This is a genomic window from Hyphomonas sp. TMED31 (assembly GCF_002172815.1).
Classification (GTDB): domain Bacteria; phylum Pseudomonadota; class Alphaproteobacteria; order Caulobacterales; family Hyphomonadaceae; genus Hyphomonas; species Hyphomonas atlantica.
The window spans coordinates 1-57671 of the sequence record NZ_NHCK01000014.1 but is presented as its reverse complement, the minus strand read 5'-3'; the positions used below and the strand labels follow the sequence as shown (position 1 = coordinate 57671).

General features: G+C 59.8%; 56 protein-coding genes, 1 other RNA gene and 1 pseudogene (1 of these 58 running past the window's edge). 28 read left to right on the top strand and 30 right to left on the bottom strand.

Going from position 1 to position 57671, the window contains the following annotated elements; translation table 11 throughout:
• A protein-coding gene (locus CBB91_RS02105) for a PAS domain-containing sensor histidine kinase (protein WP_273011560.1) crosses the window boundary here: on the top strand, positions 1–1565 show its 3' portion. Its footprint begins 886 nt before the window's first position; 1565 of the gene's 2451 nt are visible here — the last part of the coding sequence; the start codon falls outside the window, past its left edge; the stop codon is at positions 1563–1565.
• A 117-nt stretch (positions 1566–1682) separates the two neighbouring features.
• The gene (gene yghU, locus CBB91_RS02100; protein WP_273011557.1) at positions 1683–2555 is read left to right on the top strand and encodes a glutathione-dependent disulfide-bond oxidoreductase; all 873 of its coding nucleotides are present in this window, start codon (positions 1683–1685) and stop codon (positions 2553–2555) included.
• 827 nt (positions 2556–3382) lie between these two features.
• On the opposite strand, the gene CBB91_RS02095 is transcribed toward yghU, so the two are convergent.
• Positions 3383–4354, bottom strand: coding sequence for an oxidoreductase (locus CBB91_RS02095; protein ID WP_273011553.1), 972 nt, complete (start codon positions 4352–4354; stop codon positions 3383–3385).
• Between the two features lie 156 nt (positions 4355–4510).
• On the opposite strand from CBB91_RS02095, the gene CBB91_RS02090 reads away from it, so the two are divergent.
• Positions 4511–5110 (top strand): tetratricopeptide repeat protein, encoded by a 600-nt coding sequence (locus CBB91_RS02090; protein ID WP_273011552.1) that lies wholly within the window; start codon positions 4511–4513, stop codon positions 5108–5110.
• Here CBB91_RS02090 and CBB91_RS02085 read toward each other — a convergent pair.
• Positions 5104–5613, bottom strand: a complete 510-nt coding sequence (locus CBB91_RS02085; RefSeq protein ID WP_035547109.1) for a polymer-forming cytoskeletal protein — start codon at positions 5611–5613, stop codon at positions 5104–5106. The genes CBB91_RS02090 and CBB91_RS02085 overlap by 7 nt on opposite strands.
• A gap of 175 nt (positions 5614–5788) precedes the next feature.
• Here CBB91_RS02085 and CBB91_RS02080 point away from each other — a divergent pair, with 175 nt between their 5' ends.
• Entirely contained in the window at positions 5789–6475 is a 687-nt protein-coding gene (locus CBB91_RS02080) for a GH25 family lysozyme (RefSeq protein WP_273011551.1), read from the top strand.
• Positions 6476–6478: 3 nt separating this feature from the next.
• On the opposite strand, the gene ilvC is transcribed toward CBB91_RS02080, so the two are convergent.
• From ilvC to miaA, 4 genes and pseudogenes are all read right to left on the bottom strand, one after another.
• Positions 6479–7498, bottom strand: coding sequence for a ketol-acid reductoisomerase (gene ilvC / locus CBB91_RS02075; RefSeq protein WP_273011549.1), 1020 nt, complete (start codon positions 7496–7498; stop codon positions 6479–6481).
• Between the two features lie 696 nt (positions 7499–8194).
• Entirely contained in the window at positions 8195–8770 is a 576-nt protein-coding gene (gene ilvN, locus CBB91_RS02070; protein ID WP_273011546.1) for an acetolactate synthase small subunit, read from the bottom strand.
• 129 nt (positions 8771–8899) lie between these two features.
• Positions 8900–10679: pseudogene (locus CBB91_RS02065) on the bottom strand (acetolactate synthase 3 large subunit).
• A 171-nt stretch (positions 10680–10850) separates the two neighbouring features.
• The gene (gene miaA, locus CBB91_RS02060) at positions 10851–11801 is read right to left on the bottom strand and encodes a tRNA (adenosine(37)-N6)-dimethylallyltransferase MiaA (protein WP_273011541.1); all 951 of its coding nucleotides are present in this window, start codon (positions 11799–11801) and stop codon (positions 10851–10853) included.
• Between the two features lie 53 nt (positions 11802–11854).
• Here miaA and serB point away from each other — a divergent pair, with 53 nt between their 5' ends.
• Positions 11855–12775: a phosphoserine phosphatase SerB gene (serB, locus tag CBB91_RS02055; RefSeq protein ID WP_273011538.1), complete on the top strand. Its 921-nt coding sequence runs from the start codon at positions 11855–11857 to the stop codon at positions 12773–12775.
• Here the strand turns inward: serB and CBB91_RS02050 are convergent, their stop codons facing one another.
• From CBB91_RS02050 to hflK, 4 genes are all read right to left on the bottom strand, one after another.
• The gene (locus CBB91_RS02050; protein WP_035547094.1) at positions 12776–14233 is read right to left on the bottom strand and encodes a Do family serine endopeptidase; all 1458 of its coding nucleotides are present in this window, start codon (positions 14231–14233) and stop codon (positions 12776–12778) included.
• Positions 14234–14314: 81 nt separating this feature from the next.
• Entirely contained in the window at positions 14315–14512 is a 198-nt protein-coding gene (locus tag CBB91_RS02045) for a DUF2065 domain-containing protein (protein WP_035547089.1), read from the bottom strand.
• A gap of 12 nt (positions 14513–14524) precedes the next feature.
• Complete coding sequence (locus tag CBB91_RS02040; protein ID WP_035547085.1) at positions 14525–15421, bottom strand: protease modulator HflC; 897 nt, start codon at positions 15419–15421, stop codon at positions 14525–14527.
• Positions 15421–16548: an FtsH protease activity modulator HflK gene (gene hflK, locus CBB91_RS02035; RefSeq protein WP_273011533.1), complete on the bottom strand. Its 1128-nt coding sequence runs from the start codon at positions 16546–16548 to the stop codon at positions 15421–15423. The genes CBB91_RS02040 and hflK overlap by 1 nt, the downstream gene beginning before the upstream one ends.
• 98 nt (positions 16549–16646) lie before the next feature.
• Between hflK and CBB91_RS02030 the strand changes: the two genes are divergently transcribed.
• Complete coding sequence (locus CBB91_RS02030; protein WP_273011530.1) at positions 16647–17822, top strand: Mrp/NBP35 family ATP-binding protein; 1176 nt, start codon at positions 16647–16649, stop codon at positions 17820–17822.
• Here the strand turns inward: CBB91_RS02030 and CBB91_RS02025 are convergent.
• Together CBB91_RS02025 and CBB91_RS02020 are read right to left on the bottom strand one after the other, a co-directional pair.
• Positions 17819–18916 carry a serine hydrolase domain-containing protein gene (locus tag CBB91_RS02025; RefSeq protein ID WP_273011527.1) on the bottom strand — a complete coding sequence of 366 codons (1098 nt, stop codon included), beginning with the start codon at positions 18914–18916 and terminating at the stop codon, positions 17819–17821. The two genes, CBB91_RS02030 and CBB91_RS02025, sit on opposite strands and share 4 nt — an antisense overlap.
• 148 nt (positions 18917–19064) lie before the next feature.
• The gene (locus CBB91_RS02020; RefSeq protein WP_035547070.1) at positions 19065–19799 is read right to left on the bottom strand and encodes an SDR family oxidoreductase; all 735 of its coding nucleotides are present in this window, start codon (positions 19797–19799) and stop codon (positions 19065–19067) included.
• A gap of 109 nt (positions 19800–19908) precedes the next feature.
• Here CBB91_RS02020 and CBB91_RS02015 point away from each other — a divergent pair, with 109 nt between their 5' ends.
• On the top strand, positions 19909–20244 hold the full coding sequence (locus CBB91_RS02015) for a helix-turn-helix domain-containing protein (protein ID WP_035547067.1): 336 nt from the start codon (positions 19909–19911) through the stop codon (positions 20242–20244).
• 54 nt (positions 20245–20298) lie between these two features.
• Here the strand turns inward: CBB91_RS02015 and CBB91_RS02010 are convergent, their stop codons facing one another.
• From CBB91_RS02010 to CBB91_RS02000, 3 genes are all read right to left on the bottom strand, one after another.
• Entirely contained in the window at positions 20299–21375 is a 1077-nt protein-coding gene (locus tag CBB91_RS02010) for an MBL fold metallo-hydrolase (RefSeq protein ID WP_273011525.1), read from the bottom strand.
• Between the two features lie 24 nt (positions 21376–21399).
• The gene (locus CBB91_RS02005) at positions 21400–22308 is read right to left on the bottom strand and encodes an SMP-30/gluconolactonase/LRE family protein (RefSeq protein WP_273011524.1); all 909 of its coding nucleotides are present in this window, start codon (positions 22306–22308) and stop codon (positions 21400–21402) included.
• Positions 22309–22377: 69 nt separating this feature from the next.
• Positions 22378–22914 (bottom strand): dihydrofolate reductase, encoded by a 537-nt coding sequence (locus CBB91_RS02000; RefSeq protein ID WP_273011522.1) that lies wholly within the window; start codon positions 22912–22914, stop codon positions 22378–22380.
• Positions 22915–23166: 252 nt separating this feature from the next.
• Here CBB91_RS02000 and CBB91_RS01995 point away from each other — a divergent pair, with 252 nt between their 5' ends.
• Complete coding sequence (locus CBB91_RS01995; RefSeq protein WP_272982773.1) at positions 23167–23742, top strand: hypothetical protein; 576 nt, start codon at positions 23167–23169, stop codon at positions 23740–23742.
• Positions 23743–23823: 81 nt separating this feature from the next.
• A complete protein-coding gene (locus CBB91_RS01990; RefSeq protein ID WP_273011520.1) occupies positions 23824–24180 on the top strand; it encodes a carboxymuconolactone decarboxylase family protein in 357 nt (118 codons plus the stop codon).
• On the opposite strand, the gene CBB91_RS01985 is transcribed toward CBB91_RS01990, so the two are convergent.
• Positions 24177–24971, bottom strand: coding sequence for a thymidylate synthase (locus CBB91_RS01985; protein WP_273011690.1), 795 nt, complete (start codon positions 24969–24971; stop codon positions 24177–24179). The two genes, CBB91_RS01990 and CBB91_RS01985, sit on opposite strands and share 4 nt — an antisense overlap.
• Before the next feature lie 226 nt (positions 24972–25197).
• Here CBB91_RS01985 and CBB91_RS01980 point away from each other — a divergent pair, with 226 nt between their 5' ends.
• Positions 25198–26739: a pilus assembly protein gene (locus CBB91_RS01980; RefSeq protein ID WP_273011518.1), complete on the top strand. Its 1542-nt coding sequence runs from the start codon at positions 25198–25200 to the stop codon at positions 26737–26739.
• Here the strand turns inward: CBB91_RS01980 and recF are convergent.
• From recF to CBB91_RS01955, 5 genes are all read right to left on the bottom strand, one after another.
• The gene (gene recF / locus CBB91_RS01975) at positions 26736–27848 is read right to left on the bottom strand and encodes a DNA replication/repair protein RecF (RefSeq protein WP_273011516.1); all 1113 of its coding nucleotides are present in this window, start codon (positions 27846–27848) and stop codon (positions 26736–26738) included. The two genes, CBB91_RS01980 and recF, sit on opposite strands and share 4 nt — an antisense overlap.
• Positions 27849–27917: 69 nt before the next feature.
• Entirely contained in the window at positions 27918–29039 is a 1122-nt protein-coding gene (dnaN, locus tag CBB91_RS01970) for a DNA polymerase III subunit beta (RefSeq protein WP_273011514.1), read from the bottom strand.
• A 191-nt stretch (positions 29040–29230) separates the two neighbouring features.
• The gene (locus CBB91_RS01965; protein WP_273011512.1) at positions 29231–30694 is read right to left on the bottom strand and encodes a DnaA/Hda family protein; all 1464 of its coding nucleotides are present in this window, start codon (positions 30692–30694) and stop codon (positions 29231–29233) included.
• A 543-nt stretch (positions 30695–31237) separates the two neighbouring features.
• Positions 31238–31501: a 30S ribosomal protein S20 gene (gene rpsT / locus CBB91_RS01960; protein WP_035547047.1), complete on the bottom strand. Its 264-nt coding sequence runs from the start codon at positions 31499–31501 to the stop codon at positions 31238–31240.
• Positions 31502–31630: 129 nt separating this feature from the next.
• The gene (locus CBB91_RS01955; protein ID WP_035547044.1) at positions 31631–32413 is read right to left on the bottom strand and encodes an enoyl-CoA hydratase; all 783 of its coding nucleotides are present in this window, start codon (positions 32411–32413) and stop codon (positions 31631–31633) included.
• A 257-nt stretch (positions 32414–32670) separates the two neighbouring features.
• Here CBB91_RS01955 and CBB91_RS01950 point away from each other — a divergent pair, with 257 nt between their 5' ends.
• From CBB91_RS01950 to CBB91_RS01920, 7 genes are all read left to right on the top strand, one after another.
• The gene (locus CBB91_RS01950) at positions 32671–34035 is read left to right on the top strand and encodes an AarF/ABC1/UbiB kinase family protein (protein ID WP_345906704.1); all 1365 of its coding nucleotides are present in this window, start codon (positions 32671–32673) and stop codon (positions 34033–34035) included.
• A gap of 50 nt (positions 34036–34085) precedes the next feature.
• The gene (locus CBB91_RS01945; protein ID WP_273011508.1) at positions 34086–34559 is read left to right on the top strand and encodes a PaaI family thioesterase; all 474 of its coding nucleotides are present in this window, start codon (positions 34086–34088) and stop codon (positions 34557–34559) included.
• Positions 34560–34825: 266 nt separating this feature from the next.
• Complete coding sequence (gene hisS / locus CBB91_RS01940) at positions 34826–36307, top strand: histidine--tRNA ligase (protein WP_273011505.1); 1482 nt, start codon at positions 34826–34828, stop codon at positions 36305–36307.
• On the top strand, positions 36304–37434 hold the full coding sequence (locus tag CBB91_RS01935; RefSeq protein WP_273011503.1) for an ATP phosphoribosyltransferase regulatory subunit: 1131 nt from the start codon (positions 36304–36306) through the stop codon (positions 37432–37434). Before hisS ends, CBB91_RS01935 begins: the two co-directional genes overlap by 4 nt.
• Positions 37431–38165, top strand: a complete 735-nt coding sequence (gene hisG, locus CBB91_RS01930; protein ID WP_272982787.1) for an ATP phosphoribosyltransferase — start codon at positions 37431–37433, stop codon at positions 38163–38165. The genes CBB91_RS01935 and hisG overlap by 4 nt, the downstream gene beginning before the upstream one ends.
• Before the next feature lie 400 nt (positions 38166–38565).
• On the top strand, positions 38566–39756 hold the full coding sequence (locus CBB91_RS01925; protein WP_273011501.1) for an aspartate aminotransferase family protein: 1191 nt from the start codon (positions 38566–38568) through the stop codon (positions 39754–39756).
• Positions 39757–39775: 19 nt separating this feature from the next.
• Complete coding sequence (locus CBB91_RS01920; protein WP_273011499.1) at positions 39776–40594, top strand: carbon-nitrogen hydrolase family protein; 819 nt, start codon at positions 39776–39778, stop codon at positions 40592–40594.
• 30 nt (positions 40595–40624) lie between these two features.
• Here CBB91_RS01920 and CBB91_RS01915 read toward each other — a convergent pair whose 3' ends face one another.
• The 3 genes from CBB91_RS01915 to CBB91_RS01905 all read right to left on the bottom strand — a co-directional run bounded on the left by CBB91_RS01915 (position 40625) and on the right by CBB91_RS01905 (position 43455).
• A complete protein-coding gene (locus CBB91_RS01915) occupies positions 40625–40924 on the bottom strand; it encodes an excalibur calcium-binding domain-containing protein (RefSeq protein ID WP_273011688.1) in 300 nt (99 codons plus the stop codon).
• A 111-nt stretch (positions 40925–41035) separates the two neighbouring features.
• Positions 41036–42172: a carboxynorspermidine decarboxylase gene (gene nspC, locus CBB91_RS01910; protein ID WP_273011496.1), complete on the bottom strand. Its 1137-nt coding sequence runs from the start codon at positions 42170–42172 to the stop codon at positions 41036–41038.
• Between the two features lie 890 nt (positions 42173–43062).
• Positions 43063–43455, bottom strand: a complete 393-nt coding sequence (locus CBB91_RS01905) for an acyl-CoA thioesterase (RefSeq protein ID WP_035547013.1) — start codon at positions 43453–43455, stop codon at positions 43063–43065.
• Between the two features lie 162 nt (positions 43456–43617).
• Here CBB91_RS01905 and CBB91_RS01900 point away from each other — a divergent pair, with 162 nt between their 5' ends.
• Together CBB91_RS01900 and CBB91_RS01895 are read left to right on the top strand one after the other, a co-directional pair.
• A complete protein-coding gene (locus CBB91_RS01900; RefSeq protein ID WP_273011494.1) occupies positions 43618–43947 on the top strand; it encodes a metalloregulator ArsR/SmtB family transcription factor in 330 nt (109 codons plus the stop codon).
• Positions 43944–44387 (top strand): VOC family protein, encoded by a 444-nt coding sequence (locus CBB91_RS01895; RefSeq protein ID WP_273011493.1) that lies wholly within the window; start codon positions 43944–43946, stop codon positions 44385–44387. Before CBB91_RS01900 ends, CBB91_RS01895 begins: the two co-directional genes overlap by 4 nt.
• Here CBB91_RS01895 and CBB91_RS01890 read toward each other — a convergent pair.
• On the bottom strand, positions 44384–45601 hold the full coding sequence (locus CBB91_RS01890; RefSeq protein WP_273011491.1) for a saccharopine dehydrogenase family protein: 1218 nt from the start codon (positions 45599–45601) through the stop codon (positions 44384–44386). The genes CBB91_RS01895 and CBB91_RS01890 overlap by 4 nt on opposite strands.
• 560 nt (positions 45602–46161) lie before the next feature.
• On the opposite strand from CBB91_RS01890, the gene argF reads away from it, so the two are divergent.
• Positions 46162–47100, top strand: a complete 939-nt coding sequence (argF, locus tag CBB91_RS01885) for an ornithine carbamoyltransferase (RefSeq protein WP_273011489.1) — start codon at positions 46162–46164, stop codon at positions 47098–47100.
• Position 47101: 1 nt separating this feature from the next.
• On the opposite strand, the gene CBB91_RS01880 is transcribed toward argF, so the two are convergent.
• A complete protein-coding gene (locus CBB91_RS01880; protein ID WP_273011488.1) occupies positions 47102–48409 on the bottom strand; it encodes an MFS transporter in 1308 nt (435 codons plus the stop codon).
• Between CBB91_RS01880 and CBB91_RS01875 the strand changes: the two genes are divergently transcribed.
• The 3 genes from CBB91_RS01875 to CBB91_RS01865 all read left to right on the top strand — a co-directional run bounded on the left by CBB91_RS01875 (position 48408) and on the right by CBB91_RS01865 (position 51183).
• Positions 48408–49448, top strand: a complete 1041-nt coding sequence (locus tag CBB91_RS01875; RefSeq protein WP_345906703.1) for a radical SAM protein — start codon at positions 48408–48410, stop codon at positions 49446–49448. The genes CBB91_RS01880 and CBB91_RS01875 overlap by 2 nt on opposite strands.
• Positions 49449–49526: 78 nt before the next feature.
• Positions 49527–50459: an Hsp33 family molecular chaperone HslO gene (locus tag CBB91_RS01870; RefSeq protein WP_035546983.1), complete on the top strand. Its 933-nt coding sequence runs from the start codon at positions 49527–49529 to the stop codon at positions 50457–50459.
• A 67-nt stretch (positions 50460–50526) separates the two neighbouring features.
• On the top strand, positions 50527–51183 hold the full coding sequence (locus tag CBB91_RS01865; protein WP_273011483.1) for a CDP-alcohol phosphatidyltransferase family protein: 657 nt from the start codon (positions 50527–50529) through the stop codon (positions 51181–51183).
• Positions 51184–51551: 368 nt separating this feature from the next.
• Here CBB91_RS01865 and CBB91_RS01860 read toward each other — a convergent pair whose 3' ends face one another.
• Positions 51552–52025 carry an NUDIX domain-containing protein gene (locus tag CBB91_RS01860; protein ID WP_273011479.1) on the bottom strand — a complete coding sequence of 158 codons (474 nt, stop codon included), beginning with the start codon at positions 52023–52025 and terminating at the stop codon, positions 51552–51554.
• A gap of 265 nt (positions 52026–52290) precedes the next feature.
• Between CBB91_RS01860 and CBB91_RS01855 the strand changes: the two genes are divergently transcribed.
• The 4 genes from CBB91_RS01855 to CBB91_RS01840 all read left to right on the top strand — a co-directional run bounded on the left by CBB91_RS01855 (position 52291) and on the right by CBB91_RS01840 (position 55804).
• Complete coding sequence (locus tag CBB91_RS01855; protein ID WP_273011476.1) at positions 52291–53280, top strand: calcium/sodium antiporter; 990 nt, start codon at positions 52291–52293, stop codon at positions 53278–53280.
• On the top strand, positions 53277–54029 hold the full coding sequence (locus tag CBB91_RS01850; RefSeq protein WP_273011474.1) for an SDR family oxidoreductase: 753 nt from the start codon (positions 53277–53279) through the stop codon (positions 54027–54029). Before CBB91_RS01855 ends, CBB91_RS01850 begins: the two co-directional genes overlap by 4 nt.
• Complete coding sequence (locus CBB91_RS01845; RefSeq protein WP_273011471.1) at positions 54029–55051, top strand: beta-eliminating lyase-related protein; 1023 nt, start codon at positions 54029–54031, stop codon at positions 55049–55051. Before CBB91_RS01850 ends, CBB91_RS01845 begins: the two co-directional genes overlap by 1 nt.
• 90 nt (positions 55052–55141) lie before the next feature.
• Complete coding sequence (locus tag CBB91_RS01840; RefSeq protein WP_035546962.1) at positions 55142–55804, top strand: DUF2959 domain-containing protein; 663 nt, start codon at positions 55142–55144, stop codon at positions 55802–55804.
• Positions 55805–55871: 67 nt separating this feature from the next.
• On the opposite strand, the gene CBB91_RS01835 is transcribed toward CBB91_RS01840, so the two are convergent.
• A complete protein-coding gene (locus tag CBB91_RS01835; protein ID WP_273011469.1) occupies positions 55872–56264 on the bottom strand; it encodes a hypothetical protein in 393 nt (130 codons plus the stop codon).
• A 194-nt stretch (positions 56265–56458) separates the two neighbouring features.
• Between CBB91_RS01835 and CBB91_RS01830 the strand changes: the two genes are divergently transcribed.
• A complete protein-coding gene (locus tag CBB91_RS01830) occupies positions 56459–56806 on the top strand; it encodes a DUF1428 domain-containing protein (protein ID WP_035546954.1) in 348 nt (115 codons plus the stop codon).
• A gap of 200 nt (positions 56807–57006) precedes the next feature.
• Here CBB91_RS01830 and rnpB read toward each other — a convergent pair.
• An RNA gene (gene rnpB, locus CBB91_RS01825) (RNase P RNA component class A) lies at positions 57007–57384 on the bottom strand.
• 68 nt (positions 57385–57452) lie between these two features.
• Positions 57453–57671 (bottom strand): alpha/beta hydrolase (locus CBB91_RS01820; RefSeq protein ID WP_273011466.1); only part of this gene is annotated, 219 nt, incomplete at its 5' end.

The following is a 57671-nucleotide window of genomic DNA, read 5'->3' as shown; positions in this document are numbered from 1 at the left end:
TGGCATTCGATGTCACTGCGCAGGAGAATGCCCGCGAGGAACTGAACCGCCATGTTCGCGCGCATGACGAGACCCTCAACCANGTTGCGGATGCCGTGGCGATCTTTGGTGCAGACCGAAAGTTGACCTTCTACAACAAGGCCTTCCGCGACATGTGGGATCTGGACGAGAGCTTCCTGCTGGATCGTCCGAACCACGGCCAGTTGCTGGACCGCCTGCGCGAGCGCCGCAAGCTGCCCGCGCGGACCAATTATGCCGAGTGGCGCGCAGAAGAACTGTCTTACTATCTCGATATCGATGGCGTGAAAGAGGACACTTGGTCCTTGCCGGATGACCGGACACTGTCTGTTACGCGTCAACGCCACCCGATGGGCGGTCTGTTGTTGCTGTTCAAGGACATTACTGGCGAGCTTGATCTGAAGACGAAATTCAACGCCATCGTGAAGACGCANGCATCAACGCTGGACAATCTGCATGAGGCAGTCGTTGTGTTCGGCGGCGACGGGCGGCTTAAACTGTTCAACAAGGCATTTGAGCACCTTTGGTCGCTTGATCATGACACGTTGAAGGATCACCCGGACTACAGCGCCGTGATCGAAGACTGTGTGCCGCTGTTCCACGACCTCGATGTGTGGGATGCCATCAAGCGTCATATCACTGACCCCTCTGCGCGGGCGCGTCAGTCCACGACGGGCGAGATGCGCCGGTCTGACGGGTCGATCCTGACATATCTGACCCATCCGCTGCCGGACGGGAACACACTGATCGCTTTCGCGGATGTGACGGCGACGCGCCGCGTTGAGTCTGCCCTTCGCGATCGCGCCGAGGCCTTCGAAGCCGCGGACCGGTTGAAGACAGAGTTCGTGCGCAACGTGTCTTATCAGTTGCGCTCGCCGCTCACCGTCATCTTCGGGTATGCCGAGCTGCTGGAAACCAAGCGCAATGGAGACCTGACAGAACGCCAGTCTGATTATGTCAGTGCAATNCTNTCAGCGTCTGACCATCTGTCCAANCTGATNGAGAATATTCTCGATCTCGCCATGATCGAGGCGGGCCGNATGGATCTCGACGTCAAGGATGTCGACCTGGCCCATGTCATTGACGAGAGCGTCGAAATGGTCGTGTCGAAAGCGGAAGATACGCAGATCAATGTACGCGCTGATATTATGGGCGACCTTGGCGTGATCCGCGCAGACGAACGCCGCATCAAGCAGATCCTGTTCAATCTGATCTCGAACTCTCTGCGCTTTACCGAATCTGGCGGCGAAATCGTCGTTGCGTCNCAGCGTGTNGGCGACATGGTNACCTTGTCCGTTCGCGACAATGGNCGGGGTCTTGAGGCTGATAAACGCGCGACCAGTTTCGACAGTTTCGTATCCGGAGACCAGCGCGGCGCAGGCCTGGGCCTGGCTCTGGTGAAGCACTTTGTCGACCTGCATGGTGGTACAGTCGGCATGAAGCCGGTTGATGGCGGCGGCCTGGAAGTGACGTGCTGGTTGCCTGTGAAAGTGACCAAATCGGCTCAGAACCAGGAGCTTCTCCTNACCGAAAGCGTACCAGCCTGACTGTGGCTACACAGGCTGACCGTCATGCCGTTTAGGAATTCTCACAAAGAAGTTTGCTGACAATCCCGGCTCCCTTCCTACATGTTTGCAAGACACGTTGAAGGAAGGACGCGAAACATGGCCGACAATACTTACACGCCTCCAAAGGTCTGGACCTGGGACAAGGCCAGCGGCGGGCGATTTGCGAACATCAACCGTCCGATTGCCGGGCCGACGCATGACAAGGAATTGCCAGTCGGCAAGCATCCGATCCAGCTCTATTCGCTNGGGACGCCCAATGGTGTGAAGGTCACNATCATGCTGGAGGAACTGCTCGCGGCTGGGCATGAGGGTGCAGAGTATGACGCCTGGCTGATCAATATCGGAGAAGGNGANCAGTTCGGCTCCGGCTATGTCGATCTGAATCCGAACTCGAAAATTCCGGTCATGTTCGANACGACCACGAAGACGCGGGTGTTCGAGAGTGGCTCGATCCTGTTGTATCTCGCCGAGAAATTTGGCGCCTTCCTGCCGACCGATCACAACAAGCGCACTGAGGCGTTGAACTGGCTGTTCTGGCAAATGGGCTCAGCGCCGTATCTCGGCGGCGGTTTCGGCCATTTCTATGCCTACGCGCCAGAGAAGTTCGAGTATCCGATTAATCGNTTCGCCATGGAGGTGAAGCGCCAGCTGGACGTGCTGGACCGCAANCTTGCCGATCGCGAATANATGGCCGGGGACGAGTATTCNATTGCCGATATGGCGATCTGGCCGTGGTATGGTGCGCTGGTGAAAGGTCTGGTCTANGAGGCGGGTGAGTTCCTGCAGGTACATGAGTACAAGAACGTCATTCGCTGGACGGACCAGCTTGCTCAGCGCGAGCCGGTCAAGCGCGGCCGCATGGTGAACCGGACATTCGGTGATCCGGCCTCACAGCTGCGCGAACGTCACGATGCCAGCGATTTTGAAACGCGGACGCAGGACAAGCTGGAGCCGGAAAGCTCCAACTAGCACTTTCGNTNAGCGTTAGAGCTTNTCGAATTTGAGAACGTAGCGATCCGTCTGTCTTCGGATGGACGGATCGAACACGTTGACGGTGCCGTCATCGTCAGGATTGGAGAGCAGGTCACTTTCTTCGACCAGTTTCAGCCCGACATCTTCCATCATCTCCATCAGAACATCCTGTGCGAGCCGATGCGTGTCTCCGCCTGTCGTGGGCGGTGCGCCTTCAGGTGCGCGATGATCTATCACGACGAAGTGACCGCCTTGTGCGAGGACTCTCGAAATCTCTGAAAAGCAGACTTCCGGATCACCAAGCGCTCCGGGTTCAGACCCCTCCGGTGTGTACCAGAGCTCGTGTGGTCCAAGGAACCAGGTAACGAGGTCGACTTCCTGATCGCCTATCGGCTCNAAATCATCGAACGATGTCTGGATATGCGTGACATTCCGAAGGCGGCCATCCATCCGGCGTTCTACGGCGTCGCCCAGGAATACTTCGAATTCGGGCGGGTTCTGCAGATAGACCTTNCCTTCTTCGCCCACGACGAGTGAGAACAGTTCCGTATAGATGCCGTCGCCAGCCTCCATGTCCAACACCGTCATNCCGGGCTGGACGCCGGTAAATGCNAGAATCTCCCTGGAGTGACGCAACTCGTACTGNTCGAAATCGCTTTCAGGCCGACNGTCTNGAACGAAAACCGAGTCGTAGTCGAAGGACTNCTCAGCCATCAAAGCGACCGGGGGCGTATCGCCATATTCCGGTGTGCAGGCTGTGACCAGGAGCGCCGCTGCAGTCATGATCAGAAATGCGTGTTTCATGCGAGGAGTCCTTTCCGAACTCAGGCCTTGCTGAGCATGGCCTCACTGATTTCCCAAAGCCGTTCGGCTTTTTCGTCATCACAGATCCAGGGCCGGGCATGTTCCCAACGCTGGCTGTCTTCGGTAGCGAGTTTTGCAATATCACAATCTTCGCAGTAAACGCCGCCCTTGTCGGCGAGGGCGGGGGCAGTTGCTGCCCAGACGCTTGTNGATGCGCCCTGTTCCGGGGTCTTGAACATGGCCTGCACCATTGGCGGGATCGTGCCGTCTGGATTCTTCCAGCCGAGTTCGGCCATTTCTTCATCTGTCAGGTGACGCTGCAGAGGCGTGAAGATNCCCCCTGGNTGGACTGAGAATGCCCGGACGCCAATGTCCTTGCCGCGATGATCCACGCCGAGCGCAAACAGGGCGCAGGCCGACTTGGACTGACCGTAGGCTTCCCATTTGTCATAGGGGTGGCTGTCATAATTCGGATCGTCCCAGATCACATCTGACCGAACGTGCGCGGTGGAAGACAGGGCCACAAGGCGGGCACCGTCTGCACGCTCAAGGGCCGGAGCNAGAGCCAGGCTCATCGCCATATGGGCCAGATGGTTTACGCCNAGCTGGCGCTCCCATCCNGGTCCNACACGTGTTTCGGGGCAGGCCATGATGCCGGCATTGTTGATCAACATGTCCAGAGCGCGGCCGGTGTCTTCATAGTCAGAGGTGAATTTCTTCACGCTGGAAATGTCTTCGAGGTCCATGGCGGCGATCTCGATCTCGCCGGGCACATTGGCCANCGCTTCCTCGGCAGCATCCACGCGCCGGGCCGGAACTGTGACACGCGCCCCTGCGCCCGCAAGCGCCCGAACGGTTTCAAGGCCGATACCGGAATAGCCGCCGGTGACAATTGCATTGCGACCGGTCAGATCTATGTCTGCGACGACTTCCTGTGCGGTGGATTTGGCGTGAAATCCTGACCCGATTGGTTGNTGNTCTGATGCGGCCATGTGGTTCCCCTTTGNATGTCTCTTCTCATTNATGATGAGCAAGCCTNTCNTTCGGCAAGCCCAGCCGCGCGTCGTTACGAATCTGTAAGCAGCCAATTGCGTGGACGCACTACGTGACGACACTTATATCCTTAATCAAGCAAAGGGAGAAACCGAATGCGAACTCTTGCCATCGCACTGTCCGCCGTCGCCATGTCTGTTGCGGCGCTCCCCGCCATTGCCCAATATGGTCAGGTAGAACGAACCCAGGCGGAGATCGCGCTTGAGGAGGCCAGCGCAAATCTGAAAGAGAACCGTGCCAAGCGTACCGAAGCCATTCGGGCGTGCGGGACAAACGACTATCAGGCCTGTTTCGAGCTTGGAGATATGTACCGGCGCGGTCTGGGCGGACTACAGGATTATGAAAAGGCCGCTGAGAACTATCGCAAGGCGTGCAATGGCAGCCACGCTGAAGCTTGTTCCGGGCTTGCTTATTTGACGCTGCAAGGGCGCGGAATGGACGTGGACCACGTTCAGGCGCGGGGGCTCTATGACAAGGCGTGCGACCTTGGCGATGTCAGCGGCTGCGCGGCGCTGGGCAATATGGTTTATACGGGGCAGGGCGGTCGCAAAAATGTACCTGAAGGTACGCGCCTACTTCAGGAATCCTGTGATCGCGAATATGAATGGGCCTGTGAACGCCTGTCGACATTGGGCGCCTACCAGCCGGATGATTATACGTGGGAGCGTCTTGAGGACGTAAAACGCCGCTACTGATTTTCGTTCATTGCGGCCAGTTTGCGCGCAAGGTTCGATCCGGGCAGCGGGCGTGCAGGTTGAGACGGGTCTCTCTCCTGTTCGCCAGTCAGTGAGTCTGCGGCCTGTGTCGGGTCTGGCACTTCAGCGCTTTCATGTGCGGGCAAATTGCCCTCTGTGGCCACGACAAGGTCTGCTGTCAGCAAAGATCCAGCATCGACACGAATACTGCGGGTGGTCACTTTTCCGGTTACTTTTGCATCCGTCCAGATTTCCACGCTCTCGTGGGCTGTGATGGTTCCGCTCAGTTTACCGTGCACGATGATCACAGGGGCTTCCAGAGAGCCTTCCAGCTCGCCTGTGGCCTCAATCAGCACCATTGCATCAGATTTGACGGGGCCTTTCATGTGTCCAGCGATGGTGAGGGGGCCGGAGAAGGTGAAAGTGCCTTCCAGGGCGCAGTCGGCGGCGATGTAGCTGCCCTGGCCGGAGCGGCCCTTGCTGTCGGTCTCGGTTCTGGCCATCGCCCACTCTTTCCCAGTTTCCGGTCGTGTTAACTCTACCACGGCCAGAGTGTTGAATTTATTGCCCTTATAGCTTCAATTTGTTGTATCTCACAGACGCTGGGCGAAGAAAGCCATGCAAGAAGTGGGCAAGTTTTGCTCGCCTCAGTGCCTTATTCATGTGTTGAAACAATGTATGCGCCCGTTTCTGACTGTCGTCACCTTGTTGTTCCTTGTCGCCGCATGTCGCGATGTGTCGCCATCTGTCGCTGGAAACCGCGCCATGTTGCAACCCGGATTCACCGGTCTCGACCTGTCGCACCATAATGGCCGGATCGACTGGGAGGCCTTCGAGGCGGCGCCGGTCGACTTCCTCTATCTGAAAGCAACCGAGGGGACTGACTGGAAGGATCCGCGATTCCAGGATCATTGGCGCGAGGCCAAGGCGCGGGGCTGGCTGGTCGGGGCGTATCATTTCTATCGCCTGTGCCGAGCCGGCGAGGCGCAGGCCGGGAATTTCATTCAGTCCGTCGAGGTGCGGGCAGGGGGCCTGCCGCCGGCTGTCGATCTGGAATATGCGCACAATTGCGAACCGCGCGGCAGTATGTCGGAGACGCTGGCGGAACTGGATGTGTTTCTGGAGAGGGTGGAAGCCGAGTATGGTCAGCGCCCGGTGATCTATACCACGCCGGAGTTTCATCGCGACTGGCTGTCAGACGGCTATGCCGATTATCCGCTCTGGCTGAGGGGGCTGGGCGAGGTCATGCCCCGAACCCGGGACGGCCGCGCACCGGACATCTGGCAATATACGATGTCCGGCCGCGTGCCGGGAATTGAAAGCCGGGTGGACATGAACCGTGTGCCGGACCGTCCACCCGAATAGGACCTAGTTGCGGGCCTTGTCGACCAGGCGGTCGTTCTGCGCCCAGTGCATCATGCCGCGCAGCTTTTCGCCGACTTCCTCGATCTCGTGGCTGTTCATGCGCTGGCGCATGGCGTTGAAGCCCGGTGCGCCGGCCTGGTTTTCCAGAACCCAGTTGCGCGCGAAGGTGCCGTTCTGGATGTCTTCCAGAACCTTCTTCATGTTTGCCTTGGCTTCGGAATTCACGACGCGTGGGCCGGAAACGTATTCGCCGTATTCGGCCGTGTTGGAGATCGAGTAGTTCATGTTGGCGATGCCGCCTTCATAAATCAGGTCCACGATCAGCTTGGTTTCGTGCAGGCATTCGAAATATGCCATTTCAGGCGCGTAACCGGCCTCGACCAGCGTTTCGTAACCCGCCTTGATCAGTTCGACGATGCCGCCGCAAAGCACAGCCTGTTCACCGAACAGGTCGGTTTCGGTTTCTTCGCGGAAGGAAGTTTCGATCACGCCAGCGCGGGTGTTGCCGATGGCTTTCGAATAAGACAGGGCAACGTCTTTCGCGGTGCCGGTTGCNTCCTGATGGATCGCAACGAGACCCGGCANGCCAAAGCCCATCTGGTATTGGGCGCGCAGCGTGTGGCCTGGGCCCTTCGGCGCAGACAGGGAAACGTCAACGTCCGGACGCGGACGGATCAGGTTGTAGTGAACGTTGAAGCCGTGGCCGAACATCAGGTGCTGGCCCGCNCGCAGGTGTGGCTCGATTTCGTTTGCGTACAGAACGGCCTGCTTCTCGTCCGGGATCAGGATCATGATCACGTCGGCCCATTGCGCAGCCTCTGCTGGCGTGACGACTTCGAGGCCTTCAGCNTCNGCCTTCTTGCGGCTTGGGGAGCCTTCNTAGAGGCCGACCTTGACGTTCTTCACGCCGCTGTCGCGCATGTTGAGAATGTGGGCGTGGCCCTGGCTGCCATAGCCAATGACGGCGACTTTCTTGCTCTGGATGAGGGCGATGTCCGCATCCTGCTCGTAATAGATTTTCATGGGCCTCTACTTGCTCCGCTGGAAGATTGATTGTGGGGGATNAGACTTCAGATCAATTGGATTGGCATACCCAGTCATCTGAAAAATTGGCGACGCCGATGACGCTGCGGTTCAGTTCGGCAATGGGATCTGTGGCTTCGGCATGGCGGGANAACTGGCGCAGGCCGCTGGTTGTCTCGATGCTTGTAACGATGTCGTGCGAGGACAGCAGCAGTTCAAAACTGCGCGAACCATCTGCGTTCGTGATCATCTTTTCGCGGGNGCCATAGGCTGGCAANTCTGCATCGCTGGCNGTGAGCAATGACAANGCAACCTGATTGGCGACATTGGCTGGCAGTTGAGTTTGCACNCGGCACATCGGGATGCGGACATTTTCTGCAACCGGAACGGTGCGAGCGTCCAGCATCATTGTTCCGGACCAGTCAACAATGTCATAGATGTAGGCCGCGCCGCTCGGCGCAGCAGTATCCACGATCCGAAGCAGGGGAGCCGGATCGGCATCAAAGATTGTGCTGGCGCGTGCAACCAGACGCTCAGCGCGGTCTATGTCGCACTGAAGGTCGGCCTTGGCGGCTTCGTCAGGTGCCATATAGGCCGCCGACGAAACATTCCCGCGGCACGTTTCCGGCAGGTTCTCCTGCGCGATGGCAGTGCCACCAAGACAGAAGGCGGCGATGGCAAGCAGGCTTGCTTTTCTCATCCTTTCACCTTTCCGCGCTTGATCGACAGGACACCTGTCCGGCTGACTTCGACAAGGCCCAGAGGCCGCATGAGGTCGACAAATTGCGAGATCTTGTCGGAGGCACCCGTCAGCTCGAAAATGAAGCTCTCATTGGTCGTGTCTATCACATTTGCCCGGAAAATCTGAGAGATGCGCAGCGCTTCGACGCGGGCCTCTCCGATTCCGGCGACTTTTACCAGGGCGAGTTCGCGCTCAATGCCGCGTTTCGACTTGGTGATATCGATCACCTGATCAACGGGCACAATGCGCAGAAGCTGGGCTTCGATCTGTTCGAGGATGTGAGGCGTGCCCTGGGTCACGATCGTGATGCGTGAGCGGTGTTCGTTTGCATCCACCTCGGCCACGGTGAGGCTGTCGATGTTGTAGCCACGGCCCGAGAACAGGCCTACGACCCGCGCGAGCACACCGGGTTCGTTGTCCACCATGACGGCCAGAGTACGGCGTTCGACTTCCTGATCCTCGTGGGACAGGAAATAGGCCGATTTCGGATTGCCGCCGCTGGGCGGTGTGCCTGTCGATCCGTCGCTCATGCCTGTGTCTCCGTCCGATTAACCCCGATCATGCCGCCTTTTAAAGGCAGAATGGACCCGTGCAAAAGATGTTTTGCTGCATGGCTCATGATCAAACTCCATGTTCGACGGGCCCCATTCCCCTGACCGTCAGACCAGCGTCTTGCCGGCCTCTCCGATTTCGTCACCTGTGATCTCGCCGAGGATCATCTCATTGTGGGCAGAACCCGACGGGATCATCGGCAGGCAATTCTCTGCCTTCTCGACACGGCAGTCGAACAGGACAGGGCCGGGATGGTCAATCATTTCGCGGATCTTGTCGTCCAGCTCAGCCGGATTGTCGCATCGGATGCCATGTCCGCCCATTGCTTCAGCAAGTTTCACGAAGTCCGGCAGGCTCTCCGAATAGGTGTGNCGAATANCGNNCNCCATGNANCAATTCCTGCCACTGGCGCACCATGCCCATCCATTCATTGTTCAGGATGAAGACCTTCACCGGCAGNCGGTGCTGCAGCGCGGTGGAGAATTCCTGCATCATCATCTGGATGGANGCTTCGCCGGCAACGTCAATCACGAGACCATTCGGGTGCGCGGCCTGAACGCCAACGGCGGCGGGCAGGCCATAGCCCATCGTTCCAAGCCCGCCCGATGTCATCCAGCGGTTCGGTTCCTCGAAGTGCAGGAATTGCGCGGCCCACATCTGGTGCTGGCCAACTTCGGTGGTGAAATAGGTTTCCCGGTCGCGGGTCAGCGCGTGCAGGCGTTCCAGCGCATATTGCGGTTTGATCACCTCGTCGGAATTTGTGTAGGCGAAGCAATTTCGCGCGCGCCAGATGTCGATTTCCTGTTTCCAGGGCTTCAGGTCCGGCTTCTTCTCCTTGCGGGATTTGAACTCCTTCAGGAGTGCGGCCAGCGCCTCGGCGCAGTCTGCGATNACCGGAATGTCGACGCGNACGATCTTGTTGATCGAAGACGGNTCGATGTCGATGTGGACCTTCTTAGAGTTCGGGGAGAAGGCATCAATGCGGCCGGTCACCCGGTCGTCAAAGCGCGCGCCGACGCAGATCATCAGGTCACAGTCGTGCATGGCATTATTGGCCTCGAAACTGCCATGCATGCCGACCATGCCCAGCCAGTCCTTGTGAGAGGCCGGGAAGGCGCCCAGNCCCATCAGGGTGGAGGTCACCGGATACCCGGTGGCCTTCTGCAATTCGCGCAGCAGGCGGGAGGCTTCCGGCCCGGAATTGATGACGCCGCCACCCGTATAGAAGACCGGCCGCCGCGCATGGAGCATCAAATCCACGATTGCGGAGATGGCTTCNGGCTGGGGCGTGGTGTTCGGGTGGTAGGTCGGCTTGTGGACGCCATCCTTGCCGATATAGGTGCCGGTGGCGAACTGGATATCTTTCGGAATGTCGACCACGACCGGACCGGGACGACCGGACTTCGCAATCAGAAAAGCCTCGTGGATNGTGCGGGCCAAATCGTTCACATCGGTGACGAGNTAATTGTGCTTGGCGCAGGTGCGGGTAATGCCNGTCGTGTCGCACTCCTGNAACGCGTCCGTGCCGATCAGATGTGTCGGCACCTGACCTGTCAGGACAACCATCGGAATGGAGTCCATCATCGCATCGGCNATNGGCGTGACCATGTTCGTCGCGCCGGGGCCGGAGGTGACNAGGCAAACGCCAGGCCGGCCGGTCGAGCGGGCATAGCCCTCNGCGGCATGNCCTGCGCCCTGTTCGTGGCGCACCAGAATGTGGCTGAGCCCTTCAGTGCTGTAGAGCGCATCATAGATGGGTAGCACCGCGNCGCCCGGATACCCGAACATGACTTCCACGCCTTGCTCCTTGAGGGCCGTGATGACGATCTCGGCGCCAGTCATGGTCAAGGTTTCAGCGGCGGGCTTGGTCTTGGTTTCGGTTGTCATGGGAATGTCTCTGGTCGGGCTGGGTCTGGACTGTATCGGAAAAGAAAAAGGGCCCCGATGGAGCCCCTTGATGTGCGCGCACCCGCAATTGGCTTACTCAAAGCCAATCACGGGTGCTTAATAACGAGTACCACATTCGTGCGCACGGTGCGTTTCCTCCAACGTCGGGGATCAGGAATAATCTGCCTCAACCGGGCTGTCAATCTCCCTATACAAGGCAAGAATAACCCTCAAACGGTCTTCCGGTTCGGGTGAAGGTATGCGCGGCCAGAAGGGAAANTGGCGACCAATCCACGTGAATTGTCGCTTTGCGTAGCGTCTTGTGTCGCGTTTGGCGTTTTCTGCGGCAAATTCTGCCGTTATCTCTCCGCGCGCAAAGGCNGCCAGCCACGGCATTCCATGTGCTTTCATTGCAGGAAGTTCGGGATCGAGGTCGCGTTTTATGAGCTGGCGGGCCTCTTCCATCGCCCCTTGCATCAGCATGCCTTCAAAGCGGCGATCGATCTTCTGATAGAGTTTTGCCCGAGGNGGGGTGAGCGCAAAGCCGATCCATTCGCCATCCTTCAGGACCGGCGGCTGGCGGTTCTTCTGGAAATCGGTGATCGGCTTGCCGGTGGCCAGATAGACCTCATAGGCGCGGGCAAGCCGCTGGCGGTCTCCCGTGCCGAGCCGCGCAGCTGTTTCCGGGTCCACGGGGGTGAGGCGGTCGCGCAGGCCTTCTGCCCCCTCGGCATCTGCGATAGCCCGGACATCCGCGCGCACATCTTCCGGCACGGGCGGAATGTTGGACAGGCCCTGCGTCATGGCCAGCAGGTAGAGTCCAGTGCCGCCGACAAGGATGGCGCGCTTGCCCCTCAGTTCCAGGTTGCGGATTGTGGCGCGCACTTCTTCCAGCCAGTCGCCGGTGGAATAACGATGCGCTGCATCGACGTGACCGAACAAATGGTGCGGCACGCCGTCCATCTCTTCCTCGGTTGGGCGGGCCGAGATCACTTGCAGGTCCCGGTAGACCTGCATCGAGTCTGCGTTGACCACTTCGCCGCCCAGGCGACGTGCAACATCTATGGCGAGCGCGGTTTTTCCGCTGGCTGTTGGCCCGTGAATAAGGATGGCTGGTGTCATCTTCATAACGGTAAGGGCTTGTCAGCGGCTAGGAAACCCGTGATGAGGCGGGAATGAACGAGAAAGCAGTGAATTCGATGATCCTTGTTGCCGCCGCAAATGCCCCTGAGGACAATATCGCCTCGCGTCTCAGCATGATCTTGCGCGACATTGCACCCGCAACCCGCGTGGAGGCGATCACAAGTCTTGGCCAGATGGGAGATGTTGCGGCCGTCGAGGCCATTATACCCACTCTGCCGTCAGAAATGCTTCAGCCTGTGCTCTCAGCATTGCATGAAGCCGAGATGGACGCAGCGTTCTTGCCTGGCGAAAACCGGCGCAAGCGCCTGCTGATTTCGGATATGGATTCCACGATCATTGGCCAGGAATGCCTGGACGAACTGGCAGACTTCGCCGGTCTGAAAGCCGAAGTGTCGGCGATCACCGAGCGCGCGATGCGTGGAGAGCTGGACTTCGAAGGCGCCCTCACGACCCGCGTCGCGATGCTCAAGGGGCTGGACCTCAAAGCGCTGCAGGATGCTTATGATGCGCGCATCACGCTGAATACGGGCGCGAAGACGCTGGTTGAGACGATGAAGGCGAACGGCGCTGTCACGGTGCTGGTGTCTGGCGGGTTCACTTTCTTCACTGGCCGCGTGGCGGAAGAGGCGGGCTTTGTCGCCCATCGCGGCAACACGCTGATTGATGACGGCGCCGCCCTGACAGGGGAGGTTGGCCTGCCAATCCTCGGCCGTGAGGCGAAGCTGTCGGCGCTGGACGAAGTGTCAGCCGAGAACGGGCTTGGCCGCGCGGATGCGATTGCGCTGGGCGATGGCGCCAATGATCTTGCCATGATCAAGGCAGCGGGACTGGGCATTGCCTACAAGGCCAAGCCCATTGTTGCGGCGGAGGCGCACGCCGCCATCACGCACACAGATTTGCACACGGCCCTGTTCTTCCAGGGCTATCATGTTGATGAGTTCGTAACCGGCTGATCAGGAATTGGTCAGGTCGATAGAGATGAACTGATCGAACCAGCCGGCCTCGCCGCGACGCTTCACACGCAGCAACAAGGGCTGGTGCGGTGTGGTCATGGCTGTTTCGACCTTGCTGATCGTGTCGGATACAGTCGAGACGCGCTCAAAGTTCACTTCCATCACCACATCGCCGCGGCGCAGTTTGCCGAAGGAGCGGCCACGTGCAGACACAGTGGTCACCGCAACGCCATCAACATCATTCGGAATGCCGTAGCGCCGTCGGACATCATCATCGAGGCTGGTAAGCTCTGCGCCGAGATCGTTTGAGCTGGCCGGGGCGTCGAGCGCCGCATTCAGTTCTTCCGTTGTGTCATCATCTTCCAGCTCTCCGAGCGTGACATTGACGGTTCGCGCCTTGCCATCGCGGACGAGCGCGATTGGCACGGTTCGGCCAATTTCGGTGTCAGAGATGAGGCGGGTAAGTTCGCGCACGCTGGTGACGGTCTGGCCGTCGAAGCGCAGCACGAGATCCCCAACTTCCATATCGGAGTTTGCAGCGGGGCCGTCATCAGTGATCCTTGTGATGATCACGCCGCCCTTGCCAGTGGCCTTGTAAGCGCGGACCAGCGTTTCATCTGCGTCCTGCACATTCACGCCCAGCCAGGCGCGGCGGACGCGGCCTTCCTTGATCAGCTGGTCGGAGATGCGCTTCACCAGATTGGCTGGCACCGAGAAGCCGATACCGACAGAGCCACCTGTTGGTGAGATGATGGCCGTGTTCACGCCAACAACTTCGCCACCAAGATTGAACAATGGACCGCCGGAATTCCCGCGGTTGATGGCTGCGTCGGTCTGAATGAAGTCATCTGAGCGACCTGCGTTGAGATCACGGTTGCGCGCGGAGATAATGCCGGCAGAAACCGATCCGCCAAAGCCGAACGGATTGCCGATTGCGATCACCCAGTCGCCAACTTCGGCCTTGTCGCTGTCTGCAAGGTCCACAAAGGGAAGGGGGGTCGATGACTCGACCTTGAGAACCGCAAGGTCTGTATCGCTGTCGCGGCCGATCAGTTCAGCCTTCAGCACGCGGCCATTCGAGAAATTGATGTCGATCTCGTCGGCGTTCTCGATCACATGATTGTTCGTGATGATGATGCCGTCTGGCGAAATGACAAAGCCGGACCCGAGCGAGCCCTCACGGCGGAACCCTTCTTCGTCGCGCCCAAAGAACTCATTGAAGCGCTCCATTGGCGACCCTTCCGGGAAGGTCGGCATGCCGTCAGGCGCAATGGTTTGCGAGGTGGAGATGTTCACCACGGCGGGCATCAGTCGTTTCGACAGATCCCGGAAACTTTGCGGCTGGACCTTCTGGTCAATTCCATCAACGCGTTCAGACAGGCTCGCCTGTGCATGGGCAGGCAGGGCGGCGGACGCCGAACTCATCAGGATCAAGGCAGCAAGGGCCGAAATGCGCATAGGCCGCTGAGCCTCCTTTCGAAGCACAATCTACAGCAATATTTTTAAACTATGGCGCTTTGCGGGCGTGTTGCAACAGGTTCAGAGGACGCGGACTGCAATGACAATGAGGATCGCGCCCACAGCGGCCGATCCGATGCCGGCCAAAGCGATCTCCCGCGGGGGCATGCGGGAGAGATATTCTGCCAGGCGCCGCATGAAGTCGGGGGCGGCCGCATAGGCCACCCCCTCCAAAAACAACCACATGCCGATCCCGAGCAGGATCAGTTGCAGGCTCATCTTCGCCGGGCCCTAACGGGAGCCGCCATTTGCACGGGCCCGATTGATGAACTCGTCGCACAGGCCGAGAGAATCCGGGCCAACCACGATGCGTGTGCCTTCACGGAGAGACTTCTCGCAGGCAATGAGGGCTCTCTGGAACCGGAAGAATTCCGGGTCCTTGCCATAGGCGTTGGCGTAAATCTCGGTGGAGAGGGCGTCGCCTTCACCCCGGATGATTTCCGACTGTTCGCGGGCCTGGGCTTCAATCACGGTCTTTTCACGTTCAGCCTGGGCGCGGATCAGGCGGGCACGTTCTTCGCCCTCGGCCCGGATACGTTCGGCTTCCTGCTTACGCGCTGTCTGCATCCGGCTGTAGACACCGTTTGCCACTTCGCGCGGCAAGTCTGCCTGACGAATTCGTACGTCTACGATGGAAATACCATCATCGGCGAGTTCAGCGGCCACTTTCGAGCGGATATTGTCCATCAGTTCGGCACGCTGACCGGAGATGATTTCCGGCACCGGCACGTCACCCATGACTTCACGGATAGATGCTTTGGTCACATCATTCAGCTGGGTCGAGGCGCGGCGAATGTCGCGAAGGCTCTGATAGAATTTCAGCGGATCGCTGATGCGCCACCGGACGAAAGCGTCAACATCCAGACGGCGCTGGTCCGACGCCAGGACTTCGATGTTCTCGATGTCGAGGCCGAGATTCTTGCGGTCCAGCTTCTCGACGGTCTGGATGACCGGGATCTTGAAGTAGAGACCGGCTTCATCCGTGCCGGGTGGGTTGATGACAGCGCGCGGTTCACCGACCTGAAGGATCAGGGCCTGCTCATCCTGGCGCACGACATAGAAAGAGTTCACGATGGCGACCACGACAATCGCGATCAGGGCAAGTGCCAGCCAGCTAAGGTTACGCATCAGTTCTGTCCTCCGCGGTTACCGGACTGCACCCGATCCAGCGGCAGATAGGGCACTGCGCCGGACTGGCTGTCGAGAATGGTCTTTTCAGTGCGTTCAAGCACGCGNTCCATGGTTTCGAGATACATGCGTTCCCGCGTGACGCGCGGCGCCTTGCGGTACTCCTCATAGATCTGTTCGAAGCGNGACGCTTCACCCTGNGCGTCNGCGACGATCTGGTCACGATAGCCTTCAGCTTCCTGGAGCAGGCGCTGGGCCGTACCCCGCGCCTGNGGCACGATCTGGTTGGCGTACTGCGTGGCCTGGTTGATGTTGGTCTCGGCGTCCTGTTCGGCGACGTTCACATCGTTGAAGGCCTCGATGACCTGCTGGGGCGGGTCAGCCTTGTCGATCTGGATACTCAGGATGCGAATCCCGGCGCGATAGTCATCCAGCAAGGTTTGAACCTGTTGGGCGACCTCGTTCTGAACAACGTCCCGCTCTGTGGTGATCACGCTTTGCAGTTTCGTCTTGCCGACGACTTCGCGCATCACCGATTCCGCGACCATTTCGACGGCAATGTCCGGTTGGCGCACGTTCAGNATGTANTCNTGNGGCGCATCCGGGCGCACGCGCCAGAAGACGGAGAATTGCANGTCGACGATGTTCTCGTCTTCGGTCAGCATCAGGCTTTCGTCGATGGTCTGGCCGATTTCGGTTTTCCGGCGNGCCTCAACTTCTACCAGTTCGTGCTGTTCGAACGGAGCGGGCAGGTGGAAGTGCAGGCCGGGCCCGAAATTCGTTTGCCATTTNCCGAAGCGGAAGACAGAGGCCTGCTGGCCCGGATCCACCATCACGACGCTGGTGGACAGCCATGCGAGCAGGGCGATACCGGCAATGACGAGAAAGCCTAGCGGACCGAAATTCGTCCCGCTACCGCCTCCGCCGCCACGGCGATTTCCACCGCCGCCGCCGCGCTGGCGAAAGCGTTCCTGCATGCGCCGCATCTGTTCTTCGAGGTCATTGCCCCCGCTGCCGCCAGAGCCGCCAGGCCGGTTCCATGGAGAGTCGCCATCCTTGCCGCCTCCATTGTTTCCACCCTCGCCGCCCCAAGGGCCGCTGGATTTAGTCTTGTCATCCCAGGGCATGTGCCCTCCCTGTATTGCTGTGCATGGGTTCTATATAGGCGCTTTGATGATAAGTGCATGCCTGTTTGCAGGCATCAAGAGCAGCGGAGTCGCAGATTTTGTTCGGATCAAAGGATAAATCACGCCGGAAACTCGAGGAAAAGATCATCCAGGCCCTCGGGCAGCCCGATTGGCTGGAATCGGTGACCATTGGTGAGGACGGCCGGGTGGTGCTGGTGATCAAGGCCGATCCGGCTCAGCCAGAGGCCGCCGAGGCGCGCCGGATCGAAGCCGAGGGCAAGGTTGAACTGATCTCGGGCGTGAGCTCTGTCAGCAGCGTCCTGACGGCTGAGCGCGCCTCCAGCGCCCCTTCAAAGGAAGTTCACCTGTCTCACACACCCGCCTCGAAACGCGTGCGGAAAGGCGCCCGGCTGTCTGACGACGCCCTGCAGCAGGGCAAGGTGCCGTCTGCTGCGCCTAAATCTTCCATTCCCGGCATTTCCCGCATTCTGGTCGTCGCCAGTGCCAAGGGCGGTGTGGGTAAGTCCACAGTCTCGGTCAATCTGGCCGTGGCCATGGCGAAGGCGGGCATGAAGGTCGGGCTGATGGATGCCGACATTTATGGGCCGTCCATTCCCACCATGCTGGGCACGGTTTCAAGCGAGCCAACCACGTCTCAGGAGAGCGGAAAACTGCTGCCCGTCGAGGCGGCAGGCCTGAAGACCCTGTCGATCGGCTATTTGTCCGACCCGGACGCACCGATGATCTGGCGCGGACCGATTGTCATGTCAGCGATCACGCAGATGCTGAACGATGCCGAATGGGGCACTCCGGAAGACCCGCTGGACATACTCATCATCGACACCCCGCCGGGCACGGGCGATGCACAGTTGACCATTGCCCAACGCATTCCGGTGACCGCGGCGCTGATCGTCACGACACCGCAGGAAGTTGCCCTGGCTGATGTCCGGCGCGGCGCTGCCATGTTCGCGAAAACCGAAGTGCCGGTGCTGGGTATTGTCGAGACGATGAGCTGGTTTGAAGATCCGGCCGGCAACCGGCATTACCTCATGGGGCAGGGCGGCGGTTCGGCCACGGCCAACGCCCTCGGCTTGCCTCTGCTGGCTGAACTGCCGATGCTTCAGGCGGTCCGCGAAGGCGGCGATTCCGGCCAGCCAGCGGCGTTGACCGACGANACAGCNGGCCAGCTGTTTCACGAACTGGCCCGCAAGGTTGCCATCGAATTGGACGGACTGGCGACCAAGCCGACACCCGACATTGTGTTCGAGGACTAGTTCTCGTTGCCGAAATAATTTGTAGCCAACGTCGCAGCAAGACCGATCATGTTCTCGTAGCCGACTGTGTTGTTGTTCAGGATGACGATTACGCCATCCTCATCCGGGACCAGCATGATCAAGCTGAGATATCCGATCAGACGTCCATTATAATAGGTGACACTAACGCTTTGTTCTTCAGAGACGGGGAGCTCAGCAACGATCCAGGCCATTGGCNTGTCGGTATGGAACGCTTCTGCTTCCGCCGCATCCGAATAGATCTTGCCATCGATGACNGCGTGTCCCCATGTGTTCAGGTCGTCCGCAGTGGATACCATGGAGGCAGTGCCGCGAAACAGAACCGGGTTCACGACGGGGATAATTTCGTAAGTGCCGTCACTATGCTTGAGGTAGTTTACGGCAAGTCCGTCTGGATCCTGATAGAGTTGACCGGTTGCCGTCATGCCGAGCGGATCCAGGATCTGCTTCTGCAGACTGGCCTCGTAGTCCATGCCCGAATAGCGATCAATGATGAGCGCCAACAAGAAGTAATTGACGTTGGAGTACAGATAATCGCTGCCGGGTGTGAAATTCAGATCCAGCCCTTCGACTGCTTTCATGAAGGACTTGTCTGTGAAGGCGCGCTTCACATCATTGTCGAACCAGCCGGGTATGTCGATGTAGTGTGGAATGCCAGACCGGTTTTGCAGCAGGTGGCGGACCGTGACCTTGTCAGCGTAGGGTGCGTCAAAGTCCGGCAGCAATTCAGCCAGCGTCTGATCTAAACCGAGCTTGCCCTCGTCAACCAGCGTCAGAACCAGCGCCGCCGTGAAGCTCTTTGTCATGGAGGCGATGGGAAAACGGGTTTCCAAAGTGATATCTGTGGTGTCTTCTATCGAAGACGTATTTACAGCTTCACGCAGCAGGGTGTCGTCACCCTTGCTGACGATGAGCGTGCCAGAGAAGGAGAGCTCCTCCAATAGCGTGGAGAGTTCGCTCGAGTCGGCAAACTCGACGCCGTGCGTAGTGGCGTGCGTGTCTGGCGCAGGGAGTTCGGCGGTGCAGCCGGACGCCAGCAGGGCTGCGGCGATTGTCGCGATCAGTCTGTGTTTCATGACGGTTGCAACTAGGGAATGCTCGCGGCCTAGTCCAGCCCCTGGCGTTCGGATTGCCGCTGTTTGCCGGTGGGGGCATTGAGGGCCGGGGGCCGATCCTCGGATATGGAGCAACTAACCACATTTGAGAACCGGCCCCTGGGGCGGCTTAAACTTGTGCGAGGCCGCCATCCACGAAGACTTCGCCGCCCGTCATGTAGCTGCTGTCCTCCGACGCCAGGAAGGCGGCAACAGCAGCCGTTTCTGTCGGATAGCCCAGCCGGCCAAGGGGGCTGGAGGCACCAATCTGGTTCATGGCATCGGCCCCGATGTCACGCATGACAGTTTCGGTTTCGGTTCCGCCGGGCACGAGGACGTTGACGCGAATGCCGGATCCCCGAAGATCCTGTGCCCAACTGCGAGCGAAATTCCGAATAGCGGCTTTCGACGCACTGTAGACACTGAAGGCTGGGGTTCCCATCACGCCGGTGGTCGACCCTGTCAGGATGATTGAGCTGCCAGCTTTCAAGAGCGGTAGCGCTTTCTGAACCGTGAACAGCGTTCCTTTCACATTGACGCCGAAGGTGAGGTCGAACTGTTCCGGCGTGATATCGCCCAGCGCCGCCAGATCGCCCAGCCCGGCATTCGCAAACAGAATATCAATCTGGCCGTGCTCCTTCTCGACCTGAGCATAAAGATGATCGAGATCCTCCTGCCGGGTAACGTCGCCGGGGATGGCACGTGCATTGGGCCCCAATTGCTGAACTGCGTTCTCAAGCACGTCTATCCGACGTCCGAAAAGGTAAACGATTGCGCCGTCATCTATGAAGCGCTTTGCCGTGGCGAGTCCGATGCCGGACCCTCCGCCCGTAATGACTGCGACTTTTCCTTCAAGCTTTCCCATGTCCAATCTCCTTTTCCGCGTTGGAGATGGCTAGCTGGGGAGCAGCTTACTTTTGGACAAGTATGCACTATTTGGTAAGTATCAAAGAAACTTTGGGAGGCAGTACTCGATGAGACCCTTTATTTGCGGACTGGACGCTGCACTCCGTCTGATTGGCGGCAAATGGAAACCGCTGATCCTGTTTTTTCTTGCGCGCCAGCCCATGCGGTATGGCGAACTGAAACGCAGTATCGACGGGGTCAGTGACAAGATGCTGATCCAGCAACTCAAGGAGATGGAACGCCATGGCATTGTCAGCCGCACGGACCATGGCGAAGTGCCGCCGCGCGTAGATTATGCCCTGACCGATTTTGGAAGAGGTCTCAGTGCGGCGTTCGTTTCTTTGTGCGAGTGGGGCGAAGCGCACCAGACCGAGATCACGGAAGCCTTGTTGGAAACAAGCTAGTCTGGCGCTTGTGAAATTGAGACGTCGCAAAGGATGAGCGCGTCCCGGTGGCGTTCAATTCAATCGCCTGCGTTCAATCTTGTCAGATCCCGCTGGCAGCGTGAACATCATTCCGTCTTCGCCCATGATGATCGGCCCGTTATAGGCTTTGGACGTGCCTTTCAGATAGGCGGGATAAAGTAGACGGCTCGGCTGCGCCGGCACGATATGGCTGAGTGCCAGCATGCGAACATTGGCGGCGTGAGCGACTTCTGCGGCTTCAACTGGCGTCGTGTGATAGTCCAGAATGTCGTTCATGATCGCGGCCAGCCGCGTCTCGCCATTGGCCGTGAGTTCGTCGCGAACCACACGGACCATGTCGGCGTTCAGGGCTTCGTGGATCAGGAGGTCCGTGCCGTTTGCCAGCGTCACCAGCCGGTCATCTTTCACTGTATCGCCTGAAATCGTGACGGATCGACCTCGATAATCAAAGCGGTAGGCAACCGCAGGCTCAATTGGACTGTGATCCACCGAGACAGCCGAGACGGTCAGCCCATCTCTTTCGTAGACGATTTCCGGTCGGCCTGAAGGCGTGAAGGCGACGGCCTCAGCGCCCTGNCCAGAGGGCGAGATCACGTCGGCGCCATGATGCGCGATTCGGTAGACTGTATCCTGAGCATAGGCGTCCGTGAATCCAGCGGCGATCCGCTCGACCCCGTTCGGGCCATGCAGCGCCAACGGTGTCTTGGCGCCGCCTGCTGCCCAGTGCTGCAGCATCACTTCACCGAGTCCGTCAATATGGTCGGAATGGAAATGCGTCAGGAAGACGGCCTCCACATTGCCCCATGGCAGACGCAGCTCTCCAAACCGCCGGGCCGAGCCGGAGCCAGCATCTATGATGAAGATGCGATCTCCGGCGGCAACTACGGTCATCGGGCCAACGCGTCCCGGATCTGGCAGGGGAGAGCCGGTGCCGACCAGAATGGCGCTCAATCCATCAGGTGCATCGGCCAGCGCGCTCTGCCCGAGATTGGCCTTTACGGCTGAACGGAACAGGGCTTCGCCGATCTGCACGCTGAACAAGGCGCGCGCACCGAGCAGCAAGGCGATCAGAATGCCTGTGCCGATCAGGATGTACTTCACGATTTTCATGACTTTTCCTCTTCGTGCGTCATATCAGGCGTTGAAATTCAGCTTCAGACCGGGCTCTGGCCAGCGACATTTCGCGAGCTGCCCGGTGCTGGAGAATGTGACATAGGCATCCTGCATATCGTCGCCGCCAAACGCGATATTGGTGACGATCAGGTCGGGAAAGGCCGTATGGTGANAGTCTCCGCCGGGCGNNATGGTGGTNATGCCACCATTCAGGATGGTCGCGACACAGACATTTCCTGCNGCGGTCATNGCAAGGCTGTCNAAGTATTGCAGGCCGGGCATCGTGGCCACGACACGGCCGCCATTGAAAGGCGAAGCAGGCTTGATCACACCAGGACTTTCCAGATCGAAAGCCCACATGCGACCAGTTAGCGTGTCGGCCATGTAGACCGTCTGTTCGTCAGGGGAGAGGCCGACACCGTTCGGGCTTGTATAGTGAAAGTCGAGTTCCTTTGCNTCNCTNGCNCCCCTGGCNAGGAAGAACAGGCCGCCAAAATCCCGGTGCCGGGAATAGGTCTTGCCGTGATCGGTGAANTAGAGNTTCCCAGCCTTGTCGAAGACAAGATCGTTCGGGCCCTTCAGCTTGTGGCCATCGACCGTGTCGAGCACGCGCTCGACCTTGCCGGTGGACAGATCGATCCGCTCGATCCGACCGCCATCATAATCATNCGGGCAATTGCCGGGGATGAGAAGCCCGTCCATNTCGGTGTAGATGAAGCCGCCATTGTTACAGACCCAAAGCGCACCATCNGGCCCGATGGCCAGCCCGTTCGGGCCGCCCCCGGTGTGCGCGATGANCTCTGTCTTGCCGTCTCCCCAGCAGCGGGTGACGCATTTCTTCTCGATTTCAACGACGATGACGCTGCCATCCGCCATGACAACCGGACCTTCCGGAAAGCGCAGGCCGGTGGTGATGATCTCGAATTCCATTGGCTGTTTCCTCCTCGCCATTTTTTGGGAGAAGGTTAGGCGTCTGATTTTCGAAGAACAATGATTGTCCTAGCGGGAAGTGAAAACGCTTACCCGGTCGAGCTGGCGGATCTTGAAGGCGAAATCATTGCCATTGCCGGCGTCATACTGCTCGGCGCTGGTCTCCCGCCAGTCATTGGCATCGAGTTCCGGGAAATAGGCATCGCCGTCTGGTTCTGCATCGACTTCAGTCAGGTAGATGCGGTCGGCCAACGGCAGGGCGAGCTTGTAGATGGCTTCCCCGCCAATCACGAAGACCTTGTCGGCATCTGTACGGGCAGCGACTGCGCGCGCGGAATTGGTGGCGGCGGCAAAGCTGGAATACACGCGGGCGCCATCGGCATTGTAGGCCCAATCGCGCGTCATCACGATATTCTCGCGGCCTTTCAGCGGGCGCACAGGCAGGCTTTCCCATGTCTTGCGGCCCATGATGATCGGACAGCCTAGCGTCGCCGTCTTGAAGAACGACAAGTCGCTCTTCAGTTTCCACGGCAAGTCACCTCCGGAGCCGATCACATTGTTACGAGCTCGAGCGGCAATCAGGCATAGTTTCACATCTGCCGACATACTGATCGGTTCCAATCTACTTGCATGTAATTTGGCGGCCAGCTCTTGTGACCCCATACGTCTTTGTGACTACATGCAGAGCCGAGTTTGTAGGGTGAATGCAACCTTATTTCTTCAGTTTTCAGGCAGTGAATGACAGTTCCGTTGGGGATGGTTTGGATGCAAACGTTTGTAGGAATTTTAACCAACGGAAACCCTGGTCAAATCGNCTGGGCGTTGCCTGCCATCCTGTTGTCATTATTGGCGATCTGGATGCTGAGAGGACGCGGGTGGGCGCTGATCTATGTCGCCCTGATTCCCTTCCTGAACTGGTCGTTCGGCATCATTCCGGAGTTCCAGATCATCGAGCCAACAGGTAGCGGCCTGACGGCGCAGGGGGTCTCGCTNCATCCGATGACGATGGTGACCGGCATGGTGTTCGTGATCCGGGATTTCGTACAGCGGGAAATGGGCCACCGCGTGCTGATCGTGATGGCAATGGCGATTGCCTGGTCATTCTATTATGCGTGGCCGGTCATTGCGCTGGCCAGCGGGATCGCCTTTGCGATTTCTGAAGGCGTGGACTGGCTGCTATTCACTTTCACCAAGTATCGCCTCTCCACGCGAATCCTGCTGTCCAGCGCGCTTGCGGCGCCTGTGGATACGACTGTGTTCCTGTATGGCGCGGACCTCGCCAAGCAGATGGAGCTGGGCATGGATCCCGGAAACTCGCTGCACGTCTGGAACTGGGTCGTGTTCGTGATCGGCAAGATGGTTGGCGCGGTGATCGTCTCGGCCATCATCCGACGGCGGGAAGATCTGGGAAAGGTCGACCCGGCGGCCGCCTGACTGCGCTATCCGGTAATCTCCATATTGCATGAGCCGATAGAGTTCGCATATTTGCGCAAGTATGCAAATAAGGAGTCGAGCATGGCAGACGGCAAAAAGGACTATGGCGCGATAACGGGCGCGATCAATTCNGGCATTACCGGGCTTCGCAATACAGGCGCGAAGGAAACGCTCAATCAGTTCAGCGCCATGTCCAAGGCCGCCTTGGCGGATGGCGCGCTGGATACCAAGACCAAGGAACTGATTGCCTTGGCCATTGGTATCGCNAAACAGTGTGANGGCTGTATCGGCTTTCACACCAAGGCGCTGAAACGGCTTGGCGCAACCGATGAGGAAGTTGCCGAAACGCTCGGCATGACGGTTTACATGGGCGGTGGCCCAAGCCTCATGTATGCAGGCGATGCGTGGACAGCCTGGGAGGCGCTGAAAGACGCCTAGACCGCGACCGGCGCCTTGATATGGGCGTGCGGCTCATAGCCCTCGATCGTGAAGTCTGAATATTCCCAGCCAAACAAATCAGTTTTGTCGGGGTTGAGGACAATGCGGGGCAGGGCGCGAGGGGCGCGCGAGAGCTGCAGCTGTGCCTGTTCCATATGGTTCAGGTACAGGTGCGCGTCGCCGAATGTATGTACGAACTCGCCCGGCTCCAGTCCGGTTGCGCGCGCCATCATCATGGTCAGCAACGCATAGGAAGCGATGTTGAACGGCACGCCAAGGAACACGTCTGCAGAGCGCTGGTAGAGCTGGCAGTTCAGTTTGCCGTCCATCACGTTGAACTGGAACAGNCAGTGGCAGGGCGGCAGCGCCATCTCATTCACATCGGCCGGGTTCCAGGCCGACACGATCAGGCGGCGGGAATTCGGATTGGTGCGGATCTCGTCCAGCACCCATTGGATCTGGTCGATCACGCGGCCGTCTGGCGCGGCCCAGCTGCGCCATTGCTTGCCATAGACCGGACCAAGGTCGCCATTCTCGTCGGCCCACTCATCCCAGATCGAGACCTTGTTGTCCTTCAGGTATTTGATGTTGGTATCGCCCTTCAGGAACCAGAGCAGTTCGATGATGATCGAGCGCAGGTGCAGCTTTTTCGTGGTGACCATCGGGAACCCGTCGGACAGATCGAACCGCATCTGGCGGCCAAACACGGCGCGTGTGCCTGTNCCNGTTCGGTCGGCGCGCTCATGGCCATTGTCCAGAATGTCCTGAAGGAGATCGAGATATTGCTGCATGTCAGCCTCTGTCGGGAATCGGTCTTCAGCGTCCATCGTATCACGAAATGGTCCCCGACAGGCAAGTCGGCGCAGCTTGATTGCCCGGGTTCGCGGGCATGTTCATGGTAAACGCAGTCTTGTTCTNCAGGGAGCATTTAACGTCTGAACCTGAAGGCACCGGAAATCAGTTCTGCCCACTATCAGCAAAAGGCCACACCGGGCTGGTGACCATGAGGCTGGGGCAGTGAAAACCGGGCGTTTCGAGACATTCTTCAATCGCTTTGCGCACGATGTGCATGGCAATCTGACCATGCTGACGGCGTTCATCCTGACGTCGTTGATGGTGCTTGTCGGACTGGCAGTCGACCTGGANTTCATNTTTCGCCAGAAAGCCCGCGTGCAATATGCNATGGATTCTGCCGTCCTCGCAGGCGCTCTTTCCCGTCAGGCGGGCGCAACAAATGCAGAAGTCGTCTCCGATATACGGCAATACGTGTCGCCCCTAGTCGACTCGGCAGGCGGTGGCATGAGTTGTACGACCGTTTCGGTCACATTCAGCGATGACAGCGAAGACATTCTCGGCCGCATGAGGTGTACTCAGCCGACCTTCCTGTCGAACCTGATCGGGAATGACGATATGAGCTTCACCGTCAGCTCAACCTCGACNTTCTCGGTNGGGCGGATCGACGTGTCTTTCGTGTTCGACGTGTCAGGGTCGATGAACAGCAACAATCGGCTGTCATCTCTGAAGACCGCCGCGATCACGGCGTTCGACGAATTGCTACCCGATGATCAGGTAAGAGACGGAACGGTTCGTCTCGGCATCGTCACCTACAACAATGCAGTCAATGCGGGGGCCTATTTTGACAAGGTCACCCGCGGCGTGACCATTCCGGCTGACGCCACGAACAGCGGGGCCATCAGCAACTACAATTCCTATAACAGCGCCCGAATGTACGANCAGGCGACGGGCAAGCGTTTCATGTATTATCAGGACGGAACNTGCACAGAGTCCGATCCTGNCGAGTGTGACCAGCATGGCGACTATGATTGGGATGTGGCCCGCTGGTTCTGGGAAGATTCAACAGCGAGAGACACCTGCGTTTACGAACGCACCGGAACCTATGCAGACAGCGACGCGGCTCCGGGCAGTTTCGCCTGGATCGGGGCGGGCAATCCGCGCTGGAACTTCTATGACAGCGACCGCGACAAGTATCGCGGCGAAAACGAGATCGAGAATGGCGGTGCGAACAGCTCGACCGGCGCGCTGGATTTCTACTACGCCACGTGCCGGGAGTCCGGACCCGTTCCTCTCACGGAAGACAAGGACGCGTTGAAGGCACATGTTCAGGCCATGACGGCAAATGGCGGCACGGCGGGTCATCTGGGTGTGGCCTGGGGCTGGTATCTGTTGTCGCCGAATTGGCAGAGCGTGTGGCCGGAAGTCTCAAAGCCGTGGGATTATGACGAAGTGAATGTCACCAAGGCGGTCATCCTGATGACGGATGGTGACTTCAACGTGTACCATCCGACTGCCAGCAAGAATTCGTTCCGCCAGGCGATGGACCTCTGTGATGCGATGAAGGCGGAGCCCGCAAATGTGCAGGTATACACAGTTGGGTTTCAGGTGCCGTCCTATGTCCAGAAGACATCCGATGGGCGCACGATCATGGAGTATTGCGCGACCAGCCCATCCTTCGCCTTTGATGCCTCGAACGGGGAGGAGCTGAAGGATGTGTATCGGGAGATTGCTCAGTCGATCTCCGATCTCCGGATCAAGAACTAGGCCTCACTCACCGCCTGGCCGTCCTCGACGCGCACCTTCTGCGCGCGGTCGCCAAAGGCTTCGAAGAGGAAGGCTTCCGTGCCAGTCAGCCAGGCCTGACCGCCAAGAGCGGACAATTCATCAAACAGCGCCGCCCGCCGGTCTGCATCAAGATGCGCCGCTGCCTCGTCTAGCAGGAGCAGGGGAGACGGCCCGGTACCATCCGCGCGAAGCGCTGAGGCCGAGGCGAGGATCAGGCCGATCAGCAACGCCTTTTGTTGCCCGGTCGACGCATCCTTCGCGGGCGCCCCTGTCGGGCGGTGGATCACGGTCAGGTCGGACCGGTGTGGGCCATCGATTGTTCTGCCGGCGGCGATGTCGCGGCGACGGGTTGTGCGGAATGTATCGATCAGCGCTTCGAAAATGGATTTGAAATCCTCGCCGCGCAGGGCCGCTTCTTCAGACTTGCCCTCAAGGGCGAGGTCAGCCTTCGGGAAATAGCCTTCAGGCCGAGCATTGATGGCGTCTTGCAGCGCTTCGAGAACGTGCGCTCGGTTGATAGCCATTTCTGCGCCGGCTTCGGCCATACGCGCCTCGATGGCATCAGCCCAGGCCGGGTCCACATGGCCCCGTTCGAGCAGGGCGTTGCGCTCACGCATCGCCTTTTCATACCGGCTGGCGGCGGTGCCATGTGTCGGCATATGCGCCATGACCTGCCGATCAAAGAAGCGGCGTCGGTCTGACGTGCTGCCCCGGAACACTCCGTCCATCGCCGGGGTCAGCCAGACGATGCGGACAAGTTCTGCGAGATCTGAAGCCGTGGCGGATGCGCCGTCGATACGAACAGTACGCTTCGTACTTGGGCTGAGCTCAAGGCCAACGCCGATGCGCTGCTCGTCCGCCAGCATCGCCGAAACTGTCCACCCTGCTGGCGCATCCTTCCGGACCATGTCCTGCAGGGTAGCCGAGCGCAGGCCGCGACCGGGGCCGAGCTGGCTCACCGCTTCAAGCAGATTGGTCTTGCCTGCGCCGTTCGCGCCATACAGGCAGACATGACGCCCATCCAGCGGCAGGCTGAGCGACGCATAATTGCGAAAGTCAGTCAGGGTCAGGCGGGTGAGGGCGGTCATTCAGGCTGTATGGCGTGGCCGGGTGTCAGGAGTCGAGACCGTCGTGCCGCCGGAAACGCCGTTGTTCCTTTAGACGCGCAGCGGCATCAGAACGTAGCGCGCGCTGTCATCGGACGGGTCCAGCACGAGGGCAGGCGATGCCGGATCGCTGAACATGAATTCCGCTTCGACCGCTTCGATCTGACCCGCAATATCGAGCAGGTACTTCGCGTTGAAGCCGATCTCCATTGCGTCCGAACCATATTCTGCTTCGAGCTCTTCATTGCCGACGCCGGTTTCGGCATGGTTCACCGCGAGGACCAGCTTGCCATCAGACAGAGACATCTTCACGGACCGCGAGCGCTCTGCCGATACGGTGGACACGCGGTCCACAGCCGCTTCGAAGGCCTTGTTGTCGATGGTCAGCTTCTTGTCGTTCCCTTTCGGGATCACGCGGCTGTAGTCAGGGAAGGAGCCATCGATGAGTTTTGAGGTCAGCACCGCGCGACCGGCGCGCACGACGATCTTCGTGTCGGACACTTCCACATCGATGTCGTCCTCGACCCCATCCACCAGGCGGCGCGCTTCCGCGATCGCCTTGCGGGGCACGATGATGCCTTCAAGGTTTTCAGATCCGGCCGGGGCAGGCAGCTCAGCCAGCGCGAGGCGGTGACCATCTGTGGCAACGGTTCGCAGCACGGCGCTGCCATCATCGGTTTTGGCGCCATGCAGGTACACGCCATTCAGATAGTAGCGGGTCTCTTCGGTGGAGATCGCGAAACGTGTCTTGTCGATCAGACGCGCAAACTCCTTGGCGCCGATCGAGAATTTCGTCGGCGTGTCGTCAGAGCTCATTGTCTGAAAGTCTGAGGCGGGCAGGGTTGGCAATTCGAAGTGAGACCGGCCCGCCGTGATGGCGAGGCGCTGGCCTTCAGGCTGGACTTCCAGCTCGACCTCTGACCCCGCGGGAAGCTTGCGCACCACATCGAACAGCGTTCCGGCCGGGGCGGTCACGGCGCCTTCGCGCGACACGCTTGCATCTGCGCTGTCGACGGCTTCGATATCGAGATCGGTCGCGGTGAGCTTCAACTCTCCATTGCCTGCCTGGAGCAGTACGTTTGAGAGGATCGGGATCGTGTTGCGGCGCTCCACCACATTCTGCACATGAGACAGTGCGTTCAGCAGGTCGCCGCGTTCAATCGTCAGTTTCATCGTCCGTTCCGTTCGTGGCAGGCCGCCAGAAGCGGCCCTGAATTCTTCATACTTGCTCCCGGCTCCGCCCGGAACAGCCATCCGGAACGGAATCGGCCCGCTCTGCAGGGAGAGCGGGCCGAGCACACTTACTCAAACAGGGGCAAAAGCCAAGCGCTGATCATGTTTTCAGCGTGATTGGCCTCACCTGCCTAGTTCATACCCGCTGCCTGCAGCTCGAGGATCGCTTCGCTGACGGCTTTGATGTGGGCCTTGAGCTCGACATTGTCCTTCAGGGCCTTGGTNACCTTGCGGTGCGCATANAGGATGGTTGTNTGATCGCGCTTGCCGAAGCTGTANCCGATCTGCGGGAAGGATTTCCCGGTCATCTCGCGGCACANATACATGGCGATCTGGCGTGGGTACACCACAGCGCGCGCCTTGCTNGGGCTNTCCATGTCAGTCTTTGTCACGTCGAAGACTTTCATTGTCGCCTTCTTGACCAACTCGATAGACGGCTGGCGCACGTCGCCTTCTGTCCGGCGCACGATCTTGCGAACCATGTCCAGCGTAGGCGTGCGGATACCGAAGGCNGCCTCTGTGTAGAGGTTCCAGATCGCGCCGGTCATTTCACGGGCCTGACCGCGGATGCCGGCATTGAACTCGGCGATCATCTCNTCTGTGACAACAAAGTTCGGATGGCCTGACTGAATATGGTCAGCAAGGTCGCGCATGATCTGGTAGCGCATGTTGGCGTCCGGCTCGCCAACCTCGACGGTGGTCGCGCCTTTCAGCTCACTGATCATGCGGGGGCTGAACCCGGTGACGTCACCAGGGGCCTTGTCACCCGCCAGAACGACATGGCCGCCATTCGCGGTGACCTCACGGATGTTCTGGAACAGCTCCGTCTCTGTGCCCGGCTTGCCGCTGATGCGGTGCAGGTCGTCGATCATCAGGATGGTGGCGGCACGCAGACGCTTCTTCAGGGCGCTGGTGTCCTTCACCTTCACGCCGTCTGTGTAAGAGGAGAGAAATTCTTCCGCAGTGAGGTAGACGACATTGCACTCGCCATCNCGCGCTTCAGCGGCAGATTTCAGCGCGTGAAGGATGTGCGTCTTGCCGGTGCCCTGCAGGCCATAGAACAAGGTTGTCAGCGTGCCGACTGGCAGGCCGGCCGCAATACGCTTCGCCATCTCGACGGCCAGCTCGTTTGCCTCACCCGTGACGAGGGTGCCAAACGACATGACAGGGGCNCCNGTNCTNGCNGTGGAGGTCTCGGTCTCTGCCTTTGGCGCTGTATCGGCGGCCGCCTCAGTCGTTGCCCAAGGATCGTCGACGATCTCCAGCAGTTCGGCAGGCGCAGTGCGCCAGCAGACCAGCTTGATCGCGCGGCGGGCCGGGTCATGCTCGCGCCAGATGCGCTGGATGGCATGGCGGTGGGCCCCATAGACGCGGTCGAATGACAGCGGATCCCGCGCCGCAATGATCATCTCATTGTTGTACTCGGCAACCAGGCGCAGACCATCGATCCAGCGATCATAGTCAGCCGTGTTGAGGATGGTCGCGAGATGCGCCTTTACGGTCAGCCAGATCTCCTTGCCCGGAGCATTCTTGCCGCCCTGTTTTTTAGTGAAGTCTACGCCAGTTTCTGAATCAAAGAGTCTGTTCCCGTCCATGCCGAGCCCCATTTTCTAGTTATATTTCACCCTGACCAACTGGCACGCAGTTCCCGCCCGAACCGTAGTCCGGTTACACATAAATACTCCGTGTCGGGAGAACTTTTCTGTTGGTGAATTCAAATTACTCAAAGGGGGTTTTGCTGACAAGTGCAACTTTTATGCGACAACAGGTTTTGCTCGCTTGACTCTTAATCCTCTTCCTCAAATCGCAATCAAATCAGGCGTTTGAGAACTGATCTTTTTTTGTGAGTGAGTCGCTCCACACTTTTGTTCACGCCTGTTCTGTCAACAGGGGGCGGGGCATAAGCCTGTGAAATTCCTCTGAATAAGTGCGAGTTTTTTTCTTCCTCTGACAAGCCCTAACATTACTGCAACTCGGACCCTCACAGTCAGGTCAATTTCGCAATCCTTACGAGAAACCTCCAAGTGCAATGAACTTGTTGTTTGGCGGGCTACATTTTGTTGTATTGAGTAGTTGACATGAAAAAACCCGCCTGAGCAGTCAGGCGGGTTTCAAATTTTTACGCAAGAAAGTGTCGCTTAGCCCATTGCCTTGACGCGGGCTGACAGGCGGGAAACTTTCCGGGCAGATGTGTTCTTGTGCATCACGCCCTTGGTAACCGCGCGCATCAGTTCCGGCTGAGCAGAGCGCAGCGCTTCCTGAGCAGCAGACTTGTCGCCAGCCGCGATTGCTTCCTCAACCTTGCGGACAAAGGTGCGCACGCGTGAGCGGCGAGCTTTGTTCACTTCGGTGCGGCGCGCAATCTTGCGGACCATTTTCTTGGCAGAACGAGTATTAGCCATATTAAACTCCTGTGGCCCGAAGGGCTCCCTTCAGGCTGAAGGCGGGGGAATACATAAACGGCGCGGGGGCGTCAACAGCCCAGATGGACCCCGGCGCAGGAAAATGCAGGTATGATCGGGTGTCCTGCATTACTTGTCTTTGAAGTGGGCCGAGCGTTTCTCGACATAGGCCGCCATGCCTTCCTTCTGGTCGTCTGTCGAAAACAGCGACTGGAACATGCGGCGTTCGAACTGGATGCCCTGGGAAAGGGGGGTCTCGTAGGCGATCTTCACTGCTTCCTTGGTCAGCATTGCAGCGGCCAGAGGCATGGAGGCGATGGTGCGCGCCAGTTCCCGCGCGGCGTCCAGCAGGTCGTCTGCAGGCACGACGCGGCTGACCAGTCCGCAACGTTCGGCTTCTTCGGCGTCCATCATCCGGCCCGTCAGGCACAATTCCATCGTCTTTGACTTGCCGATAACGCGGGCAAGGCGCTGCGTGCCGCCTGCACCGGGCATCACGCCAAGGCGCACTTCAGGCTGGCCGAACCGGGCTGTATCAGCCGCCAGGATAATGTCGCACATCAGGGCCAGCTCACAGCCGCCACCAATTGCATAGCCTGAGACGGCCGCCACAATGGGCTTCCGCGCCCGCGCGGCGCGTTCCCAATTCCGGCTGATGAAGTCTTCATAATAGGATTCAGGATAGGTCTTCTCCTGAATCTCCTTGATATCGGCCCCTCCGGAGAAAGCCTTCTTGCTGCCGGTCAGGACGATGCAGCCAATATCCGTGTCACTCTCGAACCGGTCGAGGGCGTCGGTCAACTCGTTCATCATCTCTTCGCAGAGGGCGTTCAGGCTCTCCGCACGATTGAGCGTGATGATGGCAAAGCCAGCCTCGGCATCAATCTCGGTGAGCAGCGTATTGTAAGACATTCAAAAAAATTCCTGCTGGTCGCGGTTCGGCGCTGGCATTTCTGTTGCCGCAGCCTGTAATAACAAGGACACTCTACACCCCGTGCCCATGACCGGGAAACCTCCGGGCGTTGTTCCTTTTTCGTCGCGGATATCTCGCGAAGGCGGGCCTATACATCAATCATGACGCATTTGTCATCCATTGCGAGTCATATCGGGCTGACACCTGCGACAAGTGCGGATTGGCTGTTTTCAAGGCAGAGACCTATATCTTGCCCATGACAGATGGCAGCCAAACATCGCGAGACCCGGAACGCAACCGCCTGTCGGGTCGTCTTGCACGAACCGCCAGGGTCGGGGCCAATTTGTCCGGCGCAGGCCTGACCTTTGCCACGCAGAGCCTGTTTGGCGGGGATCAGGGCGATGAGAAAATCGCACGCGCGCTGGCGGCGGCGCTTGGCAAATCCAAGGGGCCACTCATGAAAGTGGCGCAGATGGTGTCGACCATTCCGGATTTCCTGCCGCCGGAATATGCCAACGAACTCAGCCAGCTGCAGGCCGAGGCCCCGGCCATGGGCTGGCCATTCGTCAAGCGGCGCATGCGGGCTGAGCTTGGTGCGGGATGGCTGGAGAAGTTTGCCGAGTTCGAGAAGGAGGCCGCCCATGCTGCCTCGCTCGGCCAGGTTCATCGGGCCACACTGCATGATGGTCGCCAGGTCGCCTGCAAGCTGCAGTATCCTGACATGGCGAGCGCCGTGGAGTCGGATGTCGGGCAGCTCAAGACCATGCTCGGCCTGTTCAAGCGGATGGACGGATCGATCGACCCAAGCGCCATGGTCGACGAGATCACAGACCGGCTTCGCGAAGAACTCGACTATGCCCGCGAGGCGAAGCACATGGCGCTTTATGCTCATATGCTGGCAGATCGGGACTTTGTGACAGTGCCGGACCCGGTCCCTGACCTTTCCACTGACCGGCTGCTCACCATGAGCTGGGTATCGGGGCAGCGGCTCGATGCGTTCGAGGGTGCGCCACAAGAGGTGCGCAACCGGATTGCGGAAATGCTGTTCTGGACATGGTGGGGGCCGTTTAACGCCTATGCCGTCATTCATGGCGACCCGCATCTGGGCAATTATCAAGTGACGGGGGAGGGCACCGGCCTCAACCTTCTGGACTTTGGCTGCATCCGCATCTTCCCGCCGCAATTCGTCAGCGGTGTCGTGGACCTCTATCGCGCCATCCTCGCGGATGATTTCGACGCAGCCTATGCCGCCTATGAAAAATGGGGCTTCAGCGGCCTGTCGAAGGAATTGGTCGAGGTGCTCAATATCTGGGCGCGCTTCATTTATGGTCCATTGCTGGATGACCGCGTGCGCTCTGTTGCCGATGGAGTTAGCCCCGGCGAGTATGGCCGCAAGGAAGCCTTTCAGGTGCGCAGGCTGCTTAAGGAGAAAGGGCCGGTGAAGATCCCGCGGGAGTTTGTGTTCATGGACCGCGCGGCCATTGGCCTCGGCGCGGCATACCTCCGGCTGGGGGCAGAGCTCAATTTCTACCGATTGTTCAATGAAAGCCTTGAAGGGTTTGAGGTGGATGCGGTGGCCGCGCGCCAGGCGAGCGCCAAGACGGCGGTCGGCCTCGACTGACGCATGGTTAGTTCTGGCCCTCGCGCAAACTTGGCGCTAATCCGCACTGCATGAGCGACGACCTTACCAGAAACCAGACTTTCGAGACGCCGAAAGGCTATTCCATTCTCCCCTGGCATCGCGGCTTCGGGCGCCAGATTGGCCCGCTGTTCGAAAAGCGGGACGAAACCGGCGTTTACCGCGCGTTCCGCGTGGAAGAGTACCACACCAATGGCATGATGAACGCGCATGGCGGCATGGTCATGACCTTTGCCGACATGGCCTGGGGCGCGGCCGTCGAGAAGGATGAGGACACCTGGTGGGTCACCGTTCGTCTTCTGTGTGACTTTCTCTCCGGTGCGCCGATGGGCAGCTTTGTCGAGGGCAAAGGCGAAGTCGTCGGCCGTCAGGATGATGTCTTCACCGTTGAGGGGCGCATCTGGACGGGCGACAAATTGCTGATGCGCGGTACCGGCATCTTCAAGGTGATCGAGCGCCGCGATGGCGCGCAGAAGCCTTTCACGCGCCCGACGGAAAAAGCCTGACGCCCGCCTGAAAGGTTGACTCTGTCGGGGCGTCTCAGTATCCGCCAACGCGATGAACATTGCACTGCACCACCATCACCATCATTCGTGACGCGCCGACGAGGCGCGAACCGGTCCGGCTGCGCCTCCTGCAAGTGTTCAATCTTCCGAACCAGATCAGATGAGGCAGGCCGACCTCCGGTCCGCGCTGCGTTGACGTGTTGCCTTTCCAATTCTGGCGTCTCCGTCTATGCGGGGCGCGTCGGCAACCAGGACCAGAGACGACCATGAGCGACAAGGACACACCTCCTCTCACAGGCAAGGACCTCGCCCGCAAGCCGCGCGGCTTCCCGGACAAGCGCGAAAGCCTCATCCATGCGCAGGCCGGACTGGTCGAGACCATCACGGGCGTCTACCGCCAATGGGGGTTCGAGGCGCTGGAGACTGGCGCGTTTGAATATGCCGATGCGCTCGGCAAATTCCTGCCAGATGATGATCGCCCGAATGCGGGCGTCTTCGCCATTCAGGATGACGATGAGCAATGGATGGCGCTGCGCTACGATCTGACGGCCCCGCTCGCGCGGTTCGTGGCGGAGGCGGGCCAGTCACTGGGCAAGCCGTTCCGTCGCTATGCCGCCGGGCCGGTCTGGCGCAATGAGAAGCCGGGACCGGGCCGCTTCCGTGAGTTCTGGCAATGCGATGCCGACACGATTGGCGCGCCGGGCTTTCACGCTGATGCGGAAATGATCGCGATGGGCGCTGAGGCGCTGCGCGCGGTCGGGATGGAGACGGGCGAGTTCGTGATCCGCGTGAATACGCGCCGCCTACTGAACGGTGTGCTGGACGGCGTGGGTGCGACACAGGGCGAAACCCGTCTCGCCATCCTGCGCGCCCTGGACAAGCTGGACCGACTGGGCGTCGAAGGCGTTGCCGATTTGCTCGGCGAAGGCCGTATGGATGAAAGCGGTGACTATACAAAAGGCGCGGGCCTCGGCGCAGCTGAAGTGAAGCGCGTGCTCGCCTTCGCGCAGGCGGGCGCAGACACACGTGCCGAAACGCTCGAGAANNTGGCGANGGCCACCGGCGACACAGAGGAAGGCAAAACCGGCCTTGCCGAACTGGAAGCCATTGCAAAGGCGCTCGAAGCGCTTGGCGCACCTGAGGGCGATGTCGTGATCGACCCGTCCGTGGTCCGCGGCCTCGAATATTATACCGGCCCNGTCTATGAGGCCGAGCTGCTCCGTGAAGTGACGGGAGAAGATGGCAAGACGTACCGCATCGGCTCCATTGGTGGGGGCGGCCGCTATGATGATNTGGTCGCCCGCTTCACTGGCGAGACGGTTCCGGCGACTGGTTTCTCCATCGGAATCTCCCGGCTTGCTGCCGCGATGCAGATCATGGGCGAGACCGAGAAGCTGGACGGGCCGGTNGTTGTTCTGAATTTCGACAAGGAAGACCCGTCCGTCGCGCTGCAGATCGCAACAGANCTGCGCCGCGCCGGTATCCGGGCGGAGGCCTATATGGGGNCCTCCGGCATGCGGCCGCAGATGAAATATGCNGACCGCAGATCATCNCCGGCCGCCATCATGGTGGGCGAAGATGAACTCGCCAAGGGCACGGTNACGATCAAGGATCTNGAGATGGGCGCTTTGAAGGCGAAGGCCATCAAGTCCAATGAAGANTACCGNGAAGCCCGCCCCGGACAGTTTGAGGTCCCGCGTGCNGAAATGGTCGAGGCCATTCGCAAGATNGTCGAGGCCCAGAAATGACACATGATGCACTCGTCGCGGCAGCGCGCGGCGTGTTCGAAGCGACCGGGGCAGAGCGCGTAGATCCGGCCTATATTCTGCCGTCTGATATTCCGCTGGAACTGTCGGGTGAAGCCGTGCGCGCACGTCTGTGCGTATTCTCCGATCATCGCGGGAATGAGATGGTCATGCGGCCGGACCTGACCCTGCCTGTCGCCGGGCAGGAGGCTGAACGCCGGGCCGCAGGTGGTGATGGCGCGAAAGCCTATACTTATGCGGCCCGAGCATTCCGACTGCCCGCCGCTGAAAACGACCCGATGGAGTTCACACAGGTCGGCTTTGAATGGTTCGGNAAGGACAGTAGCGCTGATTCAGATGCCGAGGCATTCGCGCTTGTCCGTGAGGCCGTTGCCGCGTGTGACGTCACGCCAACCGCGACCGAGATGGGGGACCTGTCGATCTTCCCTGCTTTTGTGGATGCGCTTGGTTTGGCCCGGATCACAACCGACCTCTTGAAGCGGGCATTCCGNCAGGAGGGCGGGGTGAGCGATTTGCTGGCTGCCGCGCCTGAGGCTCCCGCTGATGACTTGCAACCTGTGTTGGAGGCTCCCAGCTCGAAAGAGGCCGAGGCCGCCTTCCTGAACGTCTTGTCCGAACGCGGCATTCCCATGATCGGTACACGCAGTGTCGNTGAAATCGTGGCAGGTTTGCGGGGCAAGGCGGCGGTTCATGCTGCTGGCGGTGTTCCCGAGGCTGCGCGAGCAGCCTTGTCTGATCTTGCCGGCGTAAACTGCCCGGCAGGGGAGGCAGCAGATGTGCTTGGCGCNATAGCGGGCAAACATGGGCTCGACACGATGAGCAGCGCAATCGAGCGCGTTGCAAAGCGCATGGATGCCATTCTCGCTGCCGTGCCGGGTGTCGCGACAGAGGCGCGGTTCCGGTCNGGCTTCGGGCGTCGGTTCACCTATTATGATGGCTTCGTCTTCGAGACGTTCGGGCAGAATTTGACATCCCGACAGCCCATTGCCTCGGGTGGCCGGTATGACGGGCTGATCGAAGGCTTGTCCCGGTCCAGGGCCGCTGCATCCGGCATTGGCGGNGTCGTCCGCCCGGACCGCATCCTGCGCGCAAAAGGAGAGACGGCATGAGCGTCCTGTCACTGGCGATTCCGTCCAAGGGGCGGCTGAAGGAAAAGTCCGAAGCGTTCCTGATGGAGCAGGGCTTCGAAGTGCGCCAGATCGGCGGCGAACGGGGGTATCAGGCGGAGATCACCGGCCTCGGCGAAGTCGACATGCGGCTCCTGTCAGCGCGAGAAATTGCGCAGGGNATCATCGACGGCACGATCCATGCGGGCGTGACCGGGGAAGACCTGCTNCACGATCTNGCGCCGACCGGGCCGGAAGATTTTCACGTGGCAGAGCGGCTCGGCTTTGGCGGGGCGGATGTCATTGTGGCCGTGCCACAGGCCTGGATNGATGTGGACACGATGTCGGACCTGGAGGCTGCGGGCGCGGCCTTCCGGAAGGCCCATCATCGGCGTTTGCGCGTTGCGACCAAGTATATGCGGCTAACGCGGCGCTTCTTCGCGGCGAAATCGGTGGGCGAATACCGACTCGTTGAAAGTGCTGGCGCCACCGAAGCCGCACCGGCCACCGGGGCCGCAGACGTCATCGTGGACATCACCTCCACAGGGGCCACGNTGAAGGCGAACGGGCTCAAAATTGTTTCAGATGGAATAATTTTGAAAAGCGAGGCCGTTTTGGCAGTGTCTGCGAATGCCTCCTGGAGCCCGGCGGCGCTGAAGTCCCTGTCGTTATTGCGCGGTGCAGCAAAAATTGAAAAACTGCTCACATTGAAAAATTTGAATTCACATTCTTGACACACGCCTAAAAGCGCGGCCTTATGACACGGCAAGTTTCTGGGAGGAAACGCTGCAAACGGTGGAAGGCGCGGAAGCTGGTGGAAGCTCTCCGCGCCTTTTTTCATTTNCGGTAATCAAGAGAGTCCACCGAGGCGACCCAGAGCAACGGCTCAGGTGAGGTAGGGGGCGTTTTAGACATTGACCCCGGGCCGCCTCGGCTTCTTGAATAACAATATGCATTTATCGAAAAACGTCAATCAAAATTATCGTTTTTCGATTAAATAATTTTCATGGTTCAAGATAGCTTCACTCAAGTCCGTTTCGGAAAGGGGGCTGCTGCCAGCCCGTGTGTTGACTTCGCCAGGCGGCGCGGCCAAGCGTTGGCCAAATCAGATTTTGCGAACGCATGGGAGTTATCATGAGCGATCCGCGCCAGCACATCATGCCTGTCTACCGGCCACCGGAAGAAGTTTTCGAGAAGGGAGAGGGTCCATACCTCTTCACCGAAAGCGGTACGCGATATCTCGACTTCATTGCAGGCATTGCTGTCAACGCCCTTGGTCATTCGCATCCGGCCATGGTCGACGCGCTGAAAGGCCAGGCGGAAAAGCTGTGGCACACCTCCAACATGTTCCGCGTGCGGGGGGCCGAAGAACTGGCCGACAAGATTTGCCGGGACACGTTNGCAGANCGGGTCTTNTTCACCAATTCCGGCACTGAAGCGGTTGAGTGCGCCATCAAGTCTGCCCGGAAATATCATTGGGCGAATGGCAATGAAGAGCGCATCGACATCATCACCTTCACCGGTGCATTCCACGGTCGTTCACTCGGCGCCATCAATGCTGGTGGTAACCCGAATTACCTTCAGGGCTTNGGTCCGAAGCTGCCGGGCTTTGTGCATTTGGAATGGGGTGACCATGACGCGCTGAAAGCCGCAGCGGCGCAGCCGACGACAGCGGCGGTGTTCGTCGAACCGGTACAGGGTGAGGGCGGTGTCCGCGCCATGCCGGATGCCTGCCTGAAGGGCCTTCGTGAACTGTGCGACGAACATGGCATCCTGCTGATTTATGATGAAGTGCAATGCGGCATGGGGCGGACCGGAAAACTGTTCGCCCACGAATGGGTAGACGGCGCCGCGCCCGACATTCTCTGCTCGGCCAAGGGCATCGGCGGCGGCTTCCCGTTCGGCGCCTGCCTGACAACGGAAACCGTCGGCGAACACATGCAACCGGGCAGCCACGGCTCCACCTATGGCGGCAACCCGTTGGCGATGGCGGTTGGCAATGTCGTTTGGGATATCATTTCTGATGAAGATTTCCTCGCCGAAGTACGCCGCGTTTCGGCTACGTTGACCCAGGGGCTGAAGAGCCTGGCCGACAGCCATCCGGACAAGGTCGAGGCCGTAACCGGCAAAGGCCTGCTCACCGGCCTGAAGATGAAGGCGAACCCGAAAAGCCTGCAGGGCGTGTGTCGCGACAAGAATCTTTTGGTCGGCGTCGCGGGTAACAACGTGCTGCGTCTGGCTCCGCCGCTGGTGATCACGGACGAACATGTCCGTGAAGCGACCAATATCATGGATGCAGCGCTGTCTGAGTGGGTGCCGGAGTAAACTGCCGGAGGCCAGCCGAATGACAAAGCTCCGCATAGGGTGCGCCCAGCTTCGGACGGGCGTTGAGATTGAGGCGAACATTGATCACGCCTCGGCCCTGATCCGTGAGGCGGCGGGGAAGGGTGCGCGTTTCATCGCAACGCCGGAGATGACCAATCTGCTGGATATTCGCCCTGGCAAGGCGCGGCCCAAAATCGTTGCCGAGTCAGATGACAAGACATTGGCAGCGCTCCGTGCGCTGGCGGATGAATTGGGCATTTGGCTTTTGATCGGGTCCATCGCCGTGACGGTGGAGGGCGAAGAACGGCTGGCCAACCGGTCTTTCCTGATCGCGCCTGATGGCAGCGTCCGCGCGCGTTACGACAAGATCCACATGTTCGATGTCGAAGTGGGCGACGGGCAGAGCTATCGCGAAAGCCGGTCCTATCGTCCGGGCGAACGCGCCGTGCTGGCGGAGACAGAGTTCGGCAAGCTTGGCATGACAATCTGCTATGACGTCCGCTTCCCACATCTCTATCGCAAGCTTGCGCAGGCGGGCGCGGAAATCCTCACCATCCCGGCCGCATTCACGCGCGTGACGGGCGAGGCGCACTGGCACACGCTGGTTCGGGCGCGCGCCATAGAGACCGGCAGTTTTGTCCTCGCGCCTGCGCAGGGCGGGAAGCACGAGGATGGCCGCGAGACCTTCGGCCACTCCCTGATCGTTTCGCCTTGGGGAGACGTGCTGGCGGAGAAGGCAGATGATGAGCCGGGTGTGATCGTGGCGGACATCGATCTGGATGCCGTGGCGAAAGCGCGGGCGCGCATCCCTTCGCTCGGGAATGATCGGAAACTCTGACGGCATCACACCTTACNACTGAAGAGTATATTACTCACAGCCAATTCCATCATTGTCTCGGTCAAGGTGAGGGCCATAGCCTGGATCACCCCGACGTACGGGGGCCGCACCTGCGGCGCGTGCTTCCGAGCAATTGCGGAAGGCCCTAACCTGTGGGGCGGGCGGCAAAGTATTCGTGGTCGCGCGTTGAGGTCTGGGCGCTGGGGTGGCTGAGGATGAGGATGTTTTGCCATGACAATGGTAGTCACCTGTTTTGCGATTTGTGTGACATCCTTGCGCATTGAGCCCGCCACCATGAGCAAGGGCCTCTCCCGTGGTTGGCAGTAGCATCAACAGAATTGCAGGTAACAATCTACGCATCAGTCTATTCCTCCGAAAACGGAGAATACCTCATCGTGCGCAATCATCGGTTAAAAGTGAACCGCAAATTTTTGGTGCGGGTTAGCGCCCCAACCGCCGCCGGAATTCCTCATAGCCGAAATCNGACAGNCTCTCGATGATGCCGTCCTCCCAGCGCACCGCGAGGTTTGCCAGCGGGGTGCCGTTAAACGTGTTCGTCTTGACGAAGGAATAATGCATCTGGTCGGTGAAGATGATCGTGTCGCCTGGCTTGAGTGGGGCGTCGAAGGAATAGTCTCCGATCACGTCACCCGTCATGCAGGTCTTGCCGCCGAACCGGTANGTGTGTGCCTTCTGGCCGGGCTGGCCNGCGCCGATCACGTCTGGCCGGTAGGGCACTTCCAGCACGTCCGGCATATGGGTCGAGGCGGACGCGTCGAGGATCGCCAGATCGACTTCGTTCCAGTGCAGGGCGAGGACGGTGGCNTAAAGNTCNCCCGTATTGACGACAAGGCCGGCGCCCGGCTCCAGAACAACCTCGACGCCAAAGCGCGCCTTGAACNCCTTGATGGCCGCNATCAGNGCGTCAACATCATAGCCATCCTTGTTGAGGAAGTGTCCTCCGCCGAAATTCACGGTACTGACCTGTTCAATGTATTGCCCGAAATTGTCGGCCACGAATTCGATCAGTCCGACAGAGCCTTCGTGCAGGCTTTCGCACAAGGCGTGCACATGGAAAATGTCGATGCGGGACCAGTCAACCTGATCCAGCTTTGACGGCACTTCGCCGAACCGGCTTCCGGGCGCACANGGATTGTACAGGTCNCCGCCCAGCGTCGCATTGGAATAGCCGGGATTGACGCGNAGGCCGACCTTGGCCCCNGCATTGCGGGCAATGTCGGCGAACCGGTCCAGCTGTTCGAGGGAGTTGAAATAGATGTGCTCGGCCACTTCGGTCAGGCGTTCCACCTCGGCCTTTGTATAGGCGGGCGAGTAGACATGCACTTCCTTGCCGAAGCTCTCATGCCCCATGATGGCTTCCTGCTCTCCGCTCGCCGTGGTGCCGTCCAGATAGTCGGTCATCATCGGGAAAGCGGCGGGCAGGGAGAACGCTTTCGTTGCCAGCAGGATCTTGCACCCGGCTTCCTCGCGCACACGTTTCGCCGTTTCCAGGTTCGCGCGCAGGCGCGCCGCGTCCAGCACGAAAACGGGCGTCTGAATATCCGTACTCTGTGTCATGACTCGCGTTCCCTTGGTCTATTTTGGTGTGTGGTATCGATAGGTGAATGCATTTGGGTCAGGCCGAACCGCTCCCAGATGTGCGCAGTTCTAGNGACTGGTCATTGAGGCGTCTGCGACAGTAGTCGTACACCAGATACTCTAGCTGGTGCCGCTCAATGAAAGATTCCCGTGTGGCTTGCGAGATTTGCTGATCACGCGGAGTCTCATTTTCTCTTGGAATGGTCATTGGCTTGAANCCTAAGCGGGCCGCAAATACTTTAATGGTCGCTTCCAAGTGCTCAGTGGTGCCTACGGAGATGAATTTCTCCTCAATCAGATCTCGATAGTTGTCCTGCGTAACAACCGCTGGAAAGTGGTTGAGAAAATTGGGGCTCGCGGAAGCAAGGTGGCTTTCCAAGGGGACTTTTGGAACTCGGCTTTGGTCTTTCCAGTTTTGGCCCACTTTGCGTATGTAGAAGTATTCTGAGATTGCCTGTTCAATTGGTTCGCGGACAATCGTCAGATACTGTCTAACGAAATCGTACCGGCCGGGAATTCCAAACCCTCGAAGTTGGTTGAAGTGGCCGAAAAGACAGACCGGCCGTCCGCTCTCCCGCGGATGAGTTAGTTCGGTGACTTCCGGCAATGCGCCGGTGGAGGCATTGGCGTAGTGCGGCAATAACCCGTCGCCAAACCATGAATTGAAGATTTGCCGGACGGATGTTCCTGCCGTTTTCGGCACATGTATGAATATTGCAGGTTCGTGCCTTTGATATTCGATCATTCCGTGCCCCGAGCTGCCTGCAGACGCGCAATACNTCGCGCGATACAGAGCGTGGAGATATTGCCAGGCAGAAGGGGCAGGCTCATGAGGGTAATCCTTCAGATGTCGCGCCTTGAAATGCCGATCAGACCGTTGGCGGGTTCACCGGCCGGGGGCGGCCATCCTCATCGACAGCCACCATGGTGAAGCGCGCTTCAGTCACCTTTTCTCGGACGGCCGTCAAGGCACGACGCGCCCATGTTTCGATGCGGATGACCATAGAGGTTCGCCCGACTTTTTCCACTTCTGTGTAGACGCAGAGTGTATCGCCGATCTGGACCGGTTTCTTGAAGATGATTTCATTCGCCGCAATCGTGACGGTGCGCCCATTGCAACGCTCATTGGCGCGCACGGCGGCGGCCAAATCCATCTGTGACATCACCCAGCCGCCGAAGATGTCACCCGCGGCATTGGCGTCGGCGGGCATGGCGAGTGTGCGCAGGGTCAGTTCCATGCCGGGCGGTGTATGCGATTCCATGAGGGTGTCCTTGTGTCGGCGTTTTGCTGCCGGGACAGATAGGACACCCAAAGGCATGCAAAAACACATGATTACGCATACGCGCGTTGCGNGGATGCGTGGGTCAGCGAACTTAGTTCAACAGGTCTTGAAATAACTAAAAAACTAGATATATAGATCNGTATGAACGACGAGATAGCCTCTTCTGCCTTCGCGGCCCTTGGCCACCCCAATCGCATTCGCGTGCTGCGTATGTTGGTGCGAGCGGGGCCGGATGGACTGACCGTAACCTCTCTACGGGAGCGGCTCGGCGTTCCGGCCACAACCTTTGCCCATCATTTGAAAGCCTTGGCAGAGGCAAAGCTGGTCNNTCAGGACAAGCGTGGACGGGAGCTTTATTCCACCGCGAACTATCCGCTCATTCGCGATCTGGCGTCCTTCCTGATGGTGGAATGCTGCGTTGATTCTGCCTGTCCCCCTCAAATCATGGAAACTGAAAAGGACCTCTCATGAAACGCCTTCATATCCACGTCCGTGCGGCAGATCTCCTTGCCAGCAAGCAATTCTACACAGCGCTGTTTGGCGCGGCGCCCATCGTGTCAAAGCCTGACTATGTCAAATGGATGCTCGATGATCCGCGGATCAATTTCGCCGTCAGTTCAATGGAGGGCAATGCGCCCGGCATTGACCATTTTGGCATTCAGGTCGAAAGCGACGACGAACTCTCCGAGGTTAATGACAGCCTGCGCGCGGCGGAACAATCCACCGTGGCGGAGCCGGGTGCGCATTGTTGTTATGCGAATGGCAACAAACACTGGGCACGTGACCCACAAGGTGTGGTCTGGGAAATGTTCCACACGATGAGCGCCGCCACGACATATGGCGACACACGGGTCGAGTTGGACGCGGCAGCGATGGATGCCGCGCCCAAATCAGATGCGTGCTGTGGCTAAGTCTCGACTGCGAACAGGTCTTCCTGGTCGCCGCCGTCCACATCAATGACGTGCCAGGGCAGGCCGCGCTGGGCGACATCTTCCAGGAAGGGCTTGGCCGGGAACTGNTCAACGTTGAACACNCCGTGNCCGNNCCATTCNCCNCGGAAGAACATGGCCGCGCCGGAAACCGGCGGNACGCCCGTCGTGTANGANACCGCCTGNGCTGAGACCTCATCATTGGTCTTGGCGTGGTCGGAGACATTGTAGATCATCTTGGAGACCGGCTGGCCGTCTTTCGTGCCCCGCAGGATGACGCCGATCGACGTCTTGCCGGTNTAGTTCTCGGCCAGCGAGGAAGGCGGCGGCAGCAAGTCCTTCAGGAATTCCATCGGGATGATGTCCATGCCCTTGTGCTTGATCGGCTCCAGACCGATCAGGCCGATGGATTTGAACACTTCAAGGTGCTTGATGTAGGCCTCGCCAAAGGTCATCCAGAAGCGGATCTGCTTCAGGCCCTTGATGTGCTTGACCAGGCTTTCCTCTTCCTCGTGATAGATCAGGTAAGAGGCTTTCGGGCCNACTTCCGGATAGTCGATCATCGTCTTGATCGACAGGGCGGGGATCTCGATCCACTCGCCATCTTTCCAGTATTTGCCGTCCTGCGTCACTTCGCGGAGATTGATCTCCGGATTGAAGTTGGTCGCAAACGTCTTGCCGTGGTCGCCGGCGTTGCAGTCCACAATGTCGATGAATTCGATCTCGTCGAACAGGCCTTCCTGCTGGGCATAGGCACAATAGATATTGGTCACGCCCGGATCGAACCCGCAGCCGAGNATGGCGGTCAGGCCGGCATCCTTGAAACGGTCCTGATAGGCCCACTGCCANGAGTATTCGAATTTGGCGACATCGCGCGGCTCATAGTTCGCGGTGTCCATGTAATTGCAGCCCGCTTCGAGACAGGCATCCATGATCGGCAGGTCCTGGTAAGGCAGGGCCATGTTGATCAGCAGGTCCGGCTTCACCTTGTTGATGAGCGCGACAACNTCTTCAACATTGTCGGCATCAACCTGGCTGATCTCGATCGGTGTCTGGCAGAGCTTGGCCACTTTCTCGCAGCTCTCGATACGGCGCGAGGCAAGATGGATGTGTTTGAACGTGTCGCGGTCCATCGCGCATTTCTGGGCGACGACGGATCCGGCGGCNCCGGCACCGATGATGAGAACATTGTCCATGAGTGATGAGACTCCCTGTCTGGATGGGCACTGATCTGCCCGTCACATAGGGCAAACAGCGTGTGTTCGCCAGTACAGATCTGCGGGGAGCCGNGGGAGGGGAATGCCGCAGCGCAGGAGAGCGAAGGGGGAGGAAACGAGGTGGGCAAACCTCGCCCCGCGCTGCGGCAAANCAGGATCAGGCGGCTTGCCTGTGAACGTCGAGGCGAGAGATTTCCTCGCTGAGCCAGGTATAGTGCTGCTCAACGCGATTGATCATCGTGTCGGTTGTGTCNGGTCGCTCCGTTAACTCGTTCCGCCACGCTTCCAGCACGCTCTTCTGGCTTTTCAGCCAGCACAGCATGGCGGCATCATCGATCGGCAGGCACATGGGACGCTCCATCAGTTATTTGCGAGTCGTTCTCAAAACTCTTGTTTCACACCTTGCNGNCTCTTGCAAGTCATTCTCAATTAGATTTCGTCCATGTTTGAGGATTCAGGGTGAAATCCCCCGCCGTCACTGGAATAATTGTTCAAAACGGAGTATCTGGCCCGCTTTCCCGTTTCAGGAGTTTCTCTGAATGACCTCATCCGCCACCCCGCGCCATTTCATTGACCTCTGGCATCTGGAATCCGCAGAATTGCGCGAAATCCTGGACATGGCCCATGCGATGAAGAAGGCGCGACAAGGCTGGCCGAAGGGACGGGTCGACACGGGCGCCCCGCTGGAAGGGCACACGCTGGCGATGATTTTCGAGAAATCATCGACGCGGACTCGCTTTTCCTTCGACATGGCCATGCGTCAGCTTGGCGGGTCGTCCATCACGGCGACATCCAACGACATGCAGCTTGGCCGCGGCGAAACCGTTGAGGACACAGCGCGCGTTCTGTCGCGTTTTGTCGACGCNGTGATGATCCGCGCCAATGATCATTCAGACGTTGAGGCCTTTGCCGAGAATGCCAGCGTACCNGTGATCAACGGCCTGACGGACCGGTCTCACCCCTGCCAGATCATGGCGGACCTGCAGACGCTGGAAGAGCATGGCCTGACCCTCAATGGCGCGCGCCTCGCATGGGTGGGTGACGGCAACAATGTTTGCGCCAGCTTCATTCATGCGGCGGCGAAGTTCGGGTTCTCACTGGCCGTTGGCACGCCGCCACGCTTTGCGCCGGATGACGAGGATATCGAGATCGCCCGCGACCTGCAGGGGCGCATCGATTTGTACGACACGGCGGAAGAGGCTGTCGCTGGCGCGGATGTGGTGATTGCGGACACATTCGTGTCGATGGGTGACGCAGATGCCGAACGCCGTCTGGAAATNCTCGAGCCATATGCCGTGACCGAGGAGCTGATGGAGCTGGCTGCTGGCGGTGCGAANTTCCTGCACTGCCTGCCNGCNCACCGNGGNGAGGAGGTCGACGCCGAAGTNATNGACGGGCCGCAAAGCCTTGTCTTTGACGAAGCCGAAAACCGTATGCATGCCCAGAAGGCCGTGCTGCGCTGGTGCCTCGGCAAATAGCCTAGCTGTCCTGCACTTCTTCGAGACCGAAGGCGACCGGAATGGCCAGCGCGCTCATCAGGGCGAGCAAACCGATTACGACCGCCTCTCCCGCCATGTGCGCCACAACACTGAAACCGCTGCCAAATATCAGCAGCGTTCCNATGATCGTGTTGGACAGCGCCGTATAGGCCGCGCGGTTGTCCTGGCTGGCCATGTCGACCAGATGGGTNGAACGGCCCAGGCGCACGCCCTGATAGGCGATCATCAGCACGAACAGGACCAGCGGCAGCGCCCAGANATCCTGCAGCAATCCTGCCGCGTTGAGGCCGAGTGTTGCGAGCAAGGCGAGCGTGGCCGCCGCAGCCGTCAGGATCAGCACTTTCCGGCTCGACCGGTCTGCCAGCCGTCCCCAGACATAGGAGCTGAGCAGGCCCGCTCCGGCTGAGGCGATGACGAGCAGTCCCAGACCCCCAAACATCTGGCTGGCCTCTTCAGTGTCCGTGCCGAGCGCCACCATGAAGGGCGGGGCCAGCGCCGTGGAGATCAGCAGGCCGCGCGTCAGGATGAACCGGCGCAGCTGCTTGTCCTCGGCGAGCAGCTGGAAATTGTCCCGGAAGGATTTGATCGGGTTGCCGCCGCCTTCGGTGGAGCCCGGCTCCTCTTTCAGCGTCGTGAACAGGGCCGCGCCCGTCATCCAGAGGCCGCCGGCGAGCAGCAAGCCGCCAATGACGAGGCTCATCCGGTCGATCCAGCCGACGGTGAGCAAGCCGCCATAGACCAGCACAGCTGCGGCGCCGACCGTGCTGGCCGTTCCCGTGGCCGTACCCCGACGCGATTTCGAGACGGTCTTTCCAAGCACATCCTTGTAGGTCACCGANCAGACCGAGCGNGCGAGCGCCAGCACGGCCAGNGCGATCAGGATGACATAGCCTGCNGCTGCCCCATCGAGAAAGAAGGCGGCGAGGCCCATNCTGGCCGCCGNGAGNCCCTGTACCGCAGAGCCCGCNGCCCAGGCCCATTTGCGCTGAGGCAGCTCGCGCAGGGCGGCGGCGGTGAACAATTGCGGCAACAGCGCGCCAGCCTCCCTGACCGGCACGAGCAGGCCAATCAGCCAGGTTGGGGCGCCAATGGTGGTCAGCAGCCAGCTGAGCACGAGTTTGGGATCAATCAGCCCGTCGGAGATCTTGCTGGTCGACAGGCTGGTGACATGCGTGAAGAAATTGCCCGCTTCTTCCTTGCAGGCACTGTCAGGGATGTCCTTGCAAACGCGCCCCTCATCTCCAGAGGTGAGCATTTCAAAGACAAGTTCCTGAGTGTTTTCAGCCATGAAGCGCAAAATAGCGCGGCCCTGTCAGGTGGCAACATTCACGATTGAGTGTGTTCAGACAAAACTGCTGGAAGGGCGCGCAGATCACGCTACACATGGAAGCATGGCCGATAGCGAATTTCACCCCGCCAAATTCTCTGATCCCGATGTCACCGCCAAGGGCGAGACGCGCGCCAGCGTCGGCTGGACAGGTTTGAAAACGCTGTGGCTGAACACGGGCACGCTCTGCAACATCGAATGCGTGAATTGCTACATCGAGAGTTCACCGCGCAACGACCGGCTCGTCTATCTCACCCGCGCGGATGTACGGCCGTTTCTGGATGAAATCGACAAGCCCATAGAAATCGGCATCACGGGCGGTGAGCCCTTCATGTGCCCGGAGATATTGGGCATCATGGAAGACGTGCTGGCAGACGGGCACAGCCTACTGCTGTTGACCAATGCGATGCGTCCGATGATGCGCCCTCGCATCCAGCAGGGCCTGGAGCGTTTGGCCGAGACCTATGGCTCCAGAATGATCCTGCGCGTGTCCCTCGATTCCCACGAGGCGGTTGTTCATGATGAGGAGCGCGGGTCGGGAGCTTTTGAAGAGGCGTGCAAAGGCCTCCGATGGCTTGGTGAACGCGGCGTACAGGTGGCGATTGCCGGACGCCAGGCCCTGACAGAGGATGATGCNACCGCCCGCGCCGCCTATGGCGCGCTGGCCCAATCTCTGGGGCTGCGCCTCGACCCGTCCGACACCAAACAGCTTGTCCTGTTCCCGGAGATGATCGCGCGCGATGATCCGCCCGAGATNACNACAGATTGCTGGGGCATCCTGAACAAGTCACCAGACGACATCATGTGCGCCAACCAGCGCATGGTGATCCGCCGCAAGGGCGCGGGCAAGGCCACGGTGACCGCCTGTACGCTCTTGGTGGACGACCCTGCGTTCGAGCTTGGCGATACGCTGTCGGATGCGACGGCTGATCCGGTCAAGCTGAACCATCCCTGGTGCGCCAGTTTCTGCGTGCTGGGCGGCGGCAGTTGTTCGGCCTGATCGGGCTCGCGCAGGCGTGCCTCTTGCGATAGGGGCGGGGCGCTGCCACATGGGGACACCAATTCGAGGTGTCCTCCCATGACTGACGCAACCTACGCCGTCACCGATTTCGTCACGAACTTCCAGATCGTGGACCGTCCCATTCGCGGGCGCGCCGTTCGCATGGGCGAGGGCAGCCTGTCGGGCATCCTGCATCGGCATGACTATCCGAAGAATTTGGCCCGCATACTTGGCGAAGCCGTGACGCTTGCGACGCTGGTCGGCGCGTCCCTGAAATTCGAGGGGCGCCTTCTGGTGCAGGCCGAAGGCGATGGCCCGGTGTCCATGCTGGTCGGCGAGTATCGCTCTGATGGCGGTGTGCGCGGCTATGCCAAATTCGATGCCGAGGCCTGGGCCCATCTGGACAAGGTGAACAAGGGCGATGCCCCGCACATGCCCCAGCTGTTCGGCCCGAACGGACGGCTTGGCCTGATCATCATTCAGGACAATCCGGCGATCCAGCCCTATCAGGGCATCGTGCCGCTGTCGAAGGGCACGCTGAGCGAGTGCGCAGAAGACTATTTTGCCATGTCAGAACAAGTTCCGACGCGCCTGAAACTGTCCGTCGCCGAGCTGGACCGCAAGGATGGAAATCCGGTCTGGGTATCCGGCGGCATGATGGTGCAGCGGATCGCNGCAGATGAAACGCGCGGTGAAACCGAAGAGGCGTGGCGCGAAGCCGAAGCCCTGTTTGCAACGCTGACCGATGGTGAGCTGGCCGATGCGGACCTGCCGATGGAGCAGCTGCTCTACCGTTTGTTCCACGAACAGGGCGTCACGATGGAAACGCCGCAGGCGCTGGATGACCGTTGTACCTGCAATCAGGAACGGCTGGTCGAGACGCTGAAACAGATGCCGGATGACTCCCTGCGAGAGATGACCGAAGCGGATGGCACGCTGGGCATCGATTGCCAGTTCTGCAACCGGCACTACGACATCGCGATTGAGGATGTGACCGGCAATACGAATTAGGCTGGGAGGGCAACCTCCACAGTTTCGTGATTGCGAAGGCGCGCGGGCACTGGCAGAGGTGGCAGCCATGACTTTCAAATGGCTCCCCAATGCGCTGACCATTGCCCGCTGCGTCTTTGCCGGTTTCGTTCTGGTCGGCTTCTGGCAGGCGGGCAGCCTGGACCTGACGCTGACCGGCTTGTCGCCAGAGGAATTGTCTCGGCGGGCAACCCTGCAACAGCTCTGGTACCAGTTTGCGTTCCTGGCATTCCTCGCGGGAGCCATCACCGACTTCCTGGATGGCTGGCTGGCGCGGAAACTGGAGGCGCACAGCCGGTTCGGTGTGTGGCTGGACCCGATTGCCGACAAATTGCTGATCGCCGCAGCGCTGTTCGGGCTCGCGCTCGAATTCAGATCCTGGCTGATTTATGTGCCTGCAGCGATGATCATCGCGCGGGATGTGTTCATGACATGGTTCCGGGCAACGCCGCGCGGGCGCTCCGCGATTGTCCCGTCCAATCTGGCAAAGTGGAAAACCGGATTCGAGTTCGCGGCGATCATCGGCCTGATGCTGCCTCTGGCCACGCTGCGCCCGAGCCTTGATGGCGATGCGGTGACAGGGTCCGATGTGCTGGCGATCGTGGCGATTGTGACCGTGGTTGGCCTGCTCTGGGTTGCGGCGGCGCTGTCCTGGTGGACGGCTGGGCAATACATGAAAGCTGCCGGATCGGGCTCACCTGACTAGACCCAAAGAAAAGGAACGCTGACTCAAGGGGGAGAAAGCCAGCGTTCCACACTCGGTCCGGAGCGGGAAGAGGGGGGACCCTGCTCCGACACGGGGCTCGTCTTGTAGTGGAATGCTCTGCGTTCCCATCCCACCACGATCAAGCAATAGGCGACGCGAGCAAAGGTTCCCTCAATCTGCGAATCTTTCCGCTGAACTGCAATTCCACGAAGTTTCCGACAATCTGCCCGCATTGAGACTCAATCCGCGCCGACAAGGTGCGCATGAGATCACGGCTCTCCCCCACGACCCGCCTGGTCATTGTTGCGCTGGCCGCGCTTGCTTTCCTGTGCCTGCCGGCGCTGTTGGCAATGGCGGGGGCGTGACGGCTAAGGGGCCTTGCCCGACCAATAAGGTGACCGGGCCTGGCCCTGATAGAATTCTGCCAGCCTTAGCCGTGTGCCATTGGTCGTGCCGTCAGGGACGTCATCAGGCGGGTACCAGCGGATTTCCGCAATCTCGGCCAGCGCCGTTGCCTTGCCTTGTGTCCAGATACCTGGGGGCACGTGATACAGCATGACGTGATCGTTCGGGAATGAGGCGTGGTTGGAATAAACGCCTGCCAGTACCGGCGCGCCATTCATCAGGATTCCCGCTTCTTCCTCGATTTCGCGCCGCAACGCCTCGACACAGGGCTCGTTCCGCTCGACCCCGCCGCCGGGCATGTGCCAGCCGGAAATGTAGGTATGGCGCACCAGAAGGATATGCCCGTCCTCATTCTCGACCAGTCCCCGCACACCCATCGTCATGGGGCGGCGCAGGCGGGCATAGGCATGAAAAAGCCGGGTTCTGAGCCAGGACATGAGGTCTCCTTACGCCGTGGGAATTACAGGTCTAATGTGAAAAAACTCGCAAAGGGAATGCAAACTTCCTGAGAATTCGGGCTCGCCAAGCCCGGCAACGCACGCTAAGAGCGGTGCGAAAGCATGGAAATGCTCAAGAAAACAACAGCGAGACGGCGCCATGATCATCCATCCCTCTCTGATTGCCATTGCCGCAATTGTAATCGTATTCGGCATCCTGAACTTCATTGAATACAAGCGTCTCGACTAGGAGCGAGCCCGGCGCATGCCTGATTTTTCCCTGATCGCCGCCCTGATCGGGGGGCTCGTCATATTGGCGTTTGCGGGGGATTTCCTGGTAAGCGGCGCAGTCGCCGTGGCCGAACGGTTTGGCGTCTCCAAGCTGATCGCGGGTATCTTCATTGTCGGCTTCGGCACATCGGCCCCGGAAATGGTCGTGTCCCTGAATGCTGCGCTGGAAGACCGGGCCGGTCTCGCGCTGGGCAATATTGTCGGCTCCAACATTGCAAACATCTTCCTGGTGCTGGGCATCCCGGCGCTGATCATGCCATTTGTGGCCGGCGGTCACGGGCAGGGACGCGCGCTGACGGCCATGCTGGTGGCGACGGCTGTCTGGATGTTGCTGACGGCGGTGGGACCGCTGACCTTCCTGGGGGGCGTCCTGTTCCTGACCATTCTCGTGGCGTATTGCGTGATCACCTTCTACATGGCGCGCAAGGCCGTGGCGTCGGGCGAAGATCCCGGCATCGAGATTGAGGAACACGACCCGCTCAGCCTTGGCCGGTCGCTGGCCTATATCGTGCTCGGCATTGGGGGGCTCGTCCTCGGCGCGCATCTGATCATCGCGGGCGGTGTGGGCATCGCCGAATTCTATCACGTGCCTCAGGAATGGATCGGCCTGACCTTGCTGGCGTTCGGAACCTCCCTGCCTGAAATCGGCGCGGCCATCGCGGCGGCGCTGCGCCGGCATGGCGAAGTGGCCATCGGCAACGTGCTTGGTTCCAACGTGTTCAACATTCTCGGGGCGGGTGGTATCATCTCTCTCTTCGGGCCGATTGAGATTGCGCCGACTTTCACGCAATATGATCATTGGGTCATGGCCTTTGCGGCGCTGCTGATCGGCGGGTTCATCCTGACGCGCGCGCGCCTTGGCCGCCTGATGGGAGTGTTGATGCTGCTGATCTATGCCGCCTATATCTACGGCCTGATTCACGGGGTGAACCTGCTCGGCCTGTTCCAGAGCGCGCCGGCATGAAGCCGGGTGCGGCGCTGGTCACGGGCGCCGGGGCGCGGCTGGGCCGGGCCATGGCCGAAGCGCTGGGCGCTGATGGCTGGCAGGTAATCGTCCACTACAATTCCTCCGCTGACGGCGCAGAGGAAACCGCCCAGGCCATTCGTTCGGCCGGCGGGGACGCCGTCACAATGCAGGCTGACCTGTCGGATGAGGTGGCCACCGCTGAGCTGATCCTGCACGCTGCGGAGAAGGTCGGACAGCCCGTGTCCCTGCTTGTGAACTCGGCCTCGGTCTTCGATGAGGACACGGTCTCCAGCCATACGCGGGAGAGCTGGGACAAGCACATGAACGCGAACCTCCGCGCGCCGATCCATCTGGCCCAGACCTTTGCGGATGCCCTGCCGAAAGGCGCGCCGGGCCTGATCGTCAATCTGATCGATCAGCGGGTCTGGAAGCTGACCCCGAATTTCTTCACCTACACGCTGTCCAAGGCCGCGCTCTGGCAGGCGACGAAAACCATGGCGCAGGCCCTGGCGCCAAACATCCGCGTCAACGCCATCGGGCCGGGGCCGACGCTGAAGTCGAAACATCAGAGTGAAGACGAGTTTGCAGCCGAGACCGCGGCCACGCTGACAGGGCAGGGCTCCAGCCCGGACGAGATCGTCAATGCGCTGCGATACCTGGTTTCAGCCAGCAGCGTCACCGGACAGATGATCGCCAGTGATGGCGGCCAGCACCTGATGTGGCAAACACCGGACACGCAGATCTGATGAATTTCTCCTCCGACACGTCTGCGCCCGCGCATCCGAAAGTGCTGGAAGCGGTGCTCGCCGCGAATTCCGGCCTCGAGTCGAGCTATGGCAATGACCGGGTGACAAGACGTTTGCGGGGCCAGTTGGCGACTGTGTTCGGTACAGACGATTTCGACTATTGGCTGACGGCGTCCGGCACGGCGTCGAATGCGCTGGCCTTGTCCTGCTTCTGCCCGCCGACGGGCGCAGTGCTGTGTCATGCCGGGGCCCATATCGCCGTGGATGAGCGCGGCGCGCCGGAATTCTTTTCCGGCGGAGGCAAGCTGCACCTGCTTCGCGGGCCGGATGGAAAGATCGGCCCTGCGCAGCTGGATGAGGCCCTGGCGCGCATCAATCATGACTTCGTGCATGAAACCCCAGCGCATGTCCTGTCCCTGACGAACCTCACCGAAAACGGTACGGCCTATAGCGTGGCAGAGGTGAAGGATTATGCGGCCAGGGCGCATGCGTCGGATTTGATCGTGCATCTGGATGGCGCGCGTCTGGGCAATGCACTGGTCTCAACCGGAGCGAGCGCGGCGGAGATGAGCTGGCAAGCTGGCGTGGACGTGCTGACCTTCGGCCTGACCAAGACCGGGGCGATGGGGTGCGAGATCATCCTGCTGTTCGGCAAGGCGCGGGAAAAGACACGCGAGTTGGAGGCGCGGGCGAAGCGGTCCGGCCACATGCCGCCCAAGATGCGGTACCTTTCCGCGCAGGCCGAGGCGATGCTGGAGGGCGGCCTGTGGCTGGATCTGGCGGCGCAGGCAAACGGCATGGCCCGGAAGCTGGCCGATGGCCTGGTGGCGCGCGGTGTGTCTCTGGCGTTCGAGCCGCAGGGCAATGAAGTCTTCGCGATGCTGCCCGACGATCAGGTCACGGCGCTGCGCGCGGCGGGCGCGGTGTTCTATCCCTGGATGGGTGGCAGCCAGCGCTTCGTCTGTTCCTGGGCCACCGAGGACACAGAGATCGAGCGTTTCCTGAGCGTTCTGGACGCCTGACCCCCGCTTTTCCTGTCCGGACTGGACGGATGGGGCGACGCACGGCAAAGAGGGCCGGCTGGAATCTTCGGGAAGGGGTTTTTGTCCATCATGTCCAATCGCATCCGCGCGGCCATGCTCGCCGCTGTTTTCGCCACCACGACACTCTCTGCCTGTTCGACGGCCTATTATGGCGCGATGGAGCAGTTCGGATACCAGAAGCGGGATCTGCTGGTGTCGCGCGTGAACGAAGCATCGGACGCGCAGGCGGAGGCCAAGCAGGAATTCACCAATGCGCTGGCAGCGTTTCGCGATGTCGTGAATTTTGATGGCGGCGAACTCGAAGCCTCCTATGACTCCCTGAACCGGGCCTATGAACGGTCTGAAGCGAAGGCCGATCGGGTGCGTGACCGGATCAAGGACATGAAAGCCGTCTCCCGCGACCTGTTCGTGGAATGGCGCAAGGAGCTGGAAGAATATTCCGATCCCGGCCTGCGCCGCGCCTCGGCGGACCAGCTGGAAGCCACGCGAGAGCGCTATTCCGTACTGGTCGACAAGATGGACCGGGCGGCGGCTTCGATGGACCCGGTCCTGGCCGTGTTCAAGGATCGTGTCCTGTTCCTGAAGCACAATCTGAACGCCCGGGCGATTGCGGCGTTGGGGGATGAGACGCGCGACATTGAAACCGATGTGGCGGCCCTGATTGCCGAAATGGAGCGCTCGATTGCCGAGGCGGATGCCTTCATCGCGGAGATGCAGGCAGGAACCGTGTAACAAGCTGCACGTTTGACGCCAATCAAGGCGCTTTTCCGGGAACCGAATTTCAGAACACGCGTTTCTGTCACGTCTCTGGCAGGGGCAGATTTGCCGTGTTCTGCTCATTCCGGCTTAGCCCGGGATTCGGGATTGAGGGGACCATGAAGTCAATCCCGGGCTTCGTCTTTGGACGGGGCGAGCAGATCCCCACTGCCACATCCTCATCTTCGGACATGGCCATGCGAAACGCTTTTGACGGCGTGAAGCTCCACGGCGCAGCGCGGCGCTCTGTCAGGGTATCGCCAATCGCGACGATGTGGACATTTCCGTTCCTGTCAATTCCGGTCAGGAAAGATGCCCGCGCCCCTTTCACAGCGCACACATAAAGGCGCAGCATGACCAGCTGCAGCCAGATCCAGACGCGAAAGCGCTGGAGGTGCGGTGGCAATTGCGCAGGAGGGGCAAGCAGGCCAGTCATGCGGTCATGATACACCGGATTTTCAGGAGGGGGATAAAGTTCCTGTCCGGATCAATGCGCGCTGCAGGATGCGACCGGAATTCAGGGGGACAAGGCGTGTATGGACCGGTGAACGACACAATCGTCGCCTGTCGCCAGATGTTGCGCTATGGTGGCGTCCGTGGTGCCGGGGTGCGCCCTGAGGAGGAAATGAGATGACATTTGTCGATGGGTTTCTGGCGGCGGTGCCAGTGGCGAACAAGGCGGCCTATCTGGAACAGGCGAAGATGATGTCGGGCATGATGAAAGAGCTTGGCGCGCTGAGCGTGATGGAATGCTGGGGCGTCGATGTGCCGGAGGGCAAGAAGACGTCCATGCATCTGGCCGTCGCGCGCGAGGAGGGGGAGGGCATTGTCCTGTCCTTCGTGACCTGGCCCTCGAAAGAGGTGCGGGATGCGGCCTGGGCGAAGATGGAAGCAGACGAACGCATGCAGGGCATGTCCATGCCGTTTGATGGCTCGCGGCTGATTCATGGCGGGTTCGAGGCGATGCTGGAAGCTTAGGGGCGAACTGTCCAAGCTGCCGCCTTGCGGCATGGGCAGCAGCCTTCGCTTGCGCTTCAGGCCTTTTCTTCCAACATTCGATCCTCGATCGAATGATGACGCGAAGCGTCATCGGGGTGTAGCCCTTGCTTACGCTGCGGGCCTGTTTCCCCTCAATTCGATCCTCGATCGAATTGTCGCGCTTTGCGCGACCGGGGAAAAAGACCAGACGGCCTGTAAGCCGGGTTCTGTTCGTCCCTGCCTTCGCAGGGATCTGGCAGCCATTCCTCTGGGATGCCTGTTGCCAGGCACCTCACGCGACACACCCGGGGCGCGGGCGGAAAACGGCCCATGCGCGCCCCCTATTCGGTCTTGCTCCGGGCGGGGTTTACCGTGCCGGTCCTGTCGCCAGTCCCGCGGTGGGCTCTTACCCCACCCTTTCACCCTTACCGCTCCATGAAGAAGCGGCGGTTTGCTTTCTGTGGCACTTTCCCTCGGCTCGCGCCGGGCGGCCATTAGCCGTCGCCCTGTTTCCCTGGAGCCCGGACTTTCCTCCAGTGCACAGTTACCCGCGCACCAGCGGCTGCCCGGCCGTCTGGTCAAGGAGCGGTATATAAGGGCAAACGCGGCCCGGCGCCAGTCGGGGAAGCTGCGCCGGGTCGGTCGATTAGGCGTTGATGAAGGCCAGCAGATCCGGATTGAGGATGTCGGCATTGACCGTCAGCATGCCGTGCGACAGGCCGGGATAGACCTTGAGTGTGCCATTGGGCAGTAGTTCGACCGCCCTCAGGGCCGAGTTGGCAATGGGAACGACCTGGTCGTCATCGCCATGCAGGACGAGCGTTGGCACGGTCATCGCCTTGAGATCCTCGGTTTGGTCGGTCTC

Coding starts and splice junctions, on each gene's coding strand:
- CBB91_RS01905 (WP_035547013.1), bottom strand. CDS start 43,455: ATGGAATCGCATACACCGCCCGGCATGGAACTGACCCTGCGCACACTC.
- CBB91_RS01895 (WP_273011493.1), top strand. CDS start 43,944: ATGAAACGCCTTCATATCCACGTCCGTGCGGCAGATCTCCTTGCCAGC.
- CBB91_RS02015 (WP_035547067.1), top strand. CDS start 19,909: ATGAGACCCTTTATTTGCGGACTGGACGCTGCACTCCGTCTGATTGGC.
- CBB91_RS01920 (WP_273011499.1), top strand. CDS start 39,776: ATGACAAAGCTCCGCATAGGGTGCGCCCAGCTTCGGACGGGCGTTGAG.
- CBB91_RS02090 (WP_273011552.1), top strand. CDS start 4,511: ATGCGAACTCTTGCCATCGCACTGTCCGCCGTCGCCATGTCTGTTGCG.
- CBB91_RS02040 (WP_035547085.1), bottom strand. CDS start 15,421: ATGCGTAACCTTAGCTGGCTGGCACTTGCCCTGATCGCGATTGTCGTG.
- CBB91_RS02080 (WP_273011551.1), top strand. CDS start 5,789: ATGCGCCCGTTTCTGACTGTCGTCACCTTGTTGTTCCTTGTCGCCGCA.
- CBB91_RS02050 (WP_035547094.1), bottom strand. CDS start 14,233: ATGCGCATTTCGGCCCTTGCTGCCTTGATCCTGATGAGTTCGGCGTCC.
- ilvN (WP_273011546.1), bottom strand. CDS start 8,770: ATGAGCGACGGATCGACAGGCACACCGCCCAGCGGCGGCAATCCGAAA.
- CBB91_RS01850 (WP_273011474.1), top strand. CDS start 53,277: ATGAAGCCGGGTGCGGCGCTGGTCACGGGCGCCGGGGCGCGGCTGGGC.
- CBB91_RS01835 (WP_273011469.1), bottom strand. CDS start 56,264: ATGACTGGCCTGCTTGCCCCTCCTGCGCAATTGCCACCGCACCTCCAG.
- CBB91_RS01865 (WP_273011483.1), top strand. CDS start 50,527: ATGACTTTCAAATGGCTCCCCAATGCGCTGACCATTGCCCGCTGCGTC.
- CBB91_RS01950 (WP_345906704.1), top strand. CDS start 32,671: ATGACAGATGGCAGCCAAACATCGCGAGACCCGGAACGCAACCGCCTG.
- CBB91_RS01955 (WP_035547044.1), bottom strand. CDS start 32,413: ATGTCTTACAATACGCTGCTCACCGAGATTGATGCCGAGGCTGGCTTT.
- CBB91_RS01845 (WP_273011471.1), top strand. CDS start 54,029: ATGAATTTCTCCTCCGACACGTCTGCGCCCGCGCATCCGAAAGTGCTG.
- CBB91_RS01840 (WP_035546962.1), top strand. CDS start 55,142: ATGTCCAATCGCATCCGCGCGGCCATGCTCGCCGCTGTTTTCGCCACC.
- CBB91_RS02020 (WP_035547070.1), bottom strand. CDS start 19,799: ATGGGAAAGCTTGAAGGAAAAGTCGCAGTCATTACGGGCGGAGGGTCC.
- CBB91_RS01830 (WP_035546954.1), top strand. CDS start 56,459: ATGACATTTGTCGATGGGTTTCTGGCGGCGGTGCCAGTGGCGAACAAG.
- CBB91_RS02045 (WP_035547089.1), bottom strand. CDS start 14,512: ATGAGCCTGCAACTGATCCTGCTCGGGATCGGCATGTGGTTGTTTTTG.
- dnaN (WP_273011514.1), bottom strand. CDS start 29,039: ATGAAACTGACGATTGAACGCGGCGACCTGCTGAACGCACTGTCTCAT.
- CBB91_RS02085 (WP_035547109.1), bottom strand. CDS start 5,613: ATGGCCAGAACCGAGACCGACAGCAAGGGCCGCTCCGGCCAGGGCAGC.
- CBB91_RS02000 (WP_273011522.1), bottom strand. CDS start 22,914: ATGTCGGCAGATGTGAAACTATGCCTGATTGCCGCTCGAGCTCGTAAC.
- CBB91_RS01855 (WP_273011476.1), top strand. CDS start 52,291: ATGCCTGATTTTTCCCTGATCGCCGCCCTGATCGGGGGGCTCGTCATA.
- rpsT (WP_035547047.1), bottom strand. CDS start 31,501: ATGGCTAATACTCGTTCTGCCAAGAAAATGGTCCGCAAGATTGCGCGC.
- CBB91_RS01860 (WP_273011479.1), bottom strand. CDS start 52,025: ATGTCCTGGCTCAGAACCCGGCTTTTTCATGCCTATGCCCGCCTGCGC.
- CBB91_RS01945 (WP_273011508.1), top strand. CDS start 34,086: ATGAGCGACGACCTTACCAGAAACCAGACTTTCGAGACGCCGAAAGGC.
- CBB91_RS01915 (WP_273011688.1), bottom strand. CDS start 40,924: ATGCTACTGCCAACCACGGGAGAGGCCCTTGCTCATGGTGGCGGGCTC.
- serB (WP_273011538.1), top strand. CDS start 11,855: ATGAACGAGAAAGCAGTGAATTCGATGATCCTTGTTGCCGCCGCAAAT.
- recF (WP_273011516.1), bottom strand. CDS start 27,848: ATGACCGCCCTCACCCGCCTGACCCTGACTGACTTTCGCAATTATGCG.